Source organism: Terriglobales bacterium (genome assembly GCA_035691485.1).
Classification (GTDB): Bacteria; Acidobacteriota; Terriglobia; order Terriglobales; family Acidobacteriaceae; genus JAIQGF01.
In genome coordinates this window covers 1-57,671 of the sequence record DASSIZ010000003.1, presented here as the reverse complement: position 1 = coordinate 57,671, position 57,671 = coordinate 1, and the positions used below count along the sequence as shown (strand labels likewise).

52 protein-coding genes (1 of these 52 running past the window's edge) are annotated in these 57,671 nt (G+C 61.5%); 28 read left to right on the top strand and 24 right to left on the bottom strand.

Annotated elements, in window-relative coordinates:
- Nucleotides 1–899: the 5' portion of a hypothetical protein gene (locus VFI82_00395; protein HET7183112.1), read on the bottom strand. 856 nt of this gene lie to the left of the window's left edge; 899 of the gene's 1,755 nt are visible here — the first part of the coding sequence; its start codon is at nucleotides 897–899; its stop codon lies off the left edge, out of view.
- Nucleotides 896–1,666, bottom strand: a complete 771-nt coding sequence (gene rlmB, locus VFI82_00390) for a 23S rRNA (guanosine(2251)-2'-O)-methyltransferase RlmB (protein HET7183111.1) — start codon at nucleotides 1,664–1,666, stop codon at nucleotides 896–898. The genes VFI82_00395 and rlmB overlap by 4 nt, the downstream gene beginning before the upstream one ends.
- 145 nt (nucleotides 1,667–1,811) lie before the next feature.
- On the opposite strand from rlmB, the gene VFI82_00385 reads away from it, so the two are divergent.
- Nucleotides 1,812–2,993 (top strand): acetyl-CoA C-acetyltransferase, encoded by a 1,182-nt coding sequence (locus tag VFI82_00385; protein ID HET7183110.1) that lies wholly within the window; start codon nucleotides 1,812–1,814, stop codon nucleotides 2,991–2,993.
- A 119-nt stretch (nucleotides 2,994–3,112) separates the two neighbouring features.
- Nucleotides 3,113–3,880, top strand: a complete 768-nt coding sequence (locus VFI82_00380; protein HET7183109.1) for a LytTR family DNA-binding domain-containing protein — start codon at nucleotides 3,113–3,115, stop codon at nucleotides 3,878–3,880.
- 125 nt (nucleotides 3,881–4,005) lie between these two features.
- On the opposite strand, the gene VFI82_00375 is transcribed toward VFI82_00380, so the two are convergent.
- Both VFI82_00375 and VFI82_00370 read right to left on the bottom strand, forming a co-directional pair.
- The gene (locus VFI82_00375; GenBank protein ID HET7183108.1) at nucleotides 4,006–4,227 is read right to left on the bottom strand and encodes a DUF1059 domain-containing protein; all 222 of its coding nucleotides are present in this window, start codon (nucleotides 4,225–4,227) and stop codon (nucleotides 4,006–4,008) included.
- 224 nt (nucleotides 4,228–4,451) lie between these two features.
- Nucleotides 4,452–4,661, bottom strand: coding sequence for a DUF1059 domain-containing protein (locus VFI82_00370; protein HET7183107.1), 210 nt, complete (start codon nucleotides 4,659–4,661; stop codon nucleotides 4,452–4,454).
- A 93-nt stretch (nucleotides 4,662–4,754) separates the two neighbouring features.
- Here VFI82_00370 and purS point away from each other — a divergent pair, with 93 nt between their 5' ends.
- The 7 genes from purS (at nucleotide 4,755) to VFI82_00335 (ending at nucleotide 12,285) form a co-directional block, all read left to right on the top strand.
- The gene (gene purS, locus VFI82_00365; GenBank protein HET7183106.1) at nucleotides 4,755–5,000 is read left to right on the top strand and encodes a phosphoribosylformylglycinamidine synthase subunit PurS; all 246 of its coding nucleotides are present in this window, start codon (nucleotides 4,755–4,757) and stop codon (nucleotides 4,998–5,000) included.
- Nucleotides 5,001–5,155: 155 nt separating this feature from the next.
- Nucleotides 5,156–7,030 carry a glutamine--fructose-6-phosphate transaminase (isomerizing) gene (gene glmS, locus VFI82_00360; GenBank protein ID HET7183105.1) on the top strand — a complete coding sequence of 625 codons (1,875 nt, stop codon included), beginning with the start codon at nucleotides 5,156–5,158 and terminating at the stop codon, nucleotides 7,028–7,030.
- A 223-nt stretch (nucleotides 7,031–7,253) separates the two neighbouring features.
- Nucleotides 7,254–7,976, top strand: a complete 723-nt coding sequence (locus VFI82_00355) for an FAD-dependent oxidoreductase (protein ID HET7183104.1) — start codon at nucleotides 7,254–7,256, stop codon at nucleotides 7,974–7,976.
- 213 nt (nucleotides 7,977–8,189) lie between these two features.
- Nucleotides 8,190–10,130: a molecular chaperone DnaK gene (gene dnaK / locus VFI82_00350; protein ID HET7183103.1), complete on the top strand. Its 1,941-nt coding sequence runs from the start codon at nucleotides 8,190–8,192 to the stop codon at nucleotides 10,128–10,130.
- A 278-nt stretch (nucleotides 10,131–10,408) separates the two neighbouring features.
- Nucleotides 10,409–10,585, top strand: a complete 177-nt coding sequence (locus VFI82_00345) for a hypothetical protein (GenBank protein ID HET7183102.1) — start codon at nucleotides 10,409–10,411, stop codon at nucleotides 10,583–10,585.
- A gap of 12 nt (nucleotides 10,586–10,597) precedes the next feature.
- Complete coding sequence (locus tag VFI82_00340; GenBank protein ID HET7183101.1) at nucleotides 10,598–11,827, top strand: J domain-containing protein; 1,230 nt, start codon at nucleotides 10,598–10,600, stop codon at nucleotides 11,825–11,827.
- Nucleotides 11,828–11,883: 56 nt separating this feature from the next.
- A complete protein-coding gene (locus tag VFI82_00335) occupies nucleotides 11,884–12,285 on the top strand; it encodes a helix-turn-helix transcriptional regulator (GenBank protein ID HET7183100.1) in 402 nt (133 codons plus the stop codon).
- Nucleotides 12,286–12,354: 69 nt separating this feature from the next.
- Here VFI82_00335 and VFI82_00330 read toward each other — a convergent pair whose 3' ends face one another.
- From VFI82_00330 to VFI82_00285, 10 genes are all read right to left on the bottom strand, one after another.
- Nucleotides 12,355–13,386, bottom strand: a complete 1,032-nt coding sequence (locus tag VFI82_00330) for an NAD-dependent epimerase/dehydratase family protein (protein HET7183099.1) — start codon at nucleotides 13,384–13,386, stop codon at nucleotides 12,355–12,357.
- 66 nt (nucleotides 13,387–13,452) lie between these two features.
- Nucleotides 13,453–14,997, bottom strand: a complete 1,545-nt coding sequence (locus VFI82_00325; protein HET7183098.1) for an MraY family glycosyltransferase — start codon at nucleotides 14,995–14,997, stop codon at nucleotides 13,453–13,455.
- Nucleotides 14,998–15,130: 133 nt separating this feature from the next.
- Entirely contained in the window at nucleotides 15,131–16,417 is a 1,287-nt protein-coding gene (locus VFI82_00320; GenBank protein HET7183097.1) for a glycosyltransferase family 4 protein, read from the bottom strand.
- 45 nt (nucleotides 16,418–16,462) lie between these two features.
- The gene (locus VFI82_00315; GenBank protein ID HET7183096.1) at nucleotides 16,463–18,241 is read right to left on the bottom strand and encodes a carbamoyltransferase C-terminal domain-containing protein; all 1,779 of its coding nucleotides are present in this window, start codon (nucleotides 18,239–18,241) and stop codon (nucleotides 16,463–16,465) included.
- A 364-nt stretch (nucleotides 18,242–18,605) separates the two neighbouring features.
- Entirely contained in the window at nucleotides 18,606–19,499 is an 894-nt protein-coding gene (locus VFI82_00310) for a glycosyltransferase family 2 protein (protein ID HET7183095.1), read from the bottom strand.
- A gap of 90 nt (nucleotides 19,500–19,589) precedes the next feature.
- A complete protein-coding gene (locus tag VFI82_00305; GenBank protein ID HET7183094.1) occupies nucleotides 19,590–20,744 on the bottom strand; it encodes a glycosyltransferase in 1,155 nt (384 codons plus the stop codon).
- Nucleotides 20,745–20,757: 13 nt separating this feature from the next.
- Nucleotides 20,758–22,077 (bottom strand): glycosyltransferase, encoded by a 1,320-nt coding sequence (locus VFI82_00300; GenBank protein HET7183093.1) that lies wholly within the window; start codon nucleotides 22,075–22,077, stop codon nucleotides 20,758–20,760.
- Between the two features lie 44 nt (nucleotides 22,078–22,121).
- Nucleotides 22,122–23,144 carry a polysaccharide biosynthesis/export family protein gene (locus tag VFI82_00295; GenBank protein ID HET7183092.1) on the bottom strand — a complete coding sequence of 341 codons (1,023 nt, stop codon included), beginning with the start codon at nucleotides 23,142–23,144 and terminating at the stop codon, nucleotides 22,122–22,124.
- Between the two features lie 163 nt (nucleotides 23,145–23,307).
- Entirely contained in the window at nucleotides 23,308–24,537 is a 1,230-nt protein-coding gene (locus tag VFI82_00290) for a glycosyltransferase (protein HET7183091.1), read from the bottom strand.
- Nucleotides 24,538–24,599: 62 nt separating this feature from the next.
- Nucleotides 24,600–25,919, bottom strand: a complete 1,320-nt coding sequence (locus VFI82_00285) for a glycosyltransferase family 4 protein (GenBank protein HET7183090.1) — start codon at nucleotides 25,917–25,919, stop codon at nucleotides 24,600–24,602.
- 271 nt (nucleotides 25,920–26,190) lie between these two features.
- Here VFI82_00285 and VFI82_00280 point away from each other — a divergent pair, with 271 nt between their 5' ends.
- On the top strand, nucleotides 26,191–26,871 hold the full coding sequence (locus VFI82_00280; protein ID HET7183089.1) for a hypothetical protein: 681 nt from the start codon (nucleotides 26,191–26,193) through the stop codon (nucleotides 26,869–26,871).
- Between the two features lie 89 nt (nucleotides 26,872–26,960).
- Nucleotides 26,961–27,320: a hypothetical protein gene (locus tag VFI82_00275; GenBank protein HET7183088.1), complete on the top strand. Its 360-nt coding sequence runs from the start codon at nucleotides 26,961–26,963 to the stop codon at nucleotides 27,318–27,320.
- 50 nt (nucleotides 27,321–27,370) lie between these two features.
- Here the strand turns inward: VFI82_00275 and VFI82_00270 are convergent, their stop codons facing one another.
- The 5 genes from VFI82_00270 to VFI82_00250 form a co-directional block, all read right to left on the bottom strand.
- The gene (locus tag VFI82_00270) at nucleotides 27,371–28,069 is read right to left on the bottom strand and encodes a response regulator transcription factor (protein HET7183087.1); all 699 of its coding nucleotides are present in this window, start codon (nucleotides 28,067–28,069) and stop codon (nucleotides 27,371–27,373) included.
- Nucleotides 28,066–29,955, bottom strand: a complete 1,890-nt coding sequence (locus VFI82_00265) for a HAMP domain-containing sensor histidine kinase (protein HET7183086.1) — start codon at nucleotides 29,953–29,955, stop codon at nucleotides 28,066–28,068. Before VFI82_00265 ends, VFI82_00270 begins: the two co-directional genes overlap by 4 nt.
- 208 nt (nucleotides 29,956–30,163) lie before the next feature.
- Nucleotides 30,164–30,631, bottom strand: coding sequence for a Spy/CpxP family protein refolding chaperone (locus VFI82_00260; protein ID HET7183085.1), 468 nt, complete (start codon nucleotides 30,629–30,631; stop codon nucleotides 30,164–30,166).
- A gap of 130 nt (nucleotides 30,632–30,761) precedes the next feature.
- Nucleotides 30,762–32,696: a 1,4-alpha-glucan branching protein GlgB gene (gene glgB, locus VFI82_00255; protein HET7183084.1), complete on the bottom strand. Its 1,935-nt coding sequence runs from the start codon at nucleotides 32,694–32,696 to the stop codon at nucleotides 30,762–30,764.
- 184 nt (nucleotides 32,697–32,880) lie between these two features.
- Complete coding sequence (locus VFI82_00250) at nucleotides 32,881–33,297, bottom strand: hypothetical protein (protein ID HET7183083.1); 417 nt, start codon at nucleotides 33,295–33,297, stop codon at nucleotides 32,881–32,883.
- Between the two features lie 182 nt (nucleotides 33,298–33,479).
- On the opposite strand from VFI82_00250, the gene VFI82_00245 reads away from it, so the two are divergent.
- From VFI82_00245 to VFI82_00230, 4 genes are all read left to right on the top strand, one after another.
- Nucleotides 33,480–35,252 carry a histidine kinase gene (locus VFI82_00245; protein ID HET7183082.1) on the top strand — a complete coding sequence of 591 codons (1,773 nt, stop codon included), beginning with the start codon at nucleotides 33,480–33,482 and terminating at the stop codon, nucleotides 35,250–35,252.
- Complete coding sequence (locus tag VFI82_00240) at nucleotides 35,245–35,952, top strand: response regulator transcription factor (protein HET7183081.1); 708 nt, start codon at nucleotides 35,245–35,247, stop codon at nucleotides 35,950–35,952. Before VFI82_00245 ends, VFI82_00240 begins: the two co-directional genes overlap by 8 nt.
- A 114-nt stretch (nucleotides 35,953–36,066) precedes the next feature.
- Complete coding sequence (locus tag VFI82_00235; protein HET7183080.1) at nucleotides 36,067–36,438, top strand: hypothetical protein; 372 nt, start codon at nucleotides 36,067–36,069, stop codon at nucleotides 36,436–36,438.
- A gap of 377 nt (nucleotides 36,439–36,815) precedes the next feature.
- The gene (locus VFI82_00230; GenBank protein ID HET7183079.1) at nucleotides 36,816–37,346 is read left to right on the top strand and encodes a ferritin family protein; all 531 of its coding nucleotides are present in this window, start codon (nucleotides 36,816–36,818) and stop codon (nucleotides 37,344–37,346) included.
- 43 nt (nucleotides 37,347–37,389) lie between these two features.
- On the opposite strand, the gene VFI82_00225 is transcribed toward VFI82_00230, so the two are convergent.
- From VFI82_00225 to VFI82_00215, 3 genes are all read right to left on the bottom strand, one after another.
- Nucleotides 37,390–38,253 (bottom strand): SDR family oxidoreductase, encoded by an 864-nt coding sequence (locus VFI82_00225; GenBank protein ID HET7183078.1) that lies wholly within the window; start codon nucleotides 38,251–38,253, stop codon nucleotides 37,390–37,392.
- Between the two features lie 213 nt (nucleotides 38,254–38,466).
- Nucleotides 38,467–39,591: an ATP-dependent DNA ligase gene (locus VFI82_00220; GenBank protein HET7183077.1), complete on the bottom strand. Its 1,125-nt coding sequence runs from the start codon at nucleotides 39,589–39,591 to the stop codon at nucleotides 38,467–38,469.
- 435 nt (nucleotides 39,592–40,026) lie between these two features.
- Nucleotides 40,027–40,815, bottom strand: a complete 789-nt coding sequence (locus VFI82_00215) for a hypothetical protein (protein ID HET7183076.1) — start codon at nucleotides 40,813–40,815, stop codon at nucleotides 40,027–40,029.
- 72 nt (nucleotides 40,816–40,887) lie between these two features.
- Here VFI82_00215 and VFI82_00210 point away from each other — a divergent pair, with 72 nt between their 5' ends.
- The 8 genes from VFI82_00210 (at nucleotide 40,888) to VFI82_00175 (ending at nucleotide 51,253) form a co-directional block, all read left to right on the top strand.
- The gene (locus VFI82_00210; GenBank protein HET7183075.1) at nucleotides 40,888–41,805 is read left to right on the top strand and encodes a farnesyl diphosphate synthase; all 918 of its coding nucleotides are present in this window, start codon (nucleotides 40,888–40,890) and stop codon (nucleotides 41,803–41,805) included.
- 49 nt (nucleotides 41,806–41,854) lie between these two features.
- On the top strand, nucleotides 41,855–42,637 hold the full coding sequence (gene bshB1, locus VFI82_00205) for a bacillithiol biosynthesis deacetylase BshB1 (protein ID HET7183074.1): 783 nt from the start codon (nucleotides 41,855–41,857) through the stop codon (nucleotides 42,635–42,637).
- A 61-nt stretch (nucleotides 42,638–42,698) separates the two neighbouring features.
- A complete protein-coding gene (locus VFI82_00200; protein ID HET7183073.1) occupies nucleotides 42,699–44,396 on the top strand; it encodes an acyl-CoA carboxylase subunit beta in 1,698 nt (565 codons plus the stop codon).
- Nucleotides 44,397–44,406: 10 nt separating this feature from the next.
- Entirely contained in the window at nucleotides 44,407–45,270 is an 864-nt protein-coding gene (locus tag VFI82_00195) for a hydroxymethylglutaryl-CoA lyase (protein HET7183072.1), read from the top strand.
- An 86-nt stretch (nucleotides 45,271–45,356) separates the two neighbouring features.
- Nucleotides 45,357–46,136 carry an enoyl-CoA hydratase-related protein gene (locus tag VFI82_00190; protein HET7183071.1) on the top strand — a complete coding sequence of 260 codons (780 nt, stop codon included), beginning with the start codon at nucleotides 45,357–45,359 and terminating at the stop codon, nucleotides 46,134–46,136.
- Nucleotides 46,137–46,239: 103 nt separating this feature from the next.
- Nucleotides 46,240–46,650, top strand: coding sequence for a thioesterase family protein (locus VFI82_00185; protein HET7183070.1), 411 nt, complete (start codon nucleotides 46,240–46,242; stop codon nucleotides 46,648–46,650).
- A gap of 80 nt (nucleotides 46,651–46,730) precedes the next feature.
- Nucleotides 46,731–48,320, top strand: coding sequence for a histidine ammonia-lyase (hutH, locus tag VFI82_00180; protein HET7183069.1), 1,590 nt, complete (start codon nucleotides 46,731–46,733; stop codon nucleotides 48,318–48,320).
- Nucleotides 48,321–48,511: 191 nt separating this feature from the next.
- Nucleotides 48,512–51,253, top strand: coding sequence for a hypothetical protein (locus VFI82_00175; protein ID HET7183068.1), 2,742 nt, complete (start codon nucleotides 48,512–48,514; stop codon nucleotides 51,251–51,253).
- On the opposite strand, the gene VFI82_00170 is transcribed toward VFI82_00175, so the two are convergent.
- Nucleotides 51,250–51,837, bottom strand: coding sequence for an HDIG domain-containing protein (locus VFI82_00170; protein HET7183067.1), 588 nt, complete (start codon nucleotides 51,835–51,837; stop codon nucleotides 51,250–51,252). The two genes, VFI82_00175 and VFI82_00170, sit on opposite strands and share 4 nt — an antisense overlap.
- Nucleotides 51,838–52,085: 248 nt before the next feature.
- Between VFI82_00170 and VFI82_00165 the strand changes: the two genes are divergently transcribed.
- The 5 genes from VFI82_00165 to rseP all read left to right on the top strand — a co-directional run bounded on the left by VFI82_00165 (nucleotide 52,086) and on the right by rseP (nucleotide 57,117).
- On the top strand, nucleotides 52,086–52,574 hold the full coding sequence (locus VFI82_00165) for a helix-turn-helix transcriptional regulator (GenBank protein ID HET7183066.1): 489 nt from the start codon (nucleotides 52,086–52,088) through the stop codon (nucleotides 52,572–52,574).
- A 195-nt stretch (nucleotides 52,575–52,769) separates the two neighbouring features.
- A complete protein-coding gene (locus tag VFI82_00160; protein ID HET7183065.1) occupies nucleotides 52,770–53,630 on the top strand; it encodes an isoprenyl transferase in 861 nt (286 codons plus the stop codon).
- Entirely contained in the window at nucleotides 53,627–54,517 is an 891-nt protein-coding gene (locus tag VFI82_00155; GenBank protein HET7183064.1) for a phosphatidate cytidylyltransferase, read from the top strand. Before VFI82_00160 ends, VFI82_00155 begins: the two co-directional genes overlap by 4 nt.
- A gap of 53 nt (nucleotides 54,518–54,570) precedes the next feature.
- On the top strand, nucleotides 54,571–55,755 hold the full coding sequence (locus VFI82_00150; protein HET7183063.1) for a 1-deoxy-D-xylulose-5-phosphate reductoisomerase: 1,185 nt from the start codon (nucleotides 54,571–54,573) through the stop codon (nucleotides 55,753–55,755).
- 24 nt (nucleotides 55,756–55,779) lie between these two features.
- Complete coding sequence (gene rseP, locus VFI82_00145) at nucleotides 55,780–57,117, top strand: RIP metalloprotease RseP (protein ID HET7183062.1); 1,338 nt, start codon at nucleotides 55,780–55,782, stop codon at nucleotides 57,115–57,117.
- A 129-nt stretch (nucleotides 57,118–57,246) separates the two neighbouring features.
- Here the strand turns inward: rseP and VFI82_00140 are convergent, their stop codons facing one another.
- Entirely contained in the window at nucleotides 57,247–57,600 is a 354-nt protein-coding gene (locus VFI82_00140) for a GIY-YIG nuclease family protein (GenBank protein ID HET7183061.1), read from the bottom strand.
- Nucleotides 57,601–57,671 lie beyond the last annotated feature (71 nt).

Sequence of the window (57,671 nt, the reverse complement as noted above, 5' to 3'; positions counted from 1 at the left end):
AACCACTCTGTCTCAAAGGGCAGCACTTTCTCCGCAGCGAGCGCGTACTCCTGCGCCGCCGCGGCCTGTTGCGGGAGGTAAAACACGTTGATCACCGGCCGGGCGAGCGCACTGTATTCGGCGACCGCAAACGTGGGTACCGTGTTCGCCACCGGCGCATAGGTATAGATCGAGCACCCCAGGTTCGTGGTGGCGTCCTCGCCGGCGCCTGCCGCGTGACGCGTGACACCTTCAGGCCTGCCATTGGCGATGACCGTCAGGTTTTCTTCCCCGACCCAGCACAGGCTCACCCGCATCGACGTTGCCTGCTGCGCTGTCTTCCAGGCATCGAGCGCCGGGAACAGCGAGTTGTCCGACATGCTCGCCGCCGGCAGCGAGACCGGGTACCAGGCGACATATCCGATGCCGCGGATGGCGGTGATCGGCTCCGCAACCTGGTCCCAATCACTGTGGGCAGCCACTTCGGAAGGAATGCCGACGCGAGTCAGGCGGGTGGCGTCCTGCGTGATCTCGCCCGAATAGCCAACTTCCAGCTCCACCGATGCCTGGGGCGGCACCGCGGAGGGCAGCGCGACCACGGCTTCGGTCACCGCGCCCGTATGGTCGATGTCGGTGGTGTACTTGTCGGTGACGTACTGCAGCGGCTTGCCGTTCAGTTCGATGAGCCGCCACGTCAGCGCTGACGATATTTGCAGCGTAAGGTTCCGCTGCGCCGTGCTGGAGTCATTGCGCACTCGAAGTTTGCCGCGTGCGGCAATGGCCGAGCCACCGGGATCGATACGGACTTCAAGATCGTAGTGAGTGAACGTGAACGCGGTGCGATCGACGGCGAAAGATGAGCCACAGAGGACACAGAGGTAAAACAGAAACAAACAAAAGCGGAAACGCGTCGACTTCATTCTGGTTTGCCTTTTGCCTCTGTGCCCTCTGTGGCTAATCTTTTTCGTCGCTGGCGCGCCACTTCGTACATCACCACTCCCGCCGCCACGGATACGTTGAGCGACGACACCTGGCCGAGCACGGGAATGTTGACGACGAAGTCGCAGTGTTGGCGGACGTGTTCGTGCAGGCCTTTTCCTTCCGCGCCCAGCACCAGCGCGCAATCCGTGGTGTAGTCCACCTCGTCGTAAGCCTGCCTTCCGCGCTCGTCGAGTCCGACCGTCCACACGTTGTTTCGCTTCAATTCCTCCACCGTGCGGCTGATGTTGGTGACCCGGGCGATGGGCAGATGTTCGGTCGCGCCCGCCGAGGCCTTCGCCACCGTGCCGGTCACGCCGGCGGCGCGGCGTTCGGGGATCACGATGCCATCGGCGCCGGCGGCATCGGCGGTGCGGATGATCGCTCCGAGATTGTGCGGGTCTTCCACCCCGTCCAGGACGACGATGAAAGCGCGCTCGCCTCGGCGCTGCGCCAGCAAGTCGTCTGCGCCGACGTATTCTTTCTCCGAGGTGATCGCCACCACGCCCTGGTGCGACTGCGTGGCCGCCAGGCGATCCAGATCCTGGCGTGGCGTGGAGCGGACAGCTATGCCGTGCGCGCGGCACTCCGCGATGATGCGCTGCAGGCGTTGATCATGCCGCTCGCGCGCCACCGCCACGTACTCGAACGCGCGTCCGCGCGACTTCAGCGCCTCCGCTACCGCGTTGATGCCGTAAATCACAGCCATGGCAAGAGTCTAGCAGGGTGGTTGCAGGGAGTTGGAAGGCATCGACACGATGGGATGACCGAACCAGTGTTGGTCGTTGTTTTCTGGCTACGAGCCACCTGCCGCGAGCTACCGATAACCTGAGCTCCACTGTTAGACTGAGATTGTGAGCGACGTTTTCATACTTTCCGCAGTGCGCACGCCGATCGGCAAGTTTGGTGGGGCGCTCGCGTCGTTGTCGGCCGCCGACATGGGAGTGGTCGCCGCCAAGGCCGCGCTGGAACGTGCCGGCGTCAGCCCGGACCAGGTGGAAGAAACAATTTTCGGTAACGCCCGCCAGGCTGGCGGAGGGCCCAATCCCGCTCGCCAGATTTCCATTCGAACCGGAGTGCCCGATTCTGTTCCGGCGTATACGGTGAACCAGGCATGCGCCTCGGGCATGAAGAGCATTGCGCTGGGTTGGCAGGAGATCGCACACGGCAACCTGGCTGTGGTTCTTGCCGGTGGAACCGAGTCCATGTCGCGTCTGCCTTACTATCTCGAGGGCGCGCGCTGGGGCCTGCGGATGGGCGACACCGAACTGGTAGACGGCATGTATCGCGACGGCTTCTTTTGCCCCATGTCCAAGATGGTGATGGGCGAGACCGCCGAGTTGCTGGCCGATAAATACCGGATTACGCGCGAGGAGCAGGACCAGTTCGCGCTCTGCTCGCAGCAGCGGGCGGAGCGAGCGCTCAACAGCGGCAGGTTTAACGACGAGATTGCGCCCGTGACCATCGCGAGCAAGAAAGGCACGCAGGTGGTCACGCGCGACGAGCACCCATTCCTTGGCGCAACCCTGGAAAAAATGGCTAAGCTGCCTCCGGTATTTTCAAAAACCGGCACTATCACCGCCGCCAACTCTTCTGGCATAACCGATGGCGCCGCCGCCGTGGTGCTGGCCTCTGGATCATTTGTGAAGCAGCACCAACAGAAGCCGCTGGCCCGTATTCTCGCCGCGACCACGGCCGGCGTGGATCCGCGCTACATGGGTATCGGACCGGTTCCGGCGCTGCGCAAGCTGGAGCAGAAATTCGGGATCTCGCCCGCCTCTGCCAGCCTCATCGAACTCAACGAAGCCTTCGCGGCGCAGGTGCTGGCGTGCGATCGCGAAATGCACTTTGATCGCGGCCGGCTCAACGTCAATGGCGGCGCGATCGCCCTCGGCCATCCCATCGGCTGTACCGGCACGCGCATCACGGTCACGCTGCTGCACGAGATGCTCAAGCGCAGGGCGAAGCGCGGCATTGCCACCCTCTGCGTCAGCGGAGGAATGGGAATGGCCCTGGCCCTCGAGAGTGCAGAATGAAGAATGCAGAATGAAGAAGTGAGAAGTCATTCCGTAATTGCAGCATCTTTCATTCTGACTTCTTAATTCTTTATTCCTCTGCTCCCCGCTATACTGAAGGGTTCTACCGTGGGGGTCCTATGCCGTTGTCCGCAGTTATCATCGATGATGAGCAGCTCGCGCGCGATGAGCTTGCCTTCCTGTTGAAGTCGGTGGATGACGTCAATGTAGTCGCGCAGGGCAAGAACGGCGTCGAGGCCGTGAACCTCATCAAGGAGCACTCGCCCGACCTCGTCTTCCTCGACGTCCAGATGCCCGGACTGGACGGCTTTGCGGTAATCAAAAAGCTGATGGACAAGAAGGTGCCGCTGCCGCAAATCGTTTTTGCTACCGCTTACGATCAATACGCGGTCAAGGCGTTTGAAGTGAACGCCGTCGATTATCTCCTCAAGCCCTTTGATAAGGCGCGGGTCACCCAATCCGTGAGAAAAGCCAAGGCCAAGGTATCCACCGCCGGACCCAGCGAACGCCTGGAAACGCTCATCCGTAGCCTGGAAGCCAAGCCTCATCAGCCCGCGAAAATCCTGATCAAGGCCGCCGGCCGATTGTTCCTGGTGGACCAGAAGGACATCTGTTATGCCTCGATCGAAGACGGTGTCATTACCGTGGTAACGGCTCAGATCGAGGGTCAATCCAACTGCCGTACGCTGGAGGAACTTCTCGCCTCCCTCGATCCCAACCTGTTCTGGCGCGCGCACCGCTCCTACCTGGTAAATATCAACCGCATTCGCGAGGTTGTGCCGTGGTTCAAGAGCTCCTACCAGCTCCGCATGGACGACAAGAAGCAGTCGGAAATTCCGGTCAGCCGCGCACAAACCAAGAGACTCCGCGAACTGTTCCGGCTTTGAAGAAGACCAGCCACCGAGGACACAAAGGCAGTTTCCGGTCTCCGGTGGCCATGCCATGCCTGGAAACCAACCTGGAAACCGCTATGTGCTTCCTCGGTGGCTGATGCGACTCTGCGGTGCCGCCGTTATGCCGCTTTCTTGGTGTGAATGACGCTTCGGATGCGGTTACGGACGCCATTGTCGAGGTGCATGACGTTGTGCGCCTCGTGGGCATGCTGTTCCATTTGCTTCATGATGTCGGCATCATCGTGGCCCCGGACTTCCCAATGACAATTCGGGTCGGTGACGTCGGCGCATCGCAGGTGAAGGTGTCCTAAAGGCGCTTTTTTCCCTTTGTCGCGAGCCATAGTTCCCCTTCCGTTGGTTGGATTTCTTCAAGAAGGGATTCACCACCGGCCCAGGCTGTTGTCCGAAATCGAGAGCTGGGCTGAGCTGACCCGAGACTCAGCTGCGGTGTCTCCGCGAACCGCCGCGATGGTCATGGTTATCGTCTGCTGATCGGCTGTCGGTTCTCGGCGATCGATTTCGAAATCGGAACCGTCCACCGAAAACCGATAACCGACAACTCGTCTTACGCTGCTTTACGCTGGATGGCGCCACGGACTTTCTGGCGCATGTTGTCGTCCATGTGGAGGTTGTGCTTTTCGCGGCCGTGCTGCTCGGCTTGCTGCATGATGTCGTCTTCGTTGCGGCCACGGGCTTCCCATTTGCAGTTCTTGTCCCCGACATCCGCACAGCGGAAGCGGAGGTCCTGATCTTGCTGTTTGTTTACGTCGGCCATGGATGTCCTCCCAGTGCTTGCGATTCGGGCAATGAATTTGCTGTTGCCCGCCATCGAGAGCGCCTGCGCGTACGCTGTATAATTTCCCTACTCATGAAAGCCTACGTGTACGTGTCGCTCAAGAAGACGGTGCTCGACCCGCAGGGCAAAACCATTCATGGCGCACTCCGCAAGATGGGCTTTCAAGCGGTGACCGATGTACGCCAGGGCAAGTACTTCGAGGTTACGGTCGATGGGTTGGATGAAGCGCGTGCCCGCCAGGAGGTCGAACGCATCGCTCGCGAGGTCCTCACCAATCCGGTGATCGAGGAGTTCCGTTACTCCCTGGAAGCACATTAATCATCGCCTGGAAGTCTTTCGTTACCGGGGTAAGTGGCGGAATCATATCCGCTCGGGCGAGAATCCAATATCATGGTGCTGCCGGCTCAAGTTCCAGCCGGGCGGCAGCCTTCGGCTGAACTCCTGAGACAAGCCAGCTTTTCGAGGGTATTCACGTGTGTGGCATTGTTGGATATGTAGGCAAGAAGCGCGTAGTGCCGGTCATCATTGAAGGCCTGCGCCGGCTTGAGTACCGTGGCTACGATTCCGCCGGCATCGCGGTTGCTGGAAATGGAGACGGCCTTCAGGTTCGCCGCGCCGAAGGCAAGCTGCGCAACCTGGAAGAGGTGATCCGCCTCAAGCCCCTCGACGGCACCTACGGCATTGGCCACACCCGCTGGGCCACCCACGGACGCCCCACCGAGGAGAATGCCCATCCCCACCGTGACTGCACCGGCCGTGTGGTCGTGGTGCACAACGGGATCATCGAGAATTACCTGCAGCTGAAACGCAAGCTCGCCGAGGAAGGCCATAAGTTCTCCACCGAAACCGATACCGAGGTCATTGCCCACCTGGTCGAGAAGCATCTGAAGCCGCACAATGGCGGCGCGCGTCCCTCGCTGGAAGAGGCCGTTCGCAAGACGGTAAAGGAACTGCACGGCGTTTATGCCCTGGCGGTGATTTCCGTGGACGAGCGCGACAAGATTGTCGCCGCGCGCAATGGCCCGCCGGCGGTCATCGGGCTGGGCAAGGACGAATACTTTGTCGCCTCCGACGTACCCGCCATCCTCTATCACACGCGCGACCTTTTTTTCCTGGCCGATGGCGACCTCGCGGTCATCACGCCGGAAGGTGTCCAGCTCAGCGACTTCGACGGCAACCCCATCGTGCGCCAGGTGCAGCACGTCACCTGGGATCCCATCATGGCGGAAAAGGGCGGTTTCAAGCATTTCATGCTCAAAGAAATTTATGAGCAGCCGCGCGCCGTCCGCGACACCACTCTGGGCCGCGTCTCCCTCGACAGCGGCAAAATTTTCCTCGAGGAGATGGAAATCACCGAGAGCGAATTCGCCAAGCTCGGCAAGGTGAACATCGCTGCCTGCGGCACCAGTTGGCACGCCGCGCAAGCCGGCAAGTTCATGATCGAGCGCCTGGCGCGGGTCCCGGTGGAAGTCGACTACGCCAGCGAATGGCGTTATCGCGATCCGATCGTTGCGCCCAACGATCTCACCATGCTGATAACGCAGTCGGGCGAGACCGCCGACACCATTGCCGCCCAACGCGAAGCCCGCTCCAAGGGCTCGAAAACGATTGGCATCTGCAACGTCGTAGGTTCCATGGTCACCCGCGAAGCCAACGGCACCATCTACACCCATGCCGGCCCGGAGATCGGCGTTGCTTCGACCAAGGCCTTCACAGCGCAATTGACCGCTCTGTTTCTCTTCTCGCTCTACCTGGCGAACGTGCGCAACAGCATCACCCACGATGAGGCGCGCATGTACATCGGCGAACTGGGCAAGATCCCCGGCAAGCTGGAGTCCGTGCTGGCCAAGGAAGAAGAAGCGGAAGACTTGGCCAAGGAATACCACCGCGCCCAGGATTTCCTCTTCCTCGGCCGCGGCATTCACTATCCCATCGCGCTGGAAGGCGCCCTCAAGCTCAAGGAAATTTCCTACATCCACGCCGAGGGCTATCCCGCCGGCGAGATGAAGCACGGCCCCAACGCGCTGATTGACGAAGATCTTCCGGTGGTGATCCTCGCCACCTGCGATCCCAAGGACCCGGGCTCGCAAATGCGCTATGAGAAGACGCTGTCCAACCTGAAAGAGGTGAAGGCGCGCAGCGGGCGGGTAATCGCGGTCGCCACCGAGGGCGACGAGGAAATTCGCGAAGCTGCCGACCACGTCATCTACGTGCCCCCCGCGCCGGAGATGCTGGTGCCCATCCTCGAGATCGTGCCGCTGCAGCTGCTGGCGTACCACATCGCCGTGCGCCGCGGCTGCGACGTCGACCAGCCGCGGAATTTGGCGAAGTCGGTGACCGTGGAATAGATCGCCATTGGCGGTTAGCCAACGAACTTTCGGTTCGTCCGCACCGTCCAAATTCTGACAATGCAGGCCCGGCGCCTCGCCGGAACTGCCGTTTATGCGACCCGAACGTTTGTGGCGGGGGCGCCCTCGCCGGCGACTACGTTTTGCTCTGCCCATCGCTGACTGCTGATTGCTGAGTTACGGCCAATGGCCAAGGGCAACGGCATTCTTTAGAATGAAACCAGTGTCCACTCACCGCCAACTGTTGACCGCACGCCTGGTGCGCTCCGTCCCGCTCTCGGGCGACACCAAGCACCTGGAATTCTCGGTCGAAGAACTTCCCCGCTTCGACTTCACTGCCGGGCAGTTCGTCTCGATGAAGGAACCGCATGACGGCCGCGAGATCACGCGTGCCTACTCCATCGCCTCGCCTCCGCGCGGCAACAACACCTTCGACCTCTGCCTCAACCGCGTACAAGAGGGCTTTTTTTCAAATTTTCTTTGCGATCTTCCCGAAGGGGAGAAAGTCCCGTTCCACGGGCCCCACGGTTATTTCGTGCTCAAGGACCCGGTGCGTGATTCTCTCTTTATCGGAACCGGAACCGGCATCGCGCCATTGCGAGGCATGCTGCAGTGGCTTTTCGCCGATGACTCGCGCCACCGCGGACATGAATTCTGGCTGCTGTTCGGCGTGCGCTACCAGGCTGATCTCTACTACAACGACGAGTTCCTGCAACTGGCGCATGAGCATCCCAATTTCCATTATCTTCCGACCCTGAGCCGCGAAAACCCCGGCTGGACCGGGGCCCGTGGCTACGTGCAGGAGCACGTTCGGCATCTCGCGGCAGGTCGCACTGACATGGACGCCTACATCTGCGGGCTCAAGGACATGGTTCTGGCGAACCGCGATCTGTTGAAGCAATTGGGCTGGGACCGGAAGGCGATTCTTTACGAAAGATTCGATTGAGCCGGTGTTCCGTTCCCCCGCGGCTCATGCTCACCACCACGAGCTGCTAACCACTAGCTGCCGGGCACTGGCCCTGCATCTTCCATTTGCCTTGTCACATCTAACAACTTGACAACGTTACACTCAAGTCTTATATTGCTCCTGCTATAAAACCAGAGTTCATGAGAAAAGTGCAACGATTATAATGACTTACGAAGTAGGAGGCAGCATCCCATGGGAAAGATTATAGGCATCGACCTGGGTACGACCAACTCGGTGGTCGCCGTCATGGAGGGTGGCGAGCCCAAGGTTATCCCCAACGAGGAAGGTGGCCGCACCACCCCCTCGGTCGTCGGCTTCACTAAGACCGGCGAGCGCCTGGTTGGGCAAGTCGCCAAGCGCCAGGCGATCACCAACCCGGAAAACACAATTTATTCCATCAAGCGGTTCATGGGACGCCGTTTTGACGAAGTGAACGAAGAGATGAAGATGGTCCCTTACAAGGTCGTCCGTTCCGGCGACCACGTGGCCGTCGTGGCCCAAGGCAAGGAGCACACCCCGCCCGAGGTTTCGGCCATGATTCTCGGCAAGCTGAAGAAGGCGGCCGAGGACTACTTGGGCGGCGCTGTCACCGACGCGGTCATTACCGTGCCCGCCTATTTCAACGACGCGCAGCGCCAGGCCACCAAGGACGCTGGCAAGATTGCCGGCCTCGAAGTTAAGCGCATCATCAACGAGCCTACCGCGGCCGCGCTCGCTTACGGTTTGGACAAGAAGAAGGACGAGACCATCGCGGTTTACGATTTCGGCGGCGGCACCTTCGACATTTCCATCCTGGAAGTCGGTGAAGGCGTTATCGAGGTGAAAGCCACCAACGGCGACACCCACCTCGGCGGCGACAACATCGACCAGCGCATTGTCGATTGGCTCGTCGATGAGTTCCGCAAGGACGAAGGTCTCGACCTGCGCGGCAAGGGCAACGAAATGGCGCTGCAGCGTCTGCGCGACGCCGCCGAACGCGCCAAGATCGAACTCTCCACCACCATGGAAACCGAGATCAACCTGCCTTTCATCACCGCCGATGCCAGCGGCCCCAAGCACCTGGTGAAGCGGCTGACCCGCGCCAAGTTGGAGTCGATGGTCGAAGACATCATCCAGCGCTCCGTGGGCCCGTGTCGCGCCTGCTTGAAGGATGCCGGCATCGACCCCAGCAAGATTGATGAAGTGGTGCTGGTCGGCGGTCAGACGCGCATGCCTCGCATTCAGGCGTTGGTCAAGGAGCTGTTCGGCAAGGAGCCGCACAAGGGCGTCAACCCGGACGAAGTGGTTGCCATCGGCGCGGCCATCCAGGGCGGTGTGCTCGGCGGAGAGGTCAAGGACCTGCTGCTGCTCGACGTCACCCCTCTGACGCTGGCGATCGAGACGCTGGGCGGCGTAGCCACGCCGATGATTCCCCGCAACACCACGATCCCAACGCGCAAAACGGAGACCTTCTCCACCGCGGCCGATAGCCAGACCTCGGTTGAGGTTCACGTGCTGCAGGGCGAACGTCCCTTGGCGCGCGACAATCGCACGCTCGGCAAGTTCCACCTGACCGGCATTCCCCCGGCTCCGCGTGGCGTGCCGCAGATTGAGGTTACCTTCGACATCGATGCCAATGGCATTCTCAACGTCACGGCGAAGGACATGGCCACGCAGAAGGACCAGAAGATCACGATTACGTCTTCCTCGGGCCTGAGCAAGGAAGAAGTCGAACGCATGGCCAAGGAAGCCGACGCGCATTCCACCGAGGACAAGGCCAAGCGCGAAGAGATCGAGGCCCGCAACCAACTCGACTCCATGGTCTACAACGTCGACAAGATGCTGCGCGAGCACGGTGACAAAATCTCCGGAAGCGAGCGTGGCGATGTCGAGGCGGCTGTCGCCGACGCCAAGAAAGCGCTGGAAGGCAGCGACGCCAAGGCCATGAACGCGGCCAAGGACCGGCTGACGCAGGCTTCTCACAAGCTGGCCGAAGCCATGTACCGCCAAGCCCAGCCGCAAGGTGGCGCACCTGGCGCAGGTCCGCAGGCGGGTCCGCAACCAGGCGCCAATGGCGGAGCCGGAAGCGAAGAGAAGAAGAAAGACGAAGGCGTGATCGACGCCGAGTACGTCGACGTGGACGAGAAGAAGTAAGAGTCGGTGGCATAGCTGTCCGCGCGGTCAAAGGTTGATGGTTAACGCTCCCCAACCGGGTAGGGCACGGCTTTAGCCGTGCCGCCCGGGCGCCACATCATTGGCGGCTTTAGCCGCTGGGGTGAGCGCGACGCGCATCAGCCGAACACGTCCACAGCGCGACGTGACACGTCCGGAAGCGCGAAGCGCGGCAGAATGTGCAGCCCACGGCGTAAGCCGTGGGTTGCGCGCAAAATACGAGTGAGCCCCGCCGGGGCGACAGAAGCGAGGCCCAAGAATTGCAATTCAACGTTAATCAACAACCATATTTCCTGAATTTCCTCCCCGAGGAAGGACGTTGGTTTGTCTTCAAGCCGACCCGAAACGGAGTTGAAATCCTGGCCGTCCTGCACGACGACGCCCCTATCGGCCCGGAAGAAGTCGCGGCCAACCTCGACTCGGAGAGTGTGAACTAGCGATTGAACGCCATGGCCACCGCCACCAAAAACTATTACGAAACTCTCGGAGTGAAGAAGTCCGCCTCCCCCGATGAGATTCGTAAGGCGTTTCGCAAGCTGGCGCGCAAGTACCATCCTGACGTCAATCCCGGCGACAAGTCGGCGGAAGAAAAATTCAAGCTGATCTCCGAGGCCAACGACGTCCTGAGCGATCCCAAGAAGCGCAAGATCTACGATCAACTCGGCTACTACAGCGACAATATCGACCCGGCTGCGGCGGAGGCCTACGCGCGGGGCGGCGGCTTCGGCGCCGGCGGCTTTGGCGGTCCGCCTCCGGGCGGCGGGCGCGGCCAAGGTCAGGAAGTGCCCTTCGATTTCAGCGGCTTCGATTTCTCCGACATGTTTGAGGGTGGCGGTGGTCCGCAGCAACAGCGTCGCGGTGGCGGCGGGTTCCGTGACATCTTCTCCAGCATGTTCAGCGGCGGCCGCGGCGGCGCCGCCGTCCAGGAAGAGCCGGAACCCGGCACCGACTTGGAATACCAGGTCAGTGTCGGCTTCTGGCAGGCGATCCGCGGCGCCGTGATGCGCTTGAATATCACCCGTCTGGATAGCTGCGCCAAGTGCCACGGGCGCGGCTACATCGAATCGCCGGGCGTCTGCCCGGAGTGCAAAGGCTCCGGACACATCCAGCAGACCAGCGGGCGCATGAAGTTCAACACCGTGTGCCCGCGCTGTGGCGGCACCGGCAAGCAGCGGTCGGCGTGTAACGTCTGCGGCGGCGAGGGGGTGGTGCAGCGCACCGAACCGCTCGAAGTTCGCATCAAGCCCGGCACCCGCGACGGCCAGCGCATTCGCATTGCCGGCAAAGGAAACGCGGGCCCGCACGGTGGCCCGCCGGGTGATCTCTACATTATCGTCAAGACGGAAGACCATCCCGTCTTCCATCGCGAGGGCGACGATATTTACGTGAGCGTGCCGGTCAGCATGACCGAAGCGGCGCTCGGCGCGAAGGTCGAGGTCCCCACCATCGATGGCCGCGCCCTGCTGCGCATTCCGCCCGGCACGCAGTCGGGACAGAAGCTGCGCTTGCGCGAAAAAGGTGTCCCGTCGGCGATCAAAGACGGCAAGCGCGGCGACGAGATCGTCGAGGTCAAGATCGCCGTCCCCATGCCGCGCGACGAGAAGACGAAAGAACTGCTGCGCGAACTGGCCAAGCTGAACCCAGACGACCCGCGGGCAGAGTTGTGGGCCAAGGTCTAGCCACAGAGGACAGGGAGGAATGTTTTTCTTCTGTGCCCTCGGTGGATGAGTAATGAATCATGGCGAAGAGACGAGGCAAAGGCGCATACATGATCTCCTCCGTCGCGGAGATGTACGGCATTCATCCGCAGACGTTGCGTCTGTACGAGCGCGAGGGGCTGCTCAAGCCGTCGCGCACCGAGGGGAATACGCGTCTTTATACCGACGAGGACTTGGCGCGCCTGGAAGTCATTCTCTCGTTGGCCCGAGATTTGGGCGTCAACATCAGCGGCATTGCCATCATTCTCGACATGCGCGCCCGCATGGAGGAAATGCAGCGCCAGATGCACGAGTTCCTGAATCACTTCCAGCAGGAGATGATTGCGCGCATGAGCCATGCCGACGCCAGCAAAGGCGCGATCATTCCTGTGCGTCGCGGCGTCTCCCCTGTTCCATTCAGCAGCAAGGAAAAAAGATAAGGAATATCCACAAAGCCGCACAGAGGTTCCTCGCGGAACCTTTGTGCAAACTGTGAAGATTGTGGAAATCTACTGCGCTGGGGCCGCGGTTGCCGCCGCCGCTGCCGCTACCGCCATCGCGGGAATTTGGCCCGCTTCGGCGAGTTCGCTTTCGATCCAGCGGTAGGTCACCCGCAGACCTTGCTCCAGTGTGATCGCCGGTTCCCAGCCCAGCACGTTGCGCAGCCGCGTATTGTCGCTGTTACGTCCGCGGACTCCTTGCGGCTTTGAAAGATTGTGGCGAATGCTCAGCGTTTTTCCGGCGATGCGCGCAATCAGTTTCACCAGATCATTCACCGAGATCATGTCGTCGCGCCCCAGATTGAGCGGATCGCGGTATTCCGACGCCATCAGGCGAATCAATCCCTCGACGCAGTCGTCCACGTACATGAACGAGCGCGTCTGCAGCCCGTCGCCCCAAACTTCGATCTGTCCGCCGTCCCTCGCCAGGGCCACCTTGCGCGATATTGCCGCCGGCGCTTTTTCCTTGCCCCCATCGTAGGTACCCAGCGGGCCATAGACGTTGTGGAAGCGGACAATCCGCGTCTCGAACCTGAAATCGTGCCAGTAGTACTGGCACAGCTGCTCGGCGTACAGCTTTTCCCACCCGTAGCCGGGCTCCGGATCGGCGGGATAGGCGTCCTCCTCTTTCAGCGGCGCGATCTCTGCCTCTTTCTGCTTATAGCCGGCGTAAACGCAGGCGGAGGACGAATAGAGAAACTTGCGGATCCCGTTGGCACGGGCTGCTTCCAGCATGTGAGTGTTGATCAGCGTGTTGTTGCGCGCAATATCGGCCAGGGAGGCGGTAATGTAACCGATGCCGCCCATGTCGGCTGCCAGGTTATAGACCTGTCCGATATTGCCGCGCGTCGCCAGCAGGCAGTTGTCCCAGCCGCGCAGGTCGAGAATTTCGAACTCGTCGGCGCTCGTCGGCTCGTATTCCGGCGGCTTGATGTCTACGCCGCGCACCCAACAGCCTTCGGTCTTCAGCCGCTTGACCAGATGATGGCCGATGAACCCACCAGCGCCTGTCACCAGTACGCGTCGCTCAGCACTTGCCAAGTCTTTCCTCCCCCACAACCGCAAAACATGGTGTGCGGCCCGATAAACCGACGCCGCCAAACGCGCTCATGCCTGTGTCTCGAACTGGGGCAACGGCCGCGAGCCCGATACCGCCGCTGCGACAAGCGCCTTTTCTCCCTTGATCTGGTTGCGCGCGGCACGGTCCAGTGCCTTCGCGAGTTCCGCGGGAAAATAGCGCGTCAGCAGGTTGATATCGAACATCAGCGGCTTGTCGGAGTATTCGCGGTAGAGCCGGAACTGGCCTCGCCCCTTGTCGCCGGAGAGCGGCAACTCCATGCGCCAGACGGCGGACGTGCCCAGGACGACAGCCGTCGGCTTGCACCAGGAAAGCCGGATTGCCTCGGGACCGATGCCGTTCCTCACGGCCGGCAGGTACTCGAGTTCGTAGCCGTCGAAATCGTTTTCCTCGAACGTCCGCGCCAGCAGTGCTCGCAGTTTCCTGATGCCGTCGCAATCGCCCAGCTCATCCATGGCGCGGCGCACCGCAAGGTTGTTGACGATGACCTGCTTCTGATCCAGCGTGCGCTTCGCGACGCGCTGAATTTCGAACCATTCGTGATAGCCAAGGTGCTGGACGCCCACCCACATGATTCCGCCGAGCACGGTGAGGACCAGCGCCACCGGCCCGCCGCCCGGCAACAATAAGAAAAGGCTAAGGAGCCCGAAGGCGGCGGACACGGCGTACAGCACCAGGGTCGTCTGGCGCACGGTCAGCCCGCGCTTCAGCAGCTTGTGATGGATATGCTCGCAATCGGCCTGGAAGAGCGGCTTGCCGTTCATGAAACGCCGAACGACGGAGAGCAGTGTCTCCAGGATCGGCAAACCGAAGGAGACCACCGGGATCGCAACCGCCACCATGGTCGGCGATTTCTGCCCATGCAGGGAGAGCGCCCCCAGCATGAAACCGACAAACAGGCTGCCACAGTCGCCTAGGAATATCGTGGCAGGATTGAAATTAAAGCGCAGGAATCCGATCAGTGCGCCCGACAAGGTGGCGGTGATCAGCAATCCGAAATGATTGCCGTTGAGGGCGGAAACCACGAAAACCACGAAGGTGGAGAACAGCGCCGAGCCGGTGGCCAGCCCGTCCACGCCGTCGATTAGGTTGAAAGCGTTGGTAATCCAGAGAATCCAGAAGATGGTGATCACCAGCGATGCCGCCCAGCCGAATGTCGAGGAGCCAAACAGGATGGGCAGAGCGACAATGCGCAACCCGCCGGCAAAGACGATCACGGCGGCGATACCTTGGAAGAAAAATTTCCAATAGGGGCCGATGCCTCGCAGGTCGTCATAGAGGCCGAGCAGGAAAACCAGCGTTCCCGGCACCAGAAGGAAAACCAGGGTGTGCAAGTGGAAGGTCTGGTGCATCGGGTGAAAATAAGCGTAGGAGAGGACAAGGAACAGGGCGACGACGAGGGCGGCATAAATGGCGATGCCGCCGATTCGCGGCAACGCCGAGGTGTGGATGTGACGCTCCGCGTCCGGAAGCGAAACGAATCCGCGCTTGACCGCTGAATTCCGTACGTATCGGGTGAGCGCAAATGAAAGCAACAGAGCAATGGCAAAACTGCTCAGGCTGATTACGAACACCTAGGGCGCTCCTCTAAGTTTTCCAACTTGATCTGCACCGTAGTTGTTTGGATCGTACCGTAGCCTCTCGTGGATGTCGCAGGCTAAGTCGAGCATGAACCAAGTTGCGCAAGGGTTCTGTGAAGTGTGCGATTCAGGCGCGCGCTTCGCTGGTTGCCAAGGCCTCGCGCACTACATCGAGCATTCGAGAGATGAGAACCTGGTGCGAAAATTTTTCCGCGAAGCTGACATGACGTGGATTTGCGCGATGCGGAACAGCGGCGGCGTCGAGAATTTTTTCGACCACGCCTTCCACGTCTCCGTTATTCGCCCTGTAGGTTTGGCTGCTGTTCAGCTCCGCGAGGAGATCGGTGATGTGGCTTGGCGAAGGGCCGATGTAGAGAACTGGAGCTCCGACGCGCAGAACGTTGTAAATCTTGCACGGATGGATAATGCCGACGAAGGGTTCCCCCATGACGACGAGGTGAAGGTCGGCTGCCGAAAGCGACGCTCCCAGTTCTTCCAGCGGCTGATAGGGCAGGAAAATCAGGTTGCGCAGGTTTTGCTGGCGCGCGATTTCCCGCAGGCGGCGATGTTCGCTGCCTCCGCCCACGAAGCAGAAGACGATGCGCGGATCAGATTCGAGGCGACGCGCTGCTTCGATCACAGTGTCCAGCGGATGGCAGGGACTGTGGTTTCCGGAATACATCACCACAAACTTACCCGCCAGGCCGTGCTGTGCGCGAAACTCCCCGGAGGCAGCCGCATCGAAACTCACCGGCTCGTGGGTCCACGGCGAGATGACGTCGATCTTGTCGGCGGCAAGTCCCTTGGCGATCATTCGCTCTTTCATGAAATCGTCGAGGGCGACGATGCGAGTGGCCCGGTGCATGCTTTGCAGCTGCATGCTGGAGAGCACGCGGCCCGGGAGCGACCGCTCGCGAAGCCAGCCCGCGGCGATGGCCTCGTCGGGATTCAGGTCCATGGCCCAGAACAGCAGCGCCCCCGTTTTCTTCAACGGCAACAACAAAGACCCGAGGAAGGAAATCAATGGCGGCGAGGTGAGCGCAATGGTGAGGTCGTGATGTTGCAGCAGGGCGGCGCGCGCGGCGCAGGCGGCCATGTAGGTGCCGAAATCAGCGGCGCGGCGCCATCGCGCCCCTTTGCCAAATGCAGTTCCGCTGACGCGGATGATTTGCATACCACGCCACGCTTCACGCGCCGGGAATTCCCTGGAAGGATCGTCGTAAGCGTGCGCGCCGGTCAGAACCGTGACCCGGTAGCCGGCCCCCACCAGCGCGACCGCCAGATCGGCGGCGTGCTGCGCCGTGGAAACAACGTCAGGATAAAACGTCTGGTTCAGAATGAGGATGCTGCGGCCGCAGCCGGCTGCGAAATCTACGTTCGCCACTGCCTCGGGAATTTGGGCTGTTGCCGCCACTCTATTCGGTATCCGGTTCCCGCGTTTGGGCGGGGCTCCTCAACATCAGTGCTCGACCATGTAATCGCCGAGAAAAAGTTTGTCCATGCGGGTGCGCTGGAAACAGCTGAGCGCCTCCTGTGGTGTACACACGATTGGCTCGTCTTCGTTGAAGGAAGTGTTGAGCACCACGGGAACGCCCGTGATCTCCTCGAAGTCGCGGATCAGGTCATAGTAGCGCGCGTTCGTGGAGCGCGACACGGTCTGCAGCCGTCCCGAACCGTCGACGTGGGTCACCGCCGGGATCTGCGCCCGCTTGTCTTCTTTGACCTGGTAAACCATCAACATGCTGGGCGCGGGGTGCGACTGCTCGAAGTACTCGGAGACGCGTTCTTCCAGGATGGAGGGCGCGAATGGCCGAAACGGTTCCCGCTTCTTGATGCGCGCATTGAGGATGTCTTTCATTTCGGCGCGGCGCGGATCGACCACGATGCTGCGGTTTCCCAGCGCGCGCGGTCCAAACTCCATGCGGCCCTGGAACCAACCCACGATCTGGCCTTCGGCAATGGCGCGTGCCGCCATGCGCGTCACGCACTCCGGTTGCAGGCGAGTGTGGCGCAAGCCGGAATCGCGTACCGCGGATTCGATGTGACCGTTCTCGTACCCCGGCCCGGTGTAGGCGTGGTCCATCACGTAAGCGCGCGGCTGGTGCAGTTGCAGGTGATAGAGGTAGTAGCAAACACCGACCGCGGTGCCCGCGTCACCGGCGGCCGGCTGCGCATAGATCTGCTTGAACGGCGTATGCAACAGGATTTTGCCGTTCATCACCGAGTTAAAGGCCACGCCACCGGACAGGCACAGGCGGTCGCTGCCCGTCTGATCGTACAGGTGTTGCAGAACATGGAAACTCACTTCCTCCAGCCGCGCCTGCAGCGATGCCGCGATGTCCTCGTGATGTGAACGCATCGGCCCACCCTTCTCGCGAGCCGGGCCGAAGGTTTCGATGAACTTGTCGGAGAAGATGCGGCCAACCGTGGGTGAGCCCTCGTCCCACGTCATGTCGACGCCCTCGGAGTGATGCAGGAAGTAGTCGAGGTTCAGCTGGAAGCGGCCGTCCTTCTCGGTGGTGACGATGTCGCGAAACTGATCGAGGAACCGCGGCTTGCCGTAGGGTGCCAGCCCCATCACCTTGCCTTCATCGCCATAGTGCGGGAAGCCGAGAAACTGGGTGGTGGCGGTGTAGACGCAGCCCATCGAGTGGGGAAACTCGATCTCGCCCAGAACCTGCATCTTCACACCCTCTCCAAGGCCCCACATGGTGCTGATGAAGTCGCCGAAGCCGTCGATGGAAAGGATGGCGGCGCGGTCGAAATCCGAGACCAGGAAACAGCTCGCCATGTGCGCCTTGTGGTGCTCCACGTTATGAAACTGGGCGCGGAAGCTGTCGCTGGTGATGCCGAGCCCGCGTGCCAATTCATCTTTCAGGCTGCGCACTTTCGCGGCGTTCGCCAGGCGCGTGCCGATCAGGTTGCCGACTTTGGTCAGCCGCGTCAGGGAAAACAGGATCTTTTTGTGCAGGTTTGCCGATGGATCGCGCGAGATGCCGATGTGGTCCAGGTCCGAGGCCTTGATGCCTGCTTCTTCCAGGCAATAGCGCACGGCGAGAGTTGGAAAGCCGGCGCAGTGCTTCTTGCGGTTGAAGCGCTCTTCCTCCACCGCGGCCACCAGGTGGCCGTCTTTGACCAAGGCAGCCGCGGCATCACCGTGGTAGGCGTTTATCCCCAGGATGTACAAACATTCTCCTCGGCGCGAAACCTGCTTCGCCACCTGAGATTGTTCGAACATTGTAGGAAAAGGAGACCGCGTGCGTAATGCCGGAAAAGGTACGTGAGCGTTGTTCTCAACGTCCGGCGACGATCGACCACAAAAAATATCCGAGAACAACGACCACGCCGAACAACACGGCATTCTTCAATTCACGCTGGTAGGGGCGGATCCACCGCTTGTAAAAAGATCGGGACCGTTGACGTCGCTTGCGGCGCACATGTTCGTGGTGCCCGGGGATTCCAGAACCCAAGTCTCCGCGGTCCGGGGACGCAGGAGTGTCAATGGCGCGTGAAGGCATCATGAAATTGATTTTTTCCTGCGCGATGTGAAGCGATCTGCGAGCGAGAATAGCACGAAACTGGCGGTGGAAATCTTGCGTGTTCTACCGGCGTTTGCGGAGTTCGTAGATTTTCACGTCGATCATCAAGCGGAACCAGCAGCCCTGGAGAAAATGAAACACCAGGCCCTGGCGGCCGTCGAGAAATCCCAGGCGAAAGATATAGCGGTAGACCCAGTAGAGAAACGGGCGGACAAACAGCGGCCAGCGGCCATAAAAACTTTCTCGCAGCCATCGGCGGCGCTGAATGGGATTGCCGAATGCGTCTGGGCTCACGCGGTCGGGGGCGCGTTCTCCTCCTAATGCTTCCCGGGCTTCCAATTCCGCCCAGCGGAGGTGACGCAGCGTCCACTGGTCGAGGTCGGAGGTCAGGACGTCAACGTAGTCGTGGCGGAGCGCTACGGTTTTTCCCGGAACAACGAAATGCTGATCGTACAAGCGCTGTTCACAACTGCCGCGGTCCTTGCGAAACAATCGCAGGTGGTACGCCGGATAATGCCCCCCGTGGCGGATCCAGCGGCCCATGAAGACAGTGCGCTTGCGAAACAGAAAACCGTCAACGCCGGCGGGAGGAGTTCGCAGCGTGCTGTTGATCTCGACGACCAGCTCCGGGGTAAGACGCTCATCGGAATCCAGGTGCAGTACCCAGTCAGCCTGGAGCGGCAGGTTGTGCTGCGCCCAGTTACGCTGCGCGGAGTAGTTTTCGAATGGGTGCTCCACCACCACCGCGCCCGCGGCGGCGGCGATCTCGCGGGTGCGATCGGTGCTGCCGGAATCGACGACGAATAATTCGCAAGCGAGTCCTTGCAGGCTGGCCAGGCAATCGGGCAAATTGCGTTCCTCGTCGCAGGCCAGGATCACGACGGAAACAGCCGCGGGCGGCACGGTGCGATCGCTGGCGGCGGACAATTCGGTCGCAATCAGATTCCTGGTAGGCAAAACTCCCCCGCGACGAACAATTCGCTAACTAGTACCACAGGCCGTGACGGCGCCGCAATCGTCGAGTTTCGAAATCGCACCCGCGCTCCTCTATGTGGCGGCAGCAGTCGCGCCTTTTTCCGCCAGCAACTCCCGATAAACAGCAACCATGCGCGCGCCAATTGTGTCCCAGGAGAAATCTTGCTGCATCCACTCACGCCCGCGCCGGCCCATCTCGCGCAAAGGCATCGAGCGAAGTTGCGTGATGGCGGAAGCCAGGCTCTCCGGACTGTTCTCCACCCAGCGGCCACAGCCTTTTCGTTCCACCGCCTGCCACGGGGTACCGCGACTGGCAATGACCGGCACCGCGCGCGCCAGCGCTTCGGCAACCACGAGGGCAAAATTTTCCGTGAACGACGGCACCATGCAGATGTCGGCCTGCCAATAGACGCGCTCCTTGGCATCGTCGCGCACCTCGCCCGTCATGGTCGCCATCTCGTCCAGGCCGAGGCGGTGAACCCGCGCCTCAATGGAACGCAAGTAAGCCTCTTCTCCGCTGCCGGCAATCGTGAGCACCGAGGGAAAATCGAGGCGCGCGCAGGCGTCCAGCAGGTTTTCAATTCCTTTCTTCGGGTCGATGCGGCCGATGAAGAGCAAACGCAACGGACCCTTGCTCTCCTCGTGCGAGACAGCCGCGGGGATCTCGATTCCGTTAGGAATCAGCTCGGCGCGGGCGGCGGGAAATTTCCGCAGGCTCTCGATGCTTTCCTGCTCGCTGGTGACGTGAAGAACGAGGTGGTTAGTGGCCAGGCCTCGCGCGACCAACTCCCAAATCGCTTTAACGTTCGGCCGTCGCGAGCCGGTCCAACGCTGGAGCGCTCCCCGCGGCGACCACACCACTGGCTTGCGGTGCCGGCGCGCCATGGCAAGGGTTGGGAAAGTCGTGAAATTGTATACGGCGGTGAGATGAACTACGTCGGCCCAGCGGACATAATCCGGCAGCACGCGCAGCAATTCCGGGGAGACGGAGTGGCGCACGCGGCGCGGGCAATAGCGTACGGATATGCCGTCGCCAAGCCGATGTTCGCGTGCGGTATCTACCGGCAGGACCGCGCCGAGTCCGTTGGCATTGGTGGTGAGTACCCGAACTTCGCAACCCTGGCGCGCCAAGGCGTTCGTCAACGCATACACGGATTGGATGGGACCGCCGTAACTGTGCGCCGGATAGAACGACGGGACCACATGCACGATTTTGATCGGCGGCATCGACATGTAATCGCTAGCGGGCCCGCGCGCTGAGCGCTCCTTCTGCAGCTACAGTGCGATCGAACACCGCCGCCAAACGCTGCGACATGGCGCGCGCCGTGTATTGTTCGAACGCTTTCCAATCCGTTTTCGGCTGCAACTCGGCCGGCGCCCGGAGAAGTGCGGTCAGCCACGAGCGAATCTCGGCGACCCTGTGCGCGGGCGGATCATTCACGTTGTCAAACGGGATCACTGTCCCGGCGCGGGTCTCGGCCGCAATCCGCACCACGCTGCTCTCCCGATGAAAGATTGCCAGGAGCGGCTTTTGCGAAAGAATGTAAGGAAAAAGCTTGGAGGCGGTGTAGTGCGGCGCGTCCGACCCCAGCAACATGACAGCGTCAGATTCGAGCAGGATCTGGAGCGCATCAAGGTAAGGCACGCGCGCGGCGCGTTCCGAGACCAACCCGGCAACTCCGGCTTCCCCGGCGGCCGCCATCACCTGCCCGGCTGGTTTCGATGCGTAACTCGTGCCGACAAAATGCAGGCGCAACCGGCCGAACAACTGCGGGTCTTCCGTCATTCCGAGTCGAACCGCGTCGAACAGGGCGCGCAATGCCCCATTCATGCCCGGAATGTACACGCCGGCGTAGGAAAGATGAACCATGCCGTCGTCGCTGCTGAATACCTGGTTGGATCGCGGATGACGACGGACATAATCAATGTCTCCGGGTTCCACGCCCAGCGGAATTTCGGTTGTTCCTACCCCGTTCAACCATGGATAGCGTCGCGCGACGAAATCGGTGGTGCCTTGAGAAACGCCTGTGAGGTGTGCGGCCCGCCGCAGCGTGAATGGTTCCATCCGCTTGGCAATGGCATTGAACAGCTTCCACTTGGGCGGACGCTCGTGCTTCGGCCTGCCGGCGTAATAGTCGGTCACCCACGGATCCTGGTAGTCCACGACGTACGGGATCCGGTAGCGCTGGAAAGCGAAGCGGCCAAGCACCATGGTCGGGTAGGGCGGGACGGAAAAGAACAGCAGGTCGATCTTTCGGCGCGCGCAGATGCTGCGAATCGCCTTCCACTGTTGGCGCAAGGAACGCAGTCCCAAGTCGCCGATGCCGAACTTCCGCGTCCAGGCCGGAGAAGCCGCAGGCGTGCGAATTACTTCCAGGTCGCTAAGCAGGAGCTTCTCGTTTTCCGGGTCCGTGACTTGTTCGTAGCGGCTCGGATCGACCGACACCACCACCGGGTTCCACCCGAATTCTCGCAGGTGACGCACCAGGAAACGCAGGCGCAGCGCTGGAGGAGTGCTGCTGGGCACAAAGTCGGGCCCGACGACCAGGACGGTTCTCATGCGGATCGGGCGCGGAAACGGGGATGTCGCCGAATAGTGGCTCCTTAGAACCGGTACAAGGCGAGGTTGGTGAGCATGCTCAAGACCGAACCTGAGCCGCGTTCCATGGCGGACTTGCCGCGGCTGCCCGGCACGAACACGATGTCGTTGGCCTCGACCGTAACGTCACCCGCCTTGGCCTGCATGATTTTCTTCAGATCCACGTCCTTGCTCTCCAGGCCCTTGGGCGTCTGCCGGATCAAACGAGTGTGACTGAGTTGCGCCAGGTGGGTCGGACCGGCGGCCGCCGCCATGATTTGCAACAAGCTCGGACTCTGCGTGCTGTCGAGAACAAAGGCGCCCGGGCGATTCACCTCACCGATGACGTACACTACGCCCGCCGCTGAAACCGTGATCGTGTCGCCGGGTTGAATTTCGATGTTGGCCTCGCCCGTCCCCTCATTATTCCTGATAGGAACCACGATCGGCTTGTCCGGTTCCTTGGAGTGGGCGATGGTGGCGGTCCTGCCGGCTCGCGGCGTGAGCCCGCCCGCGATCAGGAACACGTCAAACAGCCGCCGCGCATTCAGCGCCGAATAAATGCCGGGATGATTCACCTCCCCCAGTACCGAGATGCCCTGCGTCGTGTACTCCTTGATGTAGACATTCACATGAGCGTTCCGCAAATAGCCGCCCGCTTCGTACATCTTGTTGAGTTCGGCTTGCGCCGCGTCAGAGGTCAACCCCGCGATGTGAAACTTTCCGATCAGCGGCAGGTAAACATCTCCGCTGCCTTCCACGCGGAAGTGCGTGTTCAACTCCGGCACGCCGTACGCTGACAAGTCTCCTTCATCACCGGGACCGATCAGCATTTCCGCTGGAGTCGCCGAAGCCGGAGACGAGATCTGCATGTGCGCCGGCGACCGGTCGGCGGTCGATGGATTGGCGTTGCCGTTGTTTGACGGTTGCGCCTGCTGGCTTTGAGACGGCGCCGAGGGCTGCTGCGGCTCTTGTGCGCATGCCGGCAACATCCCGGCGATGACTACAACAATCCCAACGCGGCGATTCCAGGCAGGGAGCAGCGACATTATGCTACCTCGTTGCAAAACGGGTCGGTTTCCGGAACAGGTTGAGTCATTCTAGACAACTGTCGAGACAACGTAAACAGAAGCTGGAAAGATTCCTGTGAGTATTCGGATTCGAGCCCAAGCTCAGCCTTTCCCAGGTTTGCGAGGTTTCGAAAGCTTTCGTTCAGCTGTGCGCCTCTCGCGCCATCGGTGTCTCCAGAAGCTGCAGATACCGCGGCTTCTCCCGCTCCCAGCTAAACCGCGCGCGCGCAGCTTGCCATGACGCGCATTGCGCTGCTCGCAGGGCAAGCCGGTCGTCGCGCCACTGGCGCAGGCGGGCCGCCAGCAGTTCGGGACGGCCGCACGGATAAATGAAAGCCGCGGTCGGGGCCTGCTCGAAAACTTCGCGTTGACCCGGCGTGTCGGTTAAGGCAATTGCAAGCCCGGCAAGCATGTAGCTGAAGACCTTGTTGGTGACAGTCAGGGAGTAATTGGAATCGGAGGTGCGCTCCAGCCCCAGGCCAATGTCGAACTCGCCCATCGTCGTCAGCACATCGTCATGATGAACGTGCGGCAAAAACTTGATCGGGACACCCCGCTCCTGCGCCAAGCTCGATAGTTTCACCCCGAATCCGGCGGCGGGGTTGCCGCGCAGGTAAATCTCGACTCCCCCTTCCGCCAGCGACGCAGCTTCCACCGCTTCTTCCAGTCCTTTGCCGGGACCGGCGGTCTGGCCGATCCAATGCAGGCGCAGCGCCGGACTGTGGGGACGCTGTTGCGGAGGCAGCAGTTTCGCGGCCAAAGCCAGCGGAAAGACGTTATAGAGCACAGTGGGCGGCGCGATGGAGTATTGCTGCTGGAGCCGGGCCTGCATCGCCCTTGAAGTCACCGTGATGTAGTCGCACGCGGGCAAATACGCGCGCTCAACGGCCTGCGCCATTTCCGGCGCAGCTTGCCCACGCTCGCCGAGCAGGTCTTCGCAATCAAACCCGAGATGTGAGCCATAGTGCCGCGCCGCCTTCGCCGCTACACCCAGGACGGTCTGGGTATGGGCAATGAACCAGTCCGCCGGCTCGGCCAGGGCGAGCCGCAATAACTGTGGCGCCGCTTCGCAGAGCGCGTGCTCAGCGGCATCGCACTTGCCGCTGCGTTGAAACTCTTTGGCCGCGGCACCGCGACGCAGGCGGTTCGGTATGGCGCGCAACCGATTCGGCCACGGCGACCGCAGAATGCTTGCCACCTGCAAGCGCCAGTGCCGGCTCGCAACCAGTTTCTCGTCGTCAGCCACGAGTTCAGGCACCGCCTGCACGGCAACCACGCGCACCTGGTGGCCGCGCTCGGCCAGCGCGTCGGCCTCGCGCACCAGGCGCGGGTTATGACAGGGATGAGTAGCTCCGATCAGGCAGACGCGCACGCCATCCTCGGATTCGTTGATGTGGTTGGCCCGGTCATTCCAGTCTTGTCATGCCGCGCGCGTCATTGCGCCGTCGTTGTGCAGCGCTGTTGGATAAACTCACTGACCGCCCGCCCGAGTTCAGCACGGTAGTCGCTCCACTGCCAGCGCCCGACCGTGGCCGCTGCCTCGCGGCCCATCTCCTCGACTTGCACCCCGCGCTCGATCGCGGACTGCATTGCCGACGCCAGCGCATCGACATTGCCGGGCGGAACGAGCCAGCCGTTCTCCCCGTCTCGTACGAACGTCTCACAGCCGCTATTCGGGGTTGTAATGACCGGCAGGCCGCGTGACATGGCCTGCAGCGGCGTCAGCGCCAAGCCCTCGGCCAGGGTCGGAAAAACAAAAACGTGGGCGCGATCGAAACGCGCATACAGCTCTGGGCGTGGAATCGTTGGGCTATACGTGACGTTTGCCGGAAGCGCCTGCTTCATCTTCTCCGGTAGTTGCCAGTTGCCCAACAACCACAGCTCGATGTTGGACGCTGGCGCCAGCTTGCGCCAGGCATCCAGCAGGTAATGCGTACCTTTGCGAACGGAAAGGTGGCCCGCCATGATGAACACGAACTTGCCGGATTCAGCCTTGCGGCCTGAGGTGTCAACCGGCGGCGCACCCGATGGAAGCTGCCAGATTCGCTCCGGCGCCACTCCGGCAGCGACCAGCGAGTCCCGCACGAACTTGGAAGCGGCGACCACCCGGTCAGCGAGCGCCAATTCAGCATCCTTCCGCCGGTTGCGTTCTGCCGCAAGTTTCCAACGATGGCGCTCGTAGGGCGTGACTAGCTCCGGAAATTTTTCGTACTCCGCCCCCACCCAGCGGCGGGTAGTCGCATGGTGACAGATCGGCATGTCATATAGGCAGAGCCCGCCCCGCGCCTTCTGCGCCTGGAATGTCGCCAGCGCGGCATATTCATACCCATAAACTGCGTCGCTGCCATCCAGGTGATGACGCGCCACGATGCGGTCGAACCATTTCTCCGTCACGTCCCACACGCGGTCTGTCGTGATCGGATTGGTGCCCTTGACCGCCGCCATGCGGATCATTTCCGGCAGCGGGTGCGACTGGATGACTTCGCGGGGGACCTCGGTGATTGCTCGACGCGAAAGCTGCTGCTCGGCATTGCGCGTTACAGCAACCATGGCGGTCCGGAGCAGGCGTCCGAGAGCGCTCCGCTTGTCGTAGTGAAAGGTGGTGACATAAGCCGACAGCAAGCCGGCCTCTTGCAGCGCCCGCGCCGCGTGCTGCACGAAGGGTCCTATCCCGGGATGGCTGAGCACGACGCGGGCCGCGCGCGGTGGTGCGACCGTGCTCTCGATCACTGGGCGCGACGCGAGTGTGGACATGAGGCGATCAACAAAGTGATGGAATGGCTGGCCTCGATTATATGCACTGCACCGCCGCAGCAGGTTGCGAACTTAGGCACGTCTTCACCCCACCCAGCACGCGACGGCCAGGTTCGCGTGGCCGTCCCTCACATGAGCTTGTGACTACTATCACGGCGTTCGGTTTTCCACAGGCTGATACTGTAGAGTTCCCGGATCGCTGGCCGGCTGCGGCCCATAGCGTCGGCGGTGTTGCGGTGCGGACGCCCGTGCGGCCGCGAGGGAGGCACCCATGTTTGAACAGGAATTGGAACTGGAGCAGAAATCGTCGTCGGTGGTTCCGCTGTTGCTCATCATCGCGCTGGCGGGCGTCATCGTCGGCACGGTCGGATACTGGGTTGTCCAGGCCAAGAAAGTTCTGACCCAGCCGGAGGCGACTGCCGTCGTCACCTCCATCCTCAAGGCGCAAGGCCCCGCCGTTCTGCGCTTCCACACCGGCACCGTGAAATCGAGCATCAACGAGAAGCCGCGCGATCCGCATTACAAGCTGCTCGAAAAAGCCGGTTACGTGAAACTCGCGCCGGTGAAGGGAAAGTTCGAGACCTATAACATCGCCCTCACTCCCAAGGGAGAGAAGGAATTGCCCGCCTTCCCTGAATTCCAAAAGAGCGAGGAAAAAGATGGAACATTGGCAATGCAGGTGCCGCTGGCGCGCCGCCAGCTGGTCGAAGTCACCAAAGTCACGATGAACAGCCCCAGCATGGCGCGCGTCGAGTACACCTGGAAATGGAATCCCACGCCCATCGGCGACGTCTTTGACGCCAATGGCCAGATGATCAAGGGATTCAACATCTGGGAGACACAGTCGCTGATTGAAAAGTACGGCGCCAGCTTCTATCACGCCGACGCGAAGAAAACGGCCGTCACCCTGGTCAAGAACGACAAAGGTGGATGGCAGGTAATGAGCGAGTAGCGCCCGGAGCCCCCACGCTTCAAAGGCACGGCAAGAGTCGTGCCTTTTGTTGTTTATCAGGCGCCCGGACACGCGGCTACAATGCCGCCATGAAAAACGCAATCCTTGCGGGCGCTCTCGTATTCTCTTTGCAAGCCGGTGCGCAGCGCCCCCCGGTCCTGCCTGCCAATGCCTGCGCTATCCCCAACCGCCCGGTTGCAATCACCCGGTGTCAACCTGCCGCCATTTACGTCGCCGACTTCGACCGCACCGCAATCGAGGCAATTCTCAACCGGCATTTCGATGGTTTCACCATCCTGCCGGCGCGCGGCTGCTGGCACAAGCAGTGCGAGAACTCGATCGTCATCCAGGTTGCCGGCGCCACCGATGCGCAGCTTCGCCAAGCCGCCGAGGAGTTGCGCGTTGTCGGAAAGCAGCAGTCGGTGCTGGTGGTACTGCCGCAGCGCTGATGACACATGGCTCCAGCGCCTCGCGCGCAGCTGTATCGGTAGGGTCTGGTTCAGGCGAGAAACTTGTAGCCGAGGCCGGGCACGGTGACGATGAAGCTGGGCTGGCGGGGATCGTCGCCGAGTTTCTGCCGCAAGCTGGCGACGTGAACATCGACGGTGCGAGTAAAGGTCTCGGTGTTGTAGCCCCAGACCTCGCGAAGGATCTCGTCGCGCGAGAGAGTGGCGCCGCGATGCTCCAGGAAGTAGCGCAACAACTGGAACTCGCGTGCGGAAAGATTGACGGGTTTGCCCTCGCGGCGGACTTCGGTCCCGCGCACGTCCACGCGCAGCGGTCCGACCTCATAGACGGCGCCACTTTCGGCCGGCCTGCTGGGAGCGCGCCGGAGGAGGGCCTCGACGCGAGCGAGGAGTTCCATCATCTCGAATGGCTTGGTGAGGTAATCGTCGGCGCCGAGTTTCAGACCCACCACCTTGTCCACCGTCTGGGAGCGCGCGGTCAGCATCAAGATAGGCGTAATCAGGCCGGCGGCGCGGATGTCGCGGCAAACGTCGAAGCCGCTGCGCTTGGGCAGCATAACGTCGAGGATGATGAGGTCATAAGCGCCCTCGGTGGCGCGTCGGAAACCCTGTTCACCGTCGCGGGCGCAATCGGTCTCGTAACCCTCGCTGTGCAGGCGGTCGGTTAGCGTCATGCAAAGCGCCTGTTCGTCTTCGACCAGCAGAATGCGCTCGTCCATAGCTACCGTCACGAGACTTTTTCTCCCGCTGAGGCAGGTTGAAGTATTTCCGCCTGTCCAGTAGCGGCGGCGGGCAGGTGCAAGACAAACGTGCTGCCCTTGCCCGGCTCGCTGGACACGGAAATGCTCCCATTCATGGCTTCGGCAATTCTCCTGGCCAAGGGCAAACCAAGGCCGGTGCCGTGGATCTGCGCCGCGGTAGCGGACGCGCTGCGATAGAAGGGCTGGAAGATTTGTTCGACTTCGGAGGTAGGAATTCCCGGACCACGATCGGCGACGCTGATCCGGACTTCATCGCGCCCGGCGGCCGTAGCCAAGTCCCCCTGAACTCCGATCCAGCGCTGCTCGCCGCCGTACTTGACGGCATTGACAATCAAGTTTTGCAGGCACTGGGTGAGCGCAACCATATCGCCTGCCACGGGCGGAAGGCCGGGCGCCACGGCGCGCTCCACTTTGAAGCCGGCAGCCGATACCAATTCCGCGGTGCTTTCCAGGGCGGCATCCACGATGTCGGCCACCGCGAGAGATTGAACGTGGTAGCGGTGAGCGCTGTCGCGGGTGGCGGCGAAAAGAAGAACCTGCTCGACGATGTGGATGAGTTGCCGCGCCTGGTTCTTGATGACGGCGCCGTAGCGCCTGACTTGCTGCTTGTCGTAGACGACGCCGTCGACGATGTTGTCCGCCGCGGATGAAATCACGGTGAGCGGAGTGCGCAATTCGTGCGACACGGCCGCCACAAATTCCATCTGCAGTTTCGCTAAGCGCTGCGCGCGCTGGCTGGCGACCAGTATCATGCCGACGGTGGCGGCCAGCACCAGCAGCACTCCAAAACTGATGGCCAGATTGCGGCGGCGAATCGCCGTCGCCACCGCTTCCAGTGATCCACTGCGGTTGCGGACCGCGAGTCGCCAGTCCGATGACGGAGCGCTGTAGCGGATCGGCTCGAAATGAAACGATGGCGCCGCTCCGGCAAGATGAACCAAGTGCGTGCCGCCTTCGCCGCGCATGGGTATGGGAGGCGCAAACGTGTTGCCGCCGGTCGATGCCATAGCGAGAGGAGGTCCGAAGACATTGATCACGGCGTCGGCGCCGGCGGTCGGATCGGCAACCGCGGCCCGGTCAGAGGAATACACGCGTTCGCTGCCGCTGACGATGTCTACGCGGTAGCCGAGGGCGGAATGACCGCCGAAGTAACGCTCTGCCAGTTCCGGGAAGATGGAGTCGCGAAGAACGCCGGAATCCAGGAGCACGATCAGCCACTCGACGGGGCGATCCTCGCGATGCATTTCGGGCGCGTGCATGAGAGGGCTGACCAGCGCCGGCACATCCTGCGCCACCAGCCAGGGCATGGGACCGAGGTGAAGCGAGCGATGGTTGAGGCCGGGGCGACCACTGCCGGGCGCAGCTTCCACGTGAAAGGTCATGTTGCGGGGGGCCCCAGCGGTGGAGGGTCCGGCCGACGCGTGCTGCAGCCAATCACGAAGCTGCTCGAAACCGCGGGGCCAGCCGGTAGCGACGAACTGTCCCGTGGCGGGATCCAGGCGCGATAGGCCGGTGTTACTGGCCGGTCCTTGGACAAGGAAGACGCCGGCAATCAGCTCGGGATGGGCCGCCGTCCGTCTCCAAATGGCATACCGCTCGGCAATGGCGGAAGCAGAACGTTCGGGCGCAACGCCGTGTCCTCCCTGAAGAGCATCGGAGGCGGAACCGAGTTCGCGATAGAAGTCCTGCCGCCAACCGAGCAGCGAGGCATGCAGGTTCATCTGCATGCGCACGCCGGCGGCGTCGCTGACGATGCGGCTCCAGTGATACTGCATTACGCCCAGCATGATGAGAACGACGGCGAGAGCCGTGACCACGGCCAAGGAGGACCAGCGTTGGGTGAGGAGCGGCTTCATGGCAGAGCCACGTTAATTATAGGGTCGCAACCACTTATGAGTGTGACAGACGCAAGACGCCGCGGTGTAAAGACGTTGTAAAAGGTGGGCAAATGCGATGCGATCAGGCGGCGGGCGAAGGCGCCCGCCGCAACCATTGCGCGATGTAAGGCGCAGGCGCCGCCAAACAATCCACGGACGCAGCCGTCGTGCGGCTGCCCATCATCGTTCACAGGAACGGGCCCATTACGTGGACGCTCATCGGCCCTATGCCGTGCGGGCCTTGCTGGTGCAACTGGTCGAGTTTGGTTTGCTGCTCGGGCGTGAGTATCTGGTAGAAGGCAGCCATCGCCTTGGCGTGAATGGCGGTGGTTTGTGCAGTGAGGTTGCCGATGACGGCGGCAGCCTGGTCGATGGCACCCGGATCATTCGTCTTTATGGCCGCATGCAGCGTTTCGTGTGCGGCCTTCATGTTGGCATGGGCGGCATCTTCCGCAGTCGCGGCACTGTTCATGATGGCCGTCGCCTGCTGCTGCTGGGCGGCAGTGAGCGACAGCGCGGTGGTCAAGAACTGGAGATGACGTTGCGCCCGCTCCGCCGCAGATGGCGGTGAGGGCGAAGTGGAATGGATCTGCGCGATCAGGAGCGCCGAGGCGAACGCCATCAGCACCAGAATGACAACGAATTGCTTTCTCATGGTTGTCTCCATAGCCGGTCCTCACATGACGAGGACGGCATTCTCTACACCGCATCGGAACACACCGGGAGCAACGCCGGGGTAAAGAGTCGGCGTGGAGCATGTAAAAGGTTTGTAAGCTTTCGGGAGGTTAACGTTTCAGGTAGAGCGCTCCCAGCGGCGGAATGGTCAGAGAAATGGAGCAGGACTTGTTGTGCCAGGGGATGGGGTCCGACTGCCGCCCACCTCCGTTGCCCATGCCAGACCCGCCATAAATGGTGGCATCGCTGTTGAGCAGTTCACGCCAGTACCCGCACTGCGGCACCCCGACGCGGTAATTGTCGCGCGGCACGGGGGTGAAGTTCAGCGCCACAACGATGGCGTCGTTCGGATCTTCGGTCTTGCGCATAAAGGTCAGAACGCTGTTGTCGCCGTCGTTGGCGTCAATCCACTCGAACCCCCGCGGGTCAATGTCGAGAGCATGCAAGGCGGCCTCGTTGCGGTACACACGGTTCAGGTCTTGCACCCATCGCAGCAATCCTTGGTGATCGGCAAATTGCAGCAGGTGCCACTCCAGGCTGGTATCGTGGTTCCATTCCCGCCACTGCCCGAACTCTCCCCCCATGAACAGCAGCTTCTTGCCGGATTGCGCCCACATGTAGCCAAGCAGGACCCGCAGGTTCGCCCGCTTCTGCCATTCATCGCCCGGCATTTTGTCAAGCAGCGATCCCTTGCCGTGCACCACCTCGTCATGCGACAGGGGCAGGACAAAATTCTCGGTGAAGGCGTACAAGCCGCGGAAGGTCAGCAAATGATGGTGGTAGCGGCGATGCACCGGGTCTTTGCTCATGTACACCAGCGTGTCGTGCATCCAGCCCATGTCCCACTTCAGCCCGAAGCCCAGCCCGCCCAGGTAAGTGGGCTTGGAGACCATCGGCCACGCCGTCGACTCCTCCGCGATGGTCTGCACCGAGGGAAAGTTCTGGTAGACGTCGTGATTCAGACGCTGCAGGAAACTGATCGCATCCAGGTTCTCTCGCCCGCCGTAGCGATTGGGAATCCACTCCCCTTGCTGGCGCGAGTAGTCGAGGTACAGCATGGAAGCCACCGCGTCCACCCGCAGGCCGTCGGCGTGGTAGCGGTCGAGCCAGAAGATTGCGCTGGAGAGCAGGAAACTGCGCACTTCGTTGCGCCCGTAGTTGAAGATGTAACTCTTCCAGTCGGGGTGAAAACCCTGGCGCGTATCGGCATGTTCGTACAAATGCGTGCCGTCGAAATACGCCAGGCCGTGCTCGTCCGCTGGGAAGTGCGAGGGCACCCAGTCCAGAATCACCCCGATTCCCTTCTGGTGCAGGTAGTCCACCAGGTACATGAAATCCTGCGGCGTGCCATAGCGGCTGGTGGGAGCGAAGAAGCCGGTTGTCTGGTATCCCCAGGATCCTCCGAACGGGTGCTCCATGACCGGCATGAACTCGACGTGCGTGAACCCGGCTTTGGTGACGTAATCGGCCAGTTTGGGCGCCAGTTCGCGGTAGGTAAGCGAGCGGCTGTTCTCTTCCGGCACCCGCATCCAGGAACCGATGTGCATCTCGTAGATCGACATCGGCGCCTGCAGCGAGTTATGCATGTGGCGGGTTTGCATCCAGTCCTGGTCGCGCCATTCGTAGTTCAGCTCGCGCACGATGGACGCGGTGCGCGGCGGCACTTCGTTGAAAACCGCAAACGGATCCGCCTTGTCCACCCGGTACCCGTGGTATCGCGAAACCACGTAGTACTTGTAATGCGTACCCTCGTTCAACCCGGGAATGAAACCCTCCCAGATTCCCGAGTGGCCGCGCGGGCGCAGGTGGTGCGTGTACTTGTTCCAGCCGTTGAAGTCGCCAAAGACGTTGACCTCCTCGGCGTCAGGCGCCCAGACGGCGAAATAGACTCCCCGCTTGCCGTTCCATTCCCCCCGGTGCGCGCCCATTTTCTCGTACAGGCGGTTGTGCGCTCCCTCATTGAAGAGATGAAGGTCGTAGTCACTCAGGAGTGAGTAGTCGTTGGTCACGGCCGATATCAGAGCTTCCGTTTCGAGGGAGCGCATTCGTCCTCGCCCATGGCAATGTTCCGCTTCCGATTAGAGCCGAACGAGCCGTTACTAGTTGCTAACTATAGGGTCCGTAGCAGGATGAACATTCTTTGAGGTGAGAAGAATACAGCAGCATGGAGCTGAGCAGGGCGCCTTTATCCGAGTATGCGACAAAAGTGAGTTGCCGGTACCCAGCGTACTAGCCTTTGGTCAACCAGGTCCAGACCGGCACGCCTTCCTTATCACGCAAGGTCATCTTGTTGTTGCCGGCCTCGATCTCACGCGCGAGCACTACTTCCTTGTCGTCCACCCGGACCTTGGAACCGGTAACCTTCACCTCGTCGCCTTTGTTGAAGACCACGGCAAATTCCTTCAGGAAGCTGTTCGGGCAGAGCCGAACTTCAGTGATTACGCCGCCCGATTTCACCATCAGGTAAATGCCAATTTGCCCCTTGGGATTGGGGACTTCCTTGACCTCGTCCACCGTTCCCTTGATGGTGACCTCCCGGGCCGTGTCGTACTTCGGAACCTCGCCGCTATTTTTCTGTTCTGGTGCCGCCGACGCGACCGAAACCAACGCCAGCAACAACATTGGCACGAGCAGTTTTCTCCGCATGGCTGCTCCTCCTTCGGGCCCACTGCGGCCGCCACTCCACATCGGGAGCTGTCCATGTTTAAGATACCCCTGAATGCCGGGAACTGCTGTGAGTTGCGTCACAGCATGCACGCCCATGGCGCACATCGAGATAGAGACTTGCTGGCCGCCCTCTTCGCGGCTACAGTTACACCACATATTCCATGCTGTCGCTGGGCAAAACTCCAAGATTCCTCAGGCGTCTCGGCGCGCCGATCGACCGCGAGGAACACCGCCGCATCGAGCGCGTGCTGGCGACTGCCCGCGTGTTTCTTGCCTTTGCGGCCATGGTCGCCATTTATCTTGATCCCACCGAGCCCACCCGTTACTCCCGCCTTGCCTATGTGCTGCTGTTCGCCTACATCGTTTACAGCGCCGGGGTTTGGGCCGTGCTTCGCCGTTTCCAGGAATTGACGCCCTCCTTCGTCTGGATGCATGCCGTCGACATGCTCTTCCCCGCGGTTTTCACCCTGTTTACCGAGGGCCCCAATAGTCCTTTTTTCCTTTTCTTCGTTTTTGTGTTGACCGCCGCCGCCTTCCGCTGGGGCTTCATCGAAACCATGCTGACTTCGTCGATCATCAGCCTGTTCATCCTGGTGGAGGCCGTGCTGCTGACCTATGGAAGTCATATCGGAACCTGGCTCGAAGGCCAGTACGAAATCAACCGTCTCGTGATTCGGCTCTCTTACCTGCTGATCCTGGGCGTCCTGCTCGGCTACCTGGCGGAAACTGAAAAAGAGCTCCGCGCCGAGAATGCCTTTATCACCCGCATGATCGGTAAGGCCCGCGTTGATTCCGGTTTGCGCGGCACCATGCAAGGCGTTCTCGGCGAAACCATGCGCCTGTTTCTCGCCCCACGCGCCTTGGCCGTCCTCCAGCAAGCCAACTCTGGGCGCGTGTTCCTCTGGCAATCACAATCTCGCGCCAATGGCGAGTACAGCATCTTCAGTTCTGAGGTCGGCCCCGAGGACCGGGCCAGATACAAGGTCCCGCTGCCGGCCTCGGCCCTGTTATGGGATAAAACCGGTCTGTGGGGACTTGGCGGGGATGGCAGGCGCTCTCGCATCGATGCTTCCTGGTCGCCGGTCGCTTTGCCTGAAGTTGGCTCCGCTGCCTCCGTTCTCGCCGTGACCCTGCTTATGGGTGAGGAATGGAGCGGTTGCCTGCTGCTCTACGACGCCCGCACCGGCGGTGACAAACTGCAGGAACTTCGCTTCGCGCAAAAGTTATTCCGTCAAATGGGACCGGCCATCTACACCGTGTACCTGCTGCGCCGTTTGCGCTCTCGCGCCGGCGCCATTGAACGGGCGCGTGTCGCCCGCGAACTCCACGACGGCGCCATCCAGGCGCTGATCGCGGTGGAGATGGAAGTGGACGTCCTCCGCCGCGGCGCCTCGCGCTCCCAGGACTCCAGCCTCGAGGCACGCCTCGAACGGGTTCAGGAAATGCTTCGCGACCAGGTGTTCGACCTCCGCACCCTCATGCAGCAAATGAAGCCGGTGGAGTTCAGTCCCTCGCAGTTGCTGGATCACATGGCTGACGTAGTGGAGCGTTTCCGCCGTGACACCGGCATCAGCGCCGAGTTCGTTTCCAGCCTTGAAGACGTCGCCCTCTCCCCCCGCGTTTGCCGCGAACTGGTTCGCATCACCCAGGAAGCGCTTGCCAATGTGCGCAAACACAGCGGCGCGCAACGCGTGCTCGTTCGCTTCGGAATGCGCGACTCCAACTGGACCCTGGGCGTCGAAGATGACGGCCGCGGCTTCGCGTTTGCGGGCAAGAAATTCTTGTCCGAACTGGACGCATGCCGGGAAGGTCCGGAAATAATCAAGGAGCGAGTCCGCGTTCTGGGTGGACAATTGGAGATAGAATCGCTCCCCGGAAAGGGAACACGGCTGGAGGTTACGTTCCCGCAGAAGGCACAGGCCACCTATGTCTAACGTTCCCACCCGCATCTTGATTGCCGACGACCACCCGATTTTCCGCGACGGGCTGCGCCGCCTGCTGGAAGCCGAACCCGGCTTCCAAGTTGTCGGAGAAGCCGCCGACGGCGCCGAAGCAGTCGCCCTTGTTGCCCAGCTCAAGCCCGACCTCCTGCTGCTCGATCTCGCCATGCCCCGCGTTCCCGGCATGGAGGCCCTGCGCGAGCTTTGCATCGGCAAAAGCCCGGTGCGCACCATCTTGCTCACCGCCTCGGTAGAACGCCCGCAAATCGCTGAAGCCCTGCAACTGGGAGCGCGCGGCGTGGTGCTGAAGGAATCTGCCACCCAGGTTTTGCTCAAGAGCATCGCCGCCGTGATGGCTGGCAGCTTCTGGGTCGGTCGCGAAAGCGTGCCCGACCTCAAGGAACTCGTTCTCGACAAGGCGGCGCCGGAACAACCGGCCGAGCGCTACGGCTTGACCCGGCGCGAGATGCAGATGGTGGCGGCCATCGTCGAGGGCTCCAGCAACCGCGAGATCGCGCTGAAATTCAACGTTCGCGAGGACACCGTCAAACACCACCTCACCAGCATCTTCAGCAAGCTCGGTGTCTCCACCCGCCTGGAACTGGCGCTGTTCGCCATCGAGCACCGCCTGGTGTCCAAGGGGGGCGCCTCCTTGGGCGCGGGCGCGCCCGCTGAGAGTCACTCCCGGATGTGACCCCCATCACCTTGACCTGGGTCAAAATGGCCATTTGTCACAGCTGCCGGTGTCCTATGTCACAGCCCGGCTGTGCCCAGCGCGCGACAATCGCCGCAGTTGCCGAGGTGCTCCATGCCCGACCAGCGCGACATCCTGGAAGTCCTGAAATTCGAACTCAGTTTCCTTGAGCAGGGTGGTTATGGCCGTTCCGTTCATGCCCCCCAGACACCCACCTCCATTTTTCAGGATTCCATCACCTGCTTGAACTTCGGCGAGCACAGCCGCCCCCATCCCTGTTCCGAGTGCATGCTGATCGATTTCGTTCCGGACGCTTACCGAAACGAGAATGTCCCCTGCCACCATATTCCGCTCACCCCGGCCGGAGAAACCGTTGCTGCCATGGAATCGCGCGATAATCAGGCGAAGCTGGAAGCGGCGGCCATCGCCTGGCTGCGCGCGTTGATTGCGCGCATCGAAAGTGAACGCCAGGAACGCACCGCCTGATCCGGCTGGGAAGGAGGCGGCGATGCTTTCCAAGTGCGCCAACCCCTCTTGCTGCGCCCAGTTCCGCTATCTGGGCGAAGGCCGAATTTTTACCCTCTTGGCAGGCCCTCATTCCGTGCCTGCCGATCTCGTCTGGGACCAAGCGACTGAAACCAAGGTTGAACGCTACTGGCTCTGCAAAGTCTGTTCGCAGACCATGACGGTTTGCCGCGTCAAAGACCGCACCGTGGTCAGGCAGATGCGGGGACGCCCAGGGGCGCCAGCTGCCGAGAATGCCAGGACTGCCTGAGTTCCATTTTGGGAACCGGCGCGGATTTCGCCGCTCGGCCGCAGTCGTACGCGTTGTAGACTGATTTTTGGACCCGGGAGCAAGCTCGATGAAACGCGAATTTACCTCGCTCACGCCGCAAGAGGCCCTGCATGTCGCCATCTTCATCGAAGAGCGGAATGCCGAACTCTACCAGCAGTTCGCCGAATTGTTCGCCGAGTTCAAGGATCCCGATTCGTTGGAGATTGCGCAGGTCTTCTGGGACATGTCGAACGAGGAGCGTGGTCACGGCACCATGCTGCAGGAGCGCTATTTCGACCGCTACGGCACCCAGGCCTGCGTTGTCACCGAAGAGGACATTTGCGAGATGCTGGAGGTGCCGAAGCTGGAAAGCGGCGAACTGTTCGCCGTCAGCCGCGGCAACGCCAGCATCGCTCCCCGCAAAGCCGCCCTGCAGGTCGCTCTCGAGGCCGAAGAGACGGCCATGCGCTTCTACTCTCAACTCGTCGAACGCGCCAGCGACCGCAACCTGCGCTCGACCTACGCCGAGCTGGCCAACTTCGAAGCCGATCACACCGAGTTTCTGCGCCGCAAGCTCGACGAAGCCAAGCGCGCCATCACCGGCGGAGATGTGGTGTAGACCCTCGGCGGGCGCTGCCACCTGAAACTTGGAAGCCTTTCTTTCACGCCGCCGTCGTTTCTCCGCCCAGCAGCGTCAACACCTCCCCCGTGATGTAGCTGGAATCGCTCTCCGCCGCGAAAAATACGTACGCCGGCGCCACCTCTTCCGGCTGTGCGGCCCGCTCCATGGGCGTGTCCGAACCCTGCTTTGACGACTTCTCCGGCTCGAAGTCGGAGACGATCAGCGGCGTCCATACCGGTCCTGGCGCAACACAATTCACGCGAATCTTGCGCTCCACCAGGTTTTGTGCCAGCGACTTGGTGAAAGCGTGGATGGCGCCCTTGGTCGAAGAGTAGTCCAGCAGGTTCTTGTTGCCGCGCAGGCCGGTGATGGAGCCGGTGTTCACGATCGCGCTTCCCGGCTGCAGGTACGGTAGCGCCGCCTTCACCATGTGGAAGTACCCGTAAATGTTGGTGCGAAATGTCCGGTCCCATTGCTCCTCGCTGATCTCTTCCACGTCAGCCTTGTGGCTCTGGAAGGCAGCATTGTTCACCAGGATGTCCAGGTGCCCGAACTCTCCCACCACCTGCTCGACCGCCTCGCGGCAGAACTCCGCGTCGGAAACGTTGCCGGCAATCAGCAGCGCGCGACCTCCTTCTTCCTCGATGGCGCGGCGGGTCTCCTCGGCATCGCTCTGTTCTTCTTCCAGATAGATGATGGCCACGTCGGCGCCTTCGCGCGCGTACAAAACCGCCACGGCGCGTCCAATTCCGGAATCGCCCCCGGTAATGATGGCCACCTTGCCCTGCAGCTTCCCGGCTGCCTTGTAACGCGGCGCCTGGTAGCGTGGCCGTGGCCGCATCCTGGACTCCAGCCCCGGTTTCGCTTGCTTCTGCTTCGGATTCGGCGGCTTGGGCTCGCGCATCGGTTGGCGTTCGCCGGCCCGCGGTCCGGCTTTCCCGCCACGCGCCGATTTTGCGCCGGCTGCTGGGCCGGCGCTTCTGTGTTTCTCACGCGCCGGCATTTCTTGAATGGTCCCTTTTCGGCCAAGTATCCGTTCTGATTTCTCTGGTGAATTCGTTGCATTGGTCGGTACCATGATTGCCTCGCATCTTTTTCCGATGCAGAAACGCGATGGCTAGCTGGCCAAACGATGCCTTCTCCGGCGAGCCGGCTGGACTTGCTCGAATGTGCACTGGCGTGGACCTTTATCCGGACGCCAGCGCTGGAACTTGGTTCCATGGCGGAAGCGTCCCTGCGAAAAATAATCGTAGGAAACTTCGCAAACCAGCTTGGGATCCAGTGGCTCCCACTCCCCGCTCCGCTCCGTGCTCCAGCGGCTCGGGCCGCCGGGCGCGCGGCCGGTGAAGCCGCTTCCGCCGCGCAAGGGCTCGACGATTTTTCTGAGCTTGGCTCGCTCATCCGCTTTGAAGCTGGATGAAAACCCGATGTGGTCGAGCAGCCCCTGGTCGTTGTACAGGCCCAGCAGCAACGACCCGATGGCGCCGCCCTTGGAAGCGTAGCGGAAGCCGCCGACGACGCAATCCGCCGTGCGGATTTTCTTGATCTTCACCATGGCGCTGCGCTGGCCCGATGCATAGGGCGCGTCCGCGCGCTTGGCCATCACACCATCGAAGCCGCTTCCTTGCAGGTCCTTCATCCAGCGTTCCGCCTGCCTGCGGTCCTCTGTCGCGGGCGAGAGTTGAATGGAGCCGCTCTGCCGGCCCGCTGATTTGTAGAACGCTTCCAGCTCGTGCCGGCGCTTACGGAGAGGCTCATCCACCAGCGATTGCCCGCGTTCATTCACCAGCAGGTCAAACGCGAGAAACGATGCCGGCGTTTCTTTCGATAGCCTCCTAATCCGGCTCTCGGCGGGATGAATTCGCATCAGCAGCTCGTCGAACGATGGCTGCCCGTCCACGAAGATCACGATCTCCCCGTCGAGCAGAAATTTGCGCGGTTGCCATTTTCGAAATTCCTCAACCAGCTCGGGAAAATATCTGCCCAGCGGCTGTCCGGCCTTGGACTGAAGCAGCACCTCGTCGTCGCGCCGGAAAACCAGGCAGCGGAAGCCGTCCCATTTGGGCTCGTAGATCCACCCTTCGCCTTCGGGGATTTCTTTTACCAGCTTTGCTTCCATCGGCGGAAACGGAGGTCGAATGGGCAGACCTATTGGCGGGAAGGCGCTCTTCAAATCTTCGGCTGGAACAACGGCTTCAATAACCCGATTGCCTTTTCTTGCCAGCTTCTTCGTCTTGTCCATGAAACCCTTTGATGCGGCTGAGTAAGGCTCGGCGTAAACTGTGCGGCAATGAACGTAGCCCAGCAACAAGCACTCGCATGGCTTGAATCGCACTTGTTCCTCGACCGTAACATCAGTGCACAGCTGCCCATCCGAGGCGAGGCTTATGGTTACGTATTCACAGAAGTCGCCGGAGTGACTGTTCTAGTCGGGCCGCGTGGGAATTTCAAGGTGCCTGCTGTGCGCACGTATCAGGATGACGTCGAGGCTGCAATGAACGCTTCCAAGTTGTGGCGGAAACAGAAGGAACGTGACGACGCTGACCCAACGAGAGCCCGTCTTTACAAGACAGGACACTTGCGCCCAATTATCGGTACAAATCTCAAATGTGAAAACAGCCACTGCCCCTGTGCGTCTGAAGACCGCGCTGCATTGGAAATCCGCAGTCTCGGATAATCAACTGCCTGAAGCAGCTTTCGCCCAGTGGCAAACCCGCGAGCGCGTAGCCAAAGCAGAAACGACGTCTCCCCCGTCCGGCCAATCCATCTTTTCGAACCGGAAGTCCATCCGGTAGGCGCTACCACCGATCGTGCGTAAGCCGAGGTTGAGTTCCTTCTCCAACCAATCGAGAGTGAATCCTGCGTAATAATCCGCAGGAGCAAGCACGCATAGGTGCACCTCGCGTGCTGCAAGAACTGGCTTTTCCTCGAATGTATATCCCAACTCCATCATGAAGTCGTGGGAGAAGACGTACAGCATGCCGTATTTGAGAAGCTCAAAAGCGGCAAACAGGGGAGTGGCATCTTCGTATTTGAGTTCGATGAATTCGTATGCTGACGGGCCGCAGCGGTGAACCAAGTCAATGTCGCAATGGCGTTCGCTCTTGCCATCGATCAGACCTGACGCAGTCGGCACCTGATTGACCCAATCATCTCCGCATTCCAGTGCAATCGCCTTCTCGCACTGCTTTTCGACGCTGGAGTTTGAGTTCGAAATCCACGTCTTCTTTTCCCACCGCCAATTCTCGGCGGAGCCGCGTCTTGCTCGTCGTTCCTGGCCAAGAGACCAGTTCTGGTACAGCTTGTTACGTATGCCGTCCAGCAGACTCGGTACGTTCAGTCCGAGAGGTCTCGACCGTAGTAGCAGTGCAGAGGTTTTGTGCCGATAATGCGGAGCGTTCCCGATATGAGCAATACCCAATGCGCGGTCAATGAGGTCATCGACGCCTTCGAAGATAGCTGCCATGGCTGATTCTGCAGAACCCGAAACCGTACTCCGAACACGGCGGGCGGTCAATGCGACGCGGCGAGCGCACCGATGACCGCCAAATTCGGCTGGTATACTGGCCCGCTTATGCTCGCCGAGATCCTGGAGCGGGGACGTGCGTTGGCCGATGACGCGCTGGAGCGCTTGTTGCCGCCGGCAGACCAGTATCCGGTGGCCATTCACCAGGCCATGCGCCATAGCGTCTTCGCCGGGGGCAAGCGCCTGCGGCCGGTCCTGTGCTTCGAGGCGGCGCGAATGATCGCTTCCCACGTCCCGCGCGGGGTCGAAGAACTCGGCGCCGCGCTGGAGATGCTGCATACCTATTCGCTCATCCACGACGATCTCCCAGCTCTCGACAACGATGACCTGCGCCGTGGCCGTCCCACCTGCCACAAGGTGTTCGGTGACGCCATTGCCATCCTCGCCGGCGACGCGCTGCAGACCTACGCCTATGAAGTCCTGTCTCGCCTCTCCTGTCCGCCGGAGGCGCGTGTCCGCATCATCGAGGAGACTGCGCACGCCACCGGCACCGTCAACGGCATGATTGGCGGCCAGGTGATGGACCTGGAAGCCGAACACAAAAAGCCCAACGCGGAAACGCTGGAATATATCCATTCCTCCAAGACAGCAGCGCTGATCAGGGCCAGCGTCGTCAGCGGCGGCATTTACGCCGGAGCTTCGGAAGACGAAATCGCAAAACTGTGCTCATTCGGGCTCCAAGCCGGCCTGGCGTTCCAGATCGCCGACGACATTCTGGACGTGACCCAATCTTCGGAGCAGTTGGGCAAAACCGCGGGCAAGGATGCCGCCGCCGAGAAGGCTACCTATCCGGCGCTGTTCGGAATCGAAGCGTCGGCGCGCAAGGCTGAGGACCTGGTGACCTCCGCCTGCATCCAACTCGATTCTTTTGGGGAGCGCGCTAATACGCTCAAGTCGCTGGCGCGGTTCCTGGTCGAGCGAAAAAAGTAAGCGTCGAAGGCCCGTGCGTCAATGGCCGCGACCCGAAAGCCGATAGCCGATGGCCGAAAGCCAAGTTGACATCCTCGCCATCGCCGCCCACCGTGACGACGTTGAGCAGACCTGCGGCGGCACCCTGCTCAAGATGGCGGCGCTCGGCCATCGCACCGCCATTCTCGATCTCACTCGCGGTGAAATGGGCACGCGCGGCACCGCCCAGGACCGCGAGCGCGAAGCCGCCGAAGCAGCTCGGATCCTGAACGTTTCCTGGCGCGGCGCGCTCGATCTTCCCGACGGACGGGTAGAGAATACCTGGGACAACCGGCTCAAGGTCGCGGCAGTCGTGCGCGTCCTGCGCCCGCGCGTGGTCATCCTTCCCTACTGGCAGGGCCGCCATCCCGATCACTACACCTGCTCCACGCTGGGTTACGAAGCTTGCTTCCTTGCCGGCCTGACGAAGCTCGACCTCTCGCAGGTGCCTGCCGAATCGCTCAGCCTCACGCTCGCAGCTCAGAACTCAGAACTCACAACCGACAACTCCCCTCACCGTCCGTTCAAAATCGTCTACGCGACCCTGTACTACGATATTCGTCCCACTTTCGTGGTCGATATTACCGACCAGTTCGAAGCTCGTTTCCAGGCGCTGATGGCCTACCAGTCGCAATACACCGATCAGCAGGCCGGCAGCGGTCTGTTTCCTCGGCGGGCGGAAGTCCGGACTCGCCAGGAAACCATGGCGCGCTTTTACGGCATGTTGGCCGGCGTCGCTTATGCCGAGCCGTTCCTGCAAAAGGAGGTCGGGTTGGCGGACGACCTCGCTGCCATTCCCGTCGCGTCGATCTGACTTCGCCTTGAGCGTTGCGCCGTTCGTGATGTACCGTAACCAGTTTGGGTGAACCTCACGCATGGCAGACCGTACAGTCTCTTCGGCTGTGAACAACGTCATCGAGTCCCGCGTGGACGCGACTTCGGCGCGCTTTGAAAAGAACATGCGCGCCATGGCGGGCTTGGTCACCGGCATCCACAACGAGGAAGAAAAAATTCGCGAAGGCGGCGGCGCCAAGGCCATCGAGTCACAGCACAGCAAGGGACGCCTCACCGCCCGTGAACGGATTGCCATGCTGCTCGATGCCGGAGGCGAGTTCTTTGAGCTCGGCAATTACGCCGCCTTCGGCATGTACGAAGACTGGGGCGGCGCGCCGGCCGCCGGTGTCATCACCGGCCTCGGACGCATTCACAGCCGCCTCATGATGCTGATCGTCAATGATGCCACGGTCAAAGCGGGTGCCTTCTTCCCGATGACTTCCAAGAAAGTCATCCGCGCCCAGAATATCGCCATTGACAACCGCATCCCGACTATCTACCTGGTCGATTCCGCCGGCGTGTTCCTGCCTTTGCAGGAAGACGTCTTTCCCGACACCGACGACTTCGGCCGCGTCTTCCGCAACAACGCCGTCATGACTGCCATGGGCATCCCACAGATTGCTGCCATCATGGGCATGTGCGTTGCCGGCGGCGGCTATCTGCCGGTGATGTGTGACAACGTCCTGATGACCGACGGCAGCGGCCTGTTCCTCGCCGGCCCCGCGCTCGTGCAGGCCGCGATCGGGCAGAAGTATTCCGCGGAAGAACTGGGCGGCGCTGCCATGCATTCCGCCATCAGCGGCACCATCGATTACCACGAGCCCAACGATGAAGCCTGCCTCGCGCGCATCCGTTCGCTGGTGGAAAAGATGGGCTACCGCCGGCTCTCGCCCTACGATCGCAAGAAACCGGAGGCGCCGCTCTACGCCGCCGAGGAGCTTTACGGAATCTACGAGTCCGATCCCGCCCGCCCTTACGACATGAAGGAGATCATCGCCCGCATCGTGGACGGCAGCCGCTTCGACGAGTACAAGGCCGAGTACGGCAAGACCGTCATCTGCGGCTATGCGCGCATCGGAGGCTTTGCCGTCGGCATCGTCGCCAACCAGAAGCAGCACCAGCAGCAGACCGACGAATCCGGCCACAAGCGCATCGAGTTCGGCGGCGTCATCTACACCGAGTCGGCGGAGAAAGCAGCGCGTTTCATCATGGACTGCAACCAGAATCTGGTGCCGCTCGTCTTCCTGCACGACGTCAACGGCTTCATGGTCGGACGCGATGCGGAGTGGAGCGGCATCATCAAGGCCGGCGCCAAGATGGTGAATGCAGTCTCCAACTCCGTCGTCCCCAAGATCGCCGTGATTGTCGGCGGCTCCTTCGGCGCCGGGCATTATGCAATGTGCGGCAAGGCCTACGATCCGCGCTTCCTCTTCGCGTGGCCCACCGCGCGCTATGCCGTGATGGCAGGAGAATCGGCCGCGGGCACGCTGCTGGAAATCAAGATTCGGCAATTAGAACGCGGCGGCAAAAAGCTTAGCGACGAAGAGAAGAAAGAGTTGTACGACTCGGTGAAGAAGACCTACGACGAGCAGACCGATCCTCGCTACGGCGCCGCCCGCCTATGGATCGACAAGATCATCGATCCCCTCGACACCCGCGAAGCCATCACTCGCGCCCTGGAAGCCGCCGCCCTCAATCCAGACGTGCCTGAGTTCAAGGTGGGAGTGCTGCAAACATAGCTGATAGCCGATGGCCGACAGCCCAAAATTAATCGAATGTCCCCGCGACGCCTGGCAAGGCCTCAAGGGCCAGGTCCCCTCGGAGGTCAAAGCCGCCTACCTGCGCGCCCTGATCGGCGCCGGGTTCAAGCACATCGACGCGGTGAGCTTCGTCTCCACCAAGGCCGTGCCGCAGATGGCCGATTCGGAAGAGGTCCTGAAGCAGATTGATCCTCCCGACGACGTCGAGATCATCGGCATCGTGGTCAACGAAAAAGGCGCCGAGCGCGCCGTTGCCACCCAGGCCGTCCACACCCTCGGCTTCCCCTATTCCATCTCTCCCACCTTCCTGCTGAAAAACCAGAACCAGACGCTGGAAGACGCCTACGACACGCTGGAGAAGATCAAGGAAAAGGCTGACAACGCCGGCCTCGACATGGTCGTGTACATCTCCATGGCATTCGGCAATCCCTACAATGATCCCTGGAGCGCCGACGAAGTGCTCGAAGCCGTGGACCTGATCGAAAAGACCGGCACACGTTCCGTTTCTCTCGCCGATACGGTCGGCCTCGCTGCGGCGGACCACATTCGTTCGCTCGTCACCGCCGTTCTTGCTCAGTATGACTATCTCGACATCGGCGTCCACTTGCACAGCCGTCCCGCGGAAGCCGCGGACAAGGTTCTCGCCGCCTACGACGCCGGCATTCGCCGCTTTGATTCCGCGATCGGCGGCCTGGGCGGCTGTCCGTTCGCGCAGGACGAACTGGTTGGCAATATTCCGACCGAGGCGGTGATCGAAGCTCTCGGCCGGCGCGGCGCGGTCGTGCCCATCCGCAAGCCGCTCGACAACGTCATCCGCATCAACGCCGACATCGCGCAGAAATACAAAACTTGATCGCGGATCGGTCGGATCTTCGCGGATTTTCCTATTTGATTTGTTTTATCCGCGCAAATCCGCGAAAATCCGCGGTTGGCTTTTGCATGCCCTACAACACTCTTACGCTCGCTTACGAAGACCTGGTCGCGCTCATCACCCTCAATCGTCCCGACAAACGCAACGCCATCAGCTTCGAGCTCCTCTCCGAGCTCATGGCGGCGCTCGATGAAGTGGAACATTCGCGTGCGCAGGTGCTGATCCTCACCGGCTCGGGAAAGGCTTTTTGCGCCGGCTTGGACCTCGAAGAACTTAAGTCGCTGCTCGGCAAGACGCACGAGGAGAACCGGATAGACTCGGCTCGCATGGCGCAAATCTTTCGCCGCATCTACGAGTTCCCCCTCCCTACCATCGCCGCCGTGAACGGTGCCGCCATCGCCGGCGGCACTGGCATTGCCACCATGTGCGATTTCACCTTCGCCGTGCCGGAAGCAAAGTTCGGCTACACGGAAGTAAAGATCGGATTCATTCCGGCGCTGGTGTCTTCTATCCTCGTCTGGCAAGTCGGACACAAGATCGCCCGCGACCTGCTGATGACCGGCCGCCTGTTCGACGCCGCCGAGGCTCATCGCTATGGGCTGGTGAATGAAGTTGTCGAGCCGGAGCGTTTGATGGCGCGCGCGCGCGAACTGGCCGCGCAGTTGCTCGAGCTTTCCCCATCGTCGGTGCGCCTGACCAAGAAGCTGGTCAACGGATTTCTCCAGCGCGCCCTCGACGAGCAGATGGCGCAGGCCATCGAGGACAATGCCCTCATCCGCACCACGCCCGATTTCCGCGAAGGCGTGACCGCGTTCCTGGAGAAGCGAAAACCGAGGTGGACAACTTGAAATTGGAAATTTGAAAATTGGAAATTAGGGCAGAACGCCTCGGGCACAACTGCACGCTTCACATTTTCAAATTTCCAACTTCAAGTTCTCGATCTCGCAACCAATGACCAACATCACCACAATCCGCGTCCGTTACGCCGAAACCGACCAGATGGGCGTCGTCTATCACTCCAATTATTTCATCTGGTTCGAGGTCGGTCGCGTGGAATTGCTTCGCCAACTCGGCTTCACCTACAAGGAGATGGAACTCCAGGAGAAGTGCTTTATCGCCGTGGTCGATGCCCGTTGCCGCTTTCGCGCTCCGGCGCGGTACGATGATGAAATCACGGTTCGCACGCGCCTGAAGAACGTGCGCGAATCGCTGATTCATTTTGCTTACGAGGCGGTCCGCGAGCGGGACGGCACGCTACTGGCGGAAGGCGAAACCACGCACATTGTCACCGATGCGGAGTTGAACAAGCGCCCGCTGCCGGAGAAGTACTTGGAGGTTTTCAAACAGGCGGTGACCTCTTAGCCAATGCGCACTCGAGATTACGACAACGCGGAGTGTAGTTGCTTTTGCCAACTACAAACTACCGGCTCCTGACTACTACCATGCGCGCTCTTCACATCAACGGCTCCGATCTCGCGCTTGATGATCTGCGCGAGGCGGTATACGAGCGCCGTCCCGTGCTGCTCGACCCCGACGCCCGCATCCGCGTGCAGGCCGCGCGCGCGGTGGTCGAAGACGTGGTCGAAAGCAACCAGGTCGCCTACGCGGTCACTACCGGCGTCGGCAAGCTTTCCGATGTGCGTATCGCTCCCGACCAGATTCGCGAATTGCAGGTCAACCTGCTGCGTTCCCATGCCGTCGGCGTAGGCGAACCGCTCAGCGAAGCAGAAGTGCGCGCCATGATGCTGCTCCGCGCCAACTCCCTGGCCAAGGGATATTCCGGGGTTCGCACCGAGGTGATTGACATGCTCTGCGAGATGCTCAATCGCGGCGTGCATCCCCTGGTGCCCTCCCAGGGCAGCGTCGGCGCCAGTGGAGATTTGGCGCCGCTCGCCCATCTTGCGCTCGTGCTCATCGGCGAAGGCGAGGCGTTGCATTCCGACCCCAAAGCCAAGCCCCCCCGCCGCGCCGGCGATGTTCGCGTCCGCCGTTATTCGGCAAGAGAAGCCCTCAAGCGCGCCGACATCAGGCCCCTGAAGCTGGAAGCCAAGGAGGCCATTTCTCTCATCAACGGCACCCAGGCCATGGTGTCCGTGGGTGCGCTGGCGCTGCTTGCCGCCCGACAAATGGTCGATTCCGCCGACGTCATCGGCGCCATGACCGCCGACGCGCTCCGCGGAACCGATGTCGCCTTTGACGAGCGCATCCAGCACGTTCGCCCGCACACCGGCCAGATCACCAGCGCTGCCAATCTCCGGCACATGCTGGAAGGCAGCGCCATTCGCGAGTCCCATCGTGAATGCGGACGCGTGCAGGACGCCTATTCGCTCCGCTGCATGCCGCAGGTCCACGGCGCCGTGCGCGACGCCCTCAATTACTGCGCCCAGGTTCTCGAAATCGAAATGAACTCCGCGGTGGACAATCCGCTGGTCTTTGTCGCGCCCAGGCGCGTCGGGGCGCCGCAGACCGAAGAAGCGCATGGCGACATCATCTCCGGTGGCAATTTTCATGGCGAGCCTGTCGCCTTCGCCCTCGATTTCCTCGCTATCGCCCTCAGCGCGCTGGCCGGAATTTCCGAGCGCCGCATCGAGCGCCTGGTCAATCCCTCACTCAATGAGGGCTTGGCCCCGTTTCTTGCCAATGGCGCCGGCCTCAACTCCGGTTTCATGATGGCGCAGGTCACCGCCGCGGCCTTGGTCAGCGAGAACAAGGTGCTGGCTCATCCAGCGTCGGTGGATTCCATCACCACCTCCGGCAACAAGGAAGATTACGTTTCCATGGGGATGACGGCCGCCATCAAGCTCAAGAAAATCGTGGCCAACACGCTCAACGTGCTCGCCATTGAAGCCATCGCCGCCGCGCAGGCCCTGGAATTTCTTGCCCCGCTCCAGCCCAGCAAGCCAGCGCAGCAAGCGATCGCCGCCATACGCTCTGCCTCGCCAAAGCTCACCCAGGATCGCAGTCTGGCCCCCGATTTCGCGCGCGTCGTCGGTGTCCTTCAACGCGGCGAAATTGCCGGTGTGCTGCGCTAGCGGCGCCGTACCGTCTCCAATCCCAGTGAGGGTCGTCTCAGTTTGTGAAAACCTGGATCCCAGTCTCACCTTGACCACCTCATCCCGCATGCAACCGTTATTGATTTCAATAGCTTACATTCATTTCGCTTTGGCCACCGCGGTGCATCACTTCAGTTGGATCCTGTGTGTGGCGGAGGGAACTGACACCCATGCATGAGCTGTCTCAAGTCGAATCCGCTCGCGCCTTCGCCCGCAGCCTGAACATCCTGCTCAAGTACGTTCGGTTGTACGGGATGGATCACCAGCGCACGCAAGACCAGTTCGACATCGCGTGGGAAGAATTAAAGCGCGCTGCCGCTCCTGAGACCGGACTTTTGCTGGGCGCCGCCGACGGCAAGTTGGTGATCGACGGTCTCCCTTTGGAAGGAAACTCTGAGCGCAGCTTCGCCAATCTGCTTACCACCGCCAACATCGCCAGCCTCAACTTTACTTATGGCATTCAGCGCATCGACCTGGAGCAGTTGCTGCGCGCATTTCACTGTTGCAAGCCTTCCGAAGTCGGCCAGCAACTCAAGGCTGCTCTCGGCGACCACGGCGCCATTCGGGTGAACGAAGTCCGGTTTGTCCCCGGTTCTGAGGACCTGGCCGAGCAACTTGCCACTCGAACCTTGGCCGATCGCGCTGACAATCTGGCTCCCTGGCTGCAGGACCCGGAAAAACTTCTGCAATTGATCGCGGCCGCCGAAGGTTCCTCCGGTGGCGGCAGTGGCGAAGGCACTGGCGGCGACGGCGGAAACGCTGGCGGGAATGGCGAAGGTTCCGGCGGATCCGGCGCAGCAGGAACCGGAACCGGTGGCGGATTCGGCGCTGGATCGGGCGTTGGCAATGTCTTCGGTGGAACCGGAACGGGCGGAGCAGGAAGCGGCACCGGTGGGGGGGCCGGCTCCGGATCAGGTGGCAGCGGCGGCGAAATTTTGCAGGAGGAGGCGGTCACCAAGACCTTGCGCCTGCTGGCGACGGTGGCTTCGCTGCGTGGCAAAGCCGATCCCGAGTCCGCGCTTATGCGCGAACTGTCGCAGGAGAAGGACGCCTGCCGCATGCTGCGCAAAGTCATGCTGTTGCTCCCCGTCGAGGGGGAAGACGAGGGTCTGGGCACCGACACTCTGAAAAAACTGGCAGAACGGCTGGCCATTCGATTTGCCATGCAACAGTTCGAGCGCGGCAACGTCAAGGTGAACGCCGTGCACGACATGATGGAGCGCATGGGCAAGGAGATCCAGTCGCTGCGCTCCGTGCTCGAATCGCACGAAAGCAAGATGACGCGCGCCGGCATGGCCGTCGAGTCCTACGCTGACCTGCTGGATCGCAAGTTCTGGGCCAACATCCCGGAGCAGGGCAAGAAAAGCGTCCTGCTCTCGCCGGATATGTGGTGTATTCCCGCGCGCAACATCCGCGCCTACATCGAGGAACTGATCTCCCGCGGGGATCTGACCGTGGCCGACGAGATCCTTCGAAACTGCCTCCGCCAGTTGGGAAATTCTGAACTCGAAGCGCGCCGCAAGACGGCTGTCGCCATCAACGAGTTGGCCGATCTGTTCGGCAAGGTCGCCCCCGGCCTGCTGGTGGAAGCAGTCCGCCAGGTCGGAATGCGGGTTTGCGCCGAAGCTGCGTTGGAGATGCAGACCCTGCTCGGCGCCGCTTACGTGCGTCTCACCCAGGAAGCCGCTCAGCAGCGCGATTATCCCGCGGTCTTTCAGTCTCTGGTCACCCTGGAGCGTTTGCATGAGTATCGCCCCCGCACCGCCCAGGAAGTCCGGCCGCGCATAACTATGGACAATCGTCTGCGCGGTTTCATCAGCGAAGCCATCCAGGCCCCGGTCATTCCCGAAGGCCTGGTTTCGGTGCTGGCGCGAACTCCTCAATTGGCGGCGCAGGAGCTTGCCTTGCAGTTTGGACAATGTACCTTGCGCAGCCAGGCCAACCGGGTTGTGGAGTTGGCGGAATCAGTCGGCAAGGGTGTTGTGGAATGTTTGACCGGCGGCTTGCGCGCCGGCCACGCCGGCGAAGTCTCCGGTACGGCCGGCCTGTTGAGCCGTTTGCGGCCCGAGGTGGTGGACGAGGTATTGCCGGGCCGTGTCGGCAGCTTCTCCCGGCCGCAGCAGGATGCCGTTGTGCGTGCCCTGGCGGCCGCTGGAGCGCCGCAGCGCGGGCGCCTGCTGCTGGAAATCCTGCAGCAGCTCGATCCCCTGGTGCTTCCCGAGACGCTCGATGAGATTGGCTTCTCCGGCGAGTCTGCCGCCGCCGGCAAACTGATGGAGTTGGCCGCCGGTGAAGGCTTGGCCAAAGATCGCCCGCTGATTCGCATCAAGGCCATTGAAGCACTGGGCCGGCTTGGCATAAGTGATGCCACCACGCTGCTCGACGAAATCATGGCCTCTCGTGGTTTATTCGCGTCGCGCCGCTCCCGCGAAATGCAGCTCACGGCCGCCCGCGCCTTGGTCAACATCAATCCCGACCGTCTTCCGTCTTTATGCGGCCGCGCCGGCTTCGGCCCGCAGGAACTCGCGGTCGGTGCGCTGGCTCCAAGCCACAGCGACTGGGTCCGCCAACGCCGCTATCCGCGCGTGCAGCCACTGAAGCCGTGGAGCGCGCTCGCCATCACTCCCAAGGGAAAGTGCGCCATCGATGTGCAGCGCCTCAGCCTGGGAGGTGGCCTGATCTCCGCCGACCCTCGCCTGCCCCGCGGCGGCGAGGCTGTCCTGGAATGGCAGGTTGGCTTGTCTCGCCTCCGTACTCACGTTCTCTTGCGCCACCTGCTTACGCGTGAAATCGCCTTCGAGGTTTTGGACATCGACATGGATGGCCGCTCGCGCCTGCGCCGCATGGTCATGGATCACGCCCCCGCAGCCCTCGGCATTGCCGCCGGCGCGACGGGATCCACCTCCACCTAGGCTCCCTGCCCAGGCACCGCCGGTATTCCTTCCAGCCCCAGCTCCGTTGCGATGCTTTTCAATGCCTCGATGCAGAACGCGATGTGCTCATCCAGTTCCACTCCCAGCGTGGCGGCGCCGTTGGTGATGTCGTCGCGGCTCACGCTGCGCGCAAACGCCTTGTCCTTCATCCGCTTCTTCACCGACTTGGCTTCCAGCGAGTGGATGGATTTGTCCGGACGGACCAGCGCCGCCGCCGTGATGAATCCGGCCAGTTCGTCGCAGGCGAACAACGCTTTCTCCATCTGGCTCTCCCGTGGGACGCCCGTGTATTCCGCGTGCGACATGACTGCCTTCTTGATCTCTTCCGGCCAGCCGCGCTCGGTCAGAATTTCGTTCCCTCGGTAAGGGTGGTCTTCCAGGCTCGGCCAGCGGTCGTAATCAAAATCGTGAATCAGCCCGACCACGCCCCATTTTTCTTCGTCTTCTCCGTATTTCCGGGCATAGGCGCGCATGCAGGCCTCGACCGCGAGGGCATGCTTGCGCAGATTTTCCGACTGCGTGAACTCAGTTAGTAAACACCACGCGGACTCACGGTCGCTCATGCCTTCTCCCCCGATTCGCCGGTTTTTCTCCGTCTTGTTTCGCCTGTTTTGGGATTTGCACAGGAAATGTTGCGGAATCACCCCATTTAGCTCTTGACTCTACTTTGCACTTGCCCCACATTGTGCACCAAGCTTGGTGCTTGACAAAGCATCGTCAACTCCCAAGCCCGAAGTGAAAGGATGCCCGCTCTGGCATCTCGCACAACCTGATGGCCACAACTTTAGCACCTGTAGATTCTAGGGACGTGGTGAGATGCGACCGCTGTTCACTCGTCCAGTTCCGAACCAACAACAATCTCTGCCGGCGCTGCAAGACCTCCCTCGACGAGGAAGAGCCCGAGCCCATTCTCGTTCAGCCGGAACCCGAGCCCGCACCCGTCATGCGTCGCCAGGGCGTTCAGGTGGCTTTGGCTATTCGCAATCTGCGCCAGCGCAGCGGGCTTAGCCAGCGCCAGCTTGCCATGCGCATGAGCGTGCCCCGTACCTACGTCTCCAAGATCGAAAACGAAAAGGCCACCCCGACCCTGTCGTCGCTGGAGCGGCTCGCCAAAGCCCTCCAGGTCACCGTCCCCGACCTGATTTCGTGCGGCGGGTGCGAAGACGAAATTCGCGACTTGATGAAAGACGATTTCATCGCAGAGCTGGTGCCCTTTCTGCCTAAACTCAACGGTATGCAGTGGCAGAGCGTGATGACGCAGATGCGCGATTTGTCCATCCGCCCGCGTCGCTCTGTCTAAGTTCTCCCGCCAATTGTTCCGCCGGAGCCTCGGGCTCCGGCGTTTTTGCTTCCGACCTCGAAGCCGACTCCTGGCCCCTCGCTTCTAACGATGGCTCCTGCCCCTTGTCTTCTGACTCCTCGCCCTGTCCCCTGCTGTACAATTGCCAAGACGCATACCGCGTCAGGTCCCATTCCCCATTTGTTGAGGTCAACTTTGGAAGTTAGTGTTCCCGCCGGACTCGACCGGAAGGAAACAGAGGTTTACCGCCGCCTCGATCCGCGGCGGTTGCCGCATCACATAGCGATCATCATGGATGGCAACGGACGCTGGGCGCGCCAGCGTCACCTGCCTCGCATCGCCGGCCATCGCGCCGGGGTGGACTCGGTGCGCTCGACCGTCGAGACCGCCGCTCGCGTTGGCATCCAGTCGCTCACGCTCTATGCCTTCTCCACCGAGAACTGGCAGCGGCGGCCGCGGACCGAGGTTGGCTTCCTCATGCGCCTTCTCCGCCAGTACTTGAAGCACGAATTGCCGACGCTGCAGAAGAACAACATCCGCCTCGGTTACATCGGCCGCCAGCACGAATTGCCCGCCGAAGTGCAGGAACGCATGGACTGGGCGCGCCAGGAAACTTCGCGCAACACCGGCTTGCGGCTTACCCTGGCGCTGAACTACTCCGCCCGCCTGGAGCTAGTCGATGCTTTCCAGGCAATCACCCATGCTGCCGCCCACAACGGCGGGATTGCGCACCTACAGTTCAGCGAGAACCTTATCGCCAACCATCTTTACACCCGGAACCTGCCTGAACTCGATCTCGTCATCCGCACCAGCGGTGAAATGCGCCTCAGCAACTTTCTTCTCTGGCAGGTCGCCTACGCAGAAATTTACGTGACCAACACTCTCTGGCCGGAGTTTCGCGGCGTGCACCTGCTGGAAGCGATCGCCGAGTACCAAAAACGCGAGCGGCGCTACGGCGGCCTTGGCAACGGCGATGGCCACTCCAACGGCGATGGACGTGGCAACGGCGACGGCCATGCCTCCGTCGCCGGTAACGGGAGCCGCCGGGCTCGATGAAGCGTGTCGCGACCGCGGCTGTCCTCATCCCCATCGTTCTCGTTCTTGTTCTTCGCGCGCCGGTGGCGCTGCTGGCGGCAGCGGTGGCCCTGGTCGCCGTCCTAACCATCCGCGAATACGTCGAACTGGTCCGCCATTACCACGTCGAGCCCTTTCGCGCTCCGCTGTATGTCGTAACCGTTCTCGCCTTCATCGCCGTGGCAGCGCAGACCGGCAGCGGCTACCTGGTGGCGACTTCGCAAATGCTGTTTGGAATTTCAGGCGCCGCCGTGGCCGTGGCCTTTTTCTTTCTCGCGCTCGCGATGCGCCGCGAACCGCTGGCAACCGGCTTCCCTGCTGCCGCAGCGGCGGCATTGGGATTTCTTTACATCGTCGTGCCGCTGGCCATGTTGGTGCAGTTGCGCCAGCAAGGTTCCGGCGCGTTCCTCATACTCTACGTGCTTATCGTCGTGTGGATGGGAGACACCGTCGCCTACTACACCGGACGCGCCCTGGGTCGCCACAAGCTGGCTCCGCGAATCAGCCCCGGCAAGACCTGGGAAGGCACAGTCGGATCGTTTATCGGCGCGATTGCCTGCGGCACGTTGCTGTTCGCCTACTCGCGCCAGGTCAGCGGCCGGTTGATCTCCATCGGCCTGCTCACGCCGGACCAGGCATACCTGCCACCGCGGATTCCGCCGCTCTGGCAGTTCGCTGTCCTGTCCGCCGTTACGAATGTGGCCGCCCAGATCGGAGATTTGGCGGAGTCGCTGATCAAGCGCGGCGCCGGAGTCAAGGATTCGGGCGCCCTTCTCCCGGGCCATGGCGGCATGCTCGACCGGATTGACGCGCTCCTCTTTGCCGCCCCCGTGCTTTGGTACTATGCAGCTTGGCGCGTGCTGGGCTGAATAGGGGGGCGCGCAATGCTGAGCTTCGCGCCGCATCGGTGAAACGTTAGCGAATGAAAAAGATTGCCATCCTCGGCTCCACCGGCTCCATCGGGCGCAGCACGCTCGCCATCGTCAGCGCCTATCCGGAGCGCTTTTCCGTGGTGGCCCTCGCCGCCGGTCAGGATTTTGAGGGACTCTTCCGCCAGGCGCTTCGCTATAAACCCAAGCTCGTCTCCGTTGCCCGCGAACAAGACGCGCGGCAGGTTCAAGACGGCTTGGAAATGTCCGGCCTGGAGGGCGTCGAAGTTGTCCATGGCCCCGCCGGCAATATTGCCGTGGCCACGCATCCCGAGGCTGAGTTCGTGGTCAGCGCCATCGTCGGTGTCGCCGGCCTGGAGGCGACCTACGAGGCCGTCAAAGCCGGTAAAACTCTTGGCCTCGCCAACAAAGAATCGCTGGTCGTAGCCGGAGAACTCATTACTGCCGAAGCCAAGCGTCAGGGCAAGCCGCTGCTTCCCATCGATAGCGAGCACAACGCAGTGCACCAGTGCATGCGCGGCGGCAAGCTGCTCGAGGTCGAACGCATCTGGCTGACCGCCTCCGGCGGCCCTTTCCTGCATACGCCGGTTTCCGAATTCGACGCCATCACCCCCGAGCAGGCTCTGAACCATCCCACTTGGAAGATGGGGCCGCGCATCACCATCGACTCCGCCACCCTGATGAACAAAGGCTTCGAGGTGATCGAGGCCTGCCGCCTCTTTGGACTCCCCTGCGGACGCGTCGGCGTTATCGTGCACCCGCAGTCCACCATCCACTCCATGGTCGAGTTCGTGGACGGCAGCCTGATCGCCCAACTTTCCGTCACCGACATGCGGCTGCCCATCCTCTACGCGCTCACCTACCCGGACCGCATTGGCTCCGATCTCCGCTTCCCCGTCCAGGAACTCCGGACGCTGGATTTCAGCCCGCCCGACTTGGAGCGTTTCCCATGCCTGCGCCTGGCCTATGAAGCGGCCGAAGCCGGCGGCGCTAAAACCATTGCCCTGAACGCCGCTGATGAGGTTGCCGTGGCGGCTTTTCTGAAGCGGCAAATCAGCTTTACCGACATTTCGCGCGTAATTGAGGGCACAGTTCGTGAAACTGCCGACACCCATCCCCCATCTATTAATCAGGTACTTGCGGCAGACGCCGATGCGCGACGGCTGGCTTGGGATAAAATTGCTTCTTTGAGCCACTCCCCAGCTCTGCCCAAATAGACGTAAAGGACTTATCTCAACTTGATGGAAAATTTCTTTGTCGACCTGGCGGCCGTCGCCGTCGTCCTCGGGATCATGATCGTGGTCCACGAGTTCGGCCATTTCGCCGCAGCCAAACTGTTCGACGTCCGGGTGGAGCAGTTCGCCATCGGCTTCGGAAAACGGCTCTTCGGGATCAAGAAGGGCGAAACCGATTACCGCATCAATGCCCTGCCCTTCGGCGGCTACGTCAAGATGGCGGGAGAAAATCCGCTGGAAGCCCACACCGGCGACCCGCGCGAGTTCACCTCCAAGCCTCGCTGGCAGCGCTTCATCATTGCCTTTGCCGGGCCCTTCGCCAACATCGTGCTCGCCATCGCCCTGCTGACCGGCGTCTTCATGGTCCGTTACGAGCACCCGGTTTACCTTGACCAGCCTGCCGTCATCGGCTGGGTTCTCGACAACTCTCCCGCGCAAAAAGCGGGCATTCAGCCCGGCGACCGCATCGTCCGCATTGAGAACATGCAGAATCCGACCTGGGAAGATGTGCTGCCCAAGGTGGTCATGAGCCCCGGACAGCCGGTTCGCGTCGCCCTCCAGCGCGGCAACCAGGTCCTGGAAAAAACCATTGTCCCGACTCCCACCGGTCCCGAGGAGTTCGGCAATCCCGGCTGGCTTCCCGATCAGCCGAACACGGTGACCGACGTCGAGCCCAGCCTGCCCGCGGCCAAGGCCGGCATCCGTATCGGAGACACGATTGTCGGTTTGAACGGCCAGGCGACGCGTTCCATGCAGTCCGTCATCCGCGAAATTCAGGCCAATAAGAACAAGCCGCTCAGCCTGACGGTTGTGCGCGACGGCAAAGAACTGAATTTCACCGTCACCCCGACGCTGACCAAGGACAATAACGGCCAGGACATGTGGCGGATCGGCATTCGCTCCGATCCTCAGCACGTCGACAGGCTCCCCTTCGGCAAGGCCCTGGCCAAATCGCTCGACCAGAACAAGAAGAATTCCTTCCTCATCATCGAACTGGTCGAGAAGATGGTGCAGCGCAAAGTGTCGGTCAAGCAGTTCTCCAGCCCCATCGGAATTGGGCAGGCGGCGGGAGAGGCGGCGCGCCAGCCCGGCTGGACGCCGCTGATCGCACTGATGTCCGCGATCAGCCTGAACCTGGCGATCTTCAATCTGTTTCCGTTTCCCATCCTGGACGGCGGCATGATCCTGTTCCTCGCCATCGAGGCCATCCGCCGCCGCGACATCAGCCTTCACCTGAAGGAACGCATCTACCAGCTCGCCTTCGTCCTGCTGATCCTGTTCGCTGTGATCGTGATCTACAACGATCTGGCCAAGACGATCCCGAGCTTGCAGCGGTTACCGTAAAAACTCGCGTTGCGGCAGCCGCCCTCGATGTTGGAGCGCGCTCGCCCCGAGCGCGAACCCACTACGTCTTAACTCATGTCATCCCGAGCGGAGCGAGCCGCGGCGAGCGCAGTCGAGGGACCCCTACTCTTAACTCCTGTCATCCCGAGCGGAGCGAGCCGCGGCGAGCGCAGTCGAGGGACCCCTACTTTTTTCGTACCACTCGCGGGCCAGGTCCTTCCAGCTCGGGTTCAGCTGCTCAATCAGCATGACTTTCTTGTCGCGGCGCCACTTCTTAATTTGTTTCTCGCGATTAATGGCGACTCGAACATCGTCGAAAGATTCCCAGTAGAGCAGGCGGTCGACGTCATACTCGTCGGTGAATCCCTCCATCTCCTGTTCTTTGTGCTGCCACACTCGCTTGTGCAGATTATTCGTCATTCCCGTGTACAGCGTTCCTGACAAGCTGCCCATGATGTACACATAGAAACGTCTCTGGCGCATGTAGGGGTCCCTTTCGCCTTCGTAAGCTCAGGCTCAGGATCGCTCCGCTCGGGATGACATGCATTGGAAAT

What these genes read in the sequence shown, in the direction of transcription:
- rlmB (HET7183111.1), bottom strand. Translation starts at nt 1,666, where the DNA reads ATGGCTGTGATTTACGGCATCAACGCGGTAGCGGAGGCGCTGAAGTCG.
- VFI82_00235 (HET7183080.1), top strand. Translation starts at nt 36,067, where the DNA reads ATGCCCGACCAGCGCGACATCCTGGAAGTCCTGAAATTCGAACTCAGT.
- VFI82_00225 (HET7183078.1), bottom strand. Translation starts at nt 38,253, where the DNA reads ATGCGCGAGCCCAAGCCGCCGAATCCGAAGCAGAAGCAAGCGAAACCG.
- VFI82_00305 (HET7183094.1), bottom strand. Translation starts at nt 20,744, where the DNA reads ATGCCGCCGATCAAAATCGTGCATGTGGTCCCGTCGTTCTATCCGGCG.
- bshB1 (HET7183074.1), top strand. Translation starts at nt 41,855, where the DNA reads ATGGCCGAAAGCCAAGTTGACATCCTCGCCATCGCCGCCCACCGTGAC.
- VFI82_00275 (HET7183088.1), top strand. Translation starts at nt 26,961, where the DNA reads ATGAAAAACGCAATCCTTGCGGGCGCTCTCGTATTCTCTTTGCAAGCC.
- VFI82_00170 (HET7183067.1), bottom strand. Translation starts at nt 51,837, where the DNA reads ATGAGCGACCGTGAGTCCGCGTGGTGTTTACTAACTGAGTTCACGCAG.
- VFI82_00150 (HET7183063.1), top strand. Translation starts at nt 54,571, where the DNA reads ATGAAAAAGATTGCCATCCTCGGCTCCACCGGCTCCATCGGGCGCAGC.
- VFI82_00340 (HET7183101.1), top strand. Translation starts at nt 10,598, where the DNA reads ATGGCCACCGCCACCAAAAACTATTACGAAACTCTCGGAGTGAAGAAG.
- VFI82_00185 (HET7183070.1), top strand. Translation starts at nt 46,240, where the DNA reads ATGACCAACATCACCACAATCCGCGTCCGTTACGCCGAAACCGACCAG.
- VFI82_00155 (HET7183064.1), top strand. Translation starts at nt 53,627, where the DNA reads ATGAAGCGTGTCGCGACCGCGGCTGTCCTCATCCCCATCGTTCTCGTT.
- VFI82_00295 (HET7183092.1), bottom strand. Translation starts at nt 23,144, where the DNA reads ATGTCGCTGCTCCCTGCCTGGAATCGCCGCGTTGGGATTGTTGTAGTC.
- dnaK (HET7183103.1), top strand. Translation starts at nt 8,190, where the DNA reads ATGGGAAAGATTATAGGCATCGACCTGGGTACGACCAACTCGGTGGTC.
- purS (HET7183106.1), top strand. Translation starts at nt 4,755, where the DNA reads ATGAAAGCCTACGTGTACGTGTCGCTCAAGAAGACGGTGCTCGACCCG.
- VFI82_00240 (HET7183081.1), top strand. Translation starts at nt 35,245, where the DNA reads ATGTCTAACGTTCCCACCCGCATCTTGATTGCCGACGACCACCCGATT.
- glgB (HET7183084.1), bottom strand. Translation starts at nt 32,696, where the DNA reads ATGCGCTCCCTCGAAACGGAAGCTCTGATATCGGCCGTGACCAACGAC.
- VFI82_00220 (HET7183077.1), bottom strand. Translation starts at nt 39,591, where the DNA reads ATGGACAAGACGAAGAAGCTGGCAAGAAAAGGCAATCGGGTTATTGAA.
- VFI82_00265 (HET7183086.1), bottom strand. Translation starts at nt 29,955, where the DNA reads ATGAAGCCGCTCCTCACCCAACGCTGGTCCTCCTTGGCCGTGGTCACG.
- VFI82_00215 (HET7183076.1), bottom strand. Translation starts at nt 40,815, where the DNA reads ATGGCAGCTATCTTCGAAGGCGTCGATGACCTCATTGACCGCGCATTG.
- VFI82_00285 (HET7183090.1), bottom strand. Translation starts at nt 25,919, where the DNA reads ATGTCCACACTCGCGTCGCGCCCAGTGATCGAGAGCACGGTCGCACCA.
- VFI82_00370 (HET7183107.1), bottom strand. Translation starts at nt 4,661, where the DNA reads ATGGCCGACGTAAACAAACAGCAAGATCAGGACCTCCGCTTCCGCTGT.
- VFI82_00195 (HET7183072.1), top strand. Translation starts at nt 44,407, where the DNA reads ATGGCCGACAGCCCAAAATTAATCGAATGTCCCCGCGACGCCTGGCAA.
- rseP (HET7183062.1), top strand. Translation starts at nt 55,780, where the DNA reads ATGGAAAATTTCTTTGTCGACCTGGCGGCCGTCGCCGTCGTCCTCGGG.
- VFI82_00380 (HET7183109.1), top strand. Translation starts at nt 3,113, where the DNA reads ATGCCGTTGTCCGCAGTTATCATCGATGATGAGCAGCTCGCGCGCGAT.
- hutH (HET7183069.1), top strand. Translation starts at nt 46,731, where the DNA reads ATGCGCGCTCTTCACATCAACGGCTCCGATCTCGCGCTTGATGATCTG.
- VFI82_00190 (HET7183071.1), top strand. Translation starts at nt 45,357, where the DNA reads ATGCCCTACAACACTCTTACGCTCGCTTACGAAGACCTGGTCGCGCTC.
- VFI82_00230 (HET7183079.1), top strand. Translation starts at nt 36,816, where the DNA reads ATGAAACGCGAATTTACCTCGCTCACGCCGCAAGAGGCCCTGCATGTC.
- VFI82_00280 (HET7183089.1), top strand. Translation starts at nt 26,191, where the DNA reads ATGTTTGAACAGGAATTGGAACTGGAGCAGAAATCGTCGTCGGTGGTT.
- VFI82_00250 (HET7183083.1), bottom strand. Translation starts at nt 33,297, where the DNA reads ATGCGGAGAAAACTGCTCGTGCCAATGTTGTTGCTGGCGTTGGTTTCG.
- VFI82_00260 (HET7183085.1), bottom strand. Translation starts at nt 30,631, where the DNA reads ATGAGAAAGCAATTCGTTGTCATTCTGGTGCTGATGGCGTTCGCCTCG.
- VFI82_00315 (HET7183096.1), bottom strand. Translation starts at nt 18,241, where the DNA reads ATGTTCGAACAATCTCAGGTGGCGAAGCAGGTTTCGCGCCGAGGAGAA.
- VFI82_00200 (HET7183073.1), top strand. Translation starts at nt 42,699, where the DNA reads ATGGCAGACCGTACAGTCTCTTCGGCTGTGAACAACGTCATCGAGTCC.
- VFI82_00175 (HET7183068.1), top strand. Translation starts at nt 48,512, where the DNA reads ATGCATGAGCTGTCTCAAGTCGAATCCGCTCGCGCCTTCGCCCGCAGC.
- VFI82_00140 (HET7183061.1), bottom strand. Translation starts at nt 57,600, where the DNA reads ATGCGCCAGAGACGTTTCTATGTGTACATCATGGGCAGCTTGTCAGGA.
- VFI82_00245 (HET7183082.1), top strand. Translation starts at nt 33,480, where the DNA reads ATGCTGTCGCTGGGCAAAACTCCAAGATTCCTCAGGCGTCTCGGCGCG.
- VFI82_00375 (HET7183108.1), bottom strand. Translation starts at nt 4,227, where the DNA reads ATGGCTCGCGACAAAGGGAAAAAAGCGCCTTTAGGACACCTTCACCTG.
- VFI82_00210 (HET7183075.1), top strand. Translation starts at nt 40,888, where the DNA reads ATGACCGCCAAATTCGGCTGGTATACTGGCCCGCTTATGCTCGCCGAG.
- VFI82_00300 (HET7183093.1), bottom strand. Translation starts at nt 22,077, where the DNA reads ATGAGAACCGTCCTGGTCGTCGGGCCCGACTTTGTGCCCAGCAGCACT.